Annotated in this window: 52 protein-coding genes (2 of these 52 cut by a window edge); 38 read left to right on the top strand and 14 right to left on the bottom strand. The window is 64.0% G+C overall.

The window, feature by feature from the left end; translation table 11 throughout:
* The 6 genes from FHR27_RS00490 to FHR27_RS00465 form a co-directional block, all read right to left on the bottom strand.
* Positions 1–1,543: the 5' portion of a hybrid sensor histidine kinase/response regulator gene (locus FHR27_RS00490; RefSeq protein WP_042555163.1), read on the bottom strand. It extends 866 nt beyond the left edge of the window; 1,543 of the gene's 2,409 nt are visible here — the first part of the coding sequence; the start codon lies at positions 1,541–1,543; its stop codon lies off the left edge, out of view.
* 220 nt (positions 1,544–1,763) lie between these two features.
* A complete protein-coding gene (locus FHR27_RS00485; protein WP_042555162.1) occupies positions 1,764–2,627 on the bottom strand; it encodes an ABC transporter substrate-binding protein in 864 nt (287 codons plus the stop codon).
* Positions 2,624–4,639 (bottom strand): Fe(3+)-hydroxamate ABC transporter permease FhuB, encoded by a 2,016-nt coding sequence (fhuB, locus tag FHR27_RS00480; RefSeq protein ID WP_179537509.1) that lies wholly within the window; start codon positions 4,637–4,639, stop codon positions 2,624–2,626. The genes FHR27_RS00485 and fhuB overlap by 4 nt, the downstream gene beginning before the upstream one ends.
* A gap of 2 nt (positions 4,640–4,641) precedes the next feature.
* Positions 4,642–5,409 carry an ABC transporter ATP-binding protein gene (locus tag FHR27_RS00475; RefSeq protein WP_179537508.1) on the bottom strand — a complete coding sequence of 256 codons (768 nt, stop codon included), beginning with the start codon at positions 5,407–5,409 and terminating at the stop codon, positions 4,642–4,644.
* Positions 5,397–6,161: a siderophore ferric iron reductase gene (locus FHR27_RS00470; protein ID WP_042555159.1), complete on the bottom strand. Its 765-nt coding sequence runs from the start codon at positions 6,159–6,161 to the stop codon at positions 5,397–5,399. The genes FHR27_RS00475 and FHR27_RS00470 overlap by 13 nt, the downstream gene beginning before the upstream one ends.
* A 106-nt stretch (positions 6,162–6,267) precedes the next feature.
* Entirely contained in the window at positions 6,268–7,455 is a 1,188-nt protein-coding gene (locus FHR27_RS00465) for an MFS transporter (RefSeq protein ID WP_179537507.1), read from the bottom strand.
* 395 nt (positions 7,456–7,850) lie between these two features.
* Between FHR27_RS00465 and FHR27_RS00460 the strand changes: the two genes are divergently transcribed.
* From FHR27_RS00460 to FHR27_RS00445, 4 genes are all read left to right on the top strand, one after another.
* Positions 7,851–8,687 (top strand): bifunctional hydroxymethylpyrimidine kinase/phosphomethylpyrimidine kinase, encoded by an 837-nt coding sequence (locus FHR27_RS00460; protein ID WP_042555157.1) that lies wholly within the window; start codon positions 7,851–7,853, stop codon positions 8,685–8,687.
* 11 nt (positions 8,688–8,698) lie between these two features.
* Positions 8,699–9,328, top strand: a complete 630-nt coding sequence (gene thiE / locus FHR27_RS00455) for a thiamine phosphate synthase (RefSeq protein WP_179540000.1) — start codon at positions 8,699–8,701, stop codon at positions 9,326–9,328.
* Between the two features lie 22 nt (positions 9,329–9,350).
* Positions 9,351–10,640 (top strand): glutamate-1-semialdehyde 2,1-aminomutase, encoded by a 1,290-nt coding sequence (gene hemL, locus FHR27_RS00450; RefSeq protein ID WP_042555155.1) that lies wholly within the window; start codon positions 9,351–9,353, stop codon positions 10,638–10,640.
* Between the two features lie 274 nt (positions 10,641–10,914).
* Positions 10,915–11,463, top strand: a complete 549-nt coding sequence (locus FHR27_RS00445) for a tetratricopeptide repeat protein (protein WP_042555154.1) — start codon at positions 10,915–10,917, stop codon at positions 11,461–11,463.
* Positions 11,464–11,519: 56 nt separating this feature from the next.
* Here the strand turns inward: FHR27_RS00445 and FHR27_RS00440 are convergent, their stop codons facing one another.
* Positions 11,520–11,843, bottom strand: a complete 324-nt coding sequence (locus FHR27_RS00440; protein WP_042555153.1) for a DUF1820 family protein — start codon at positions 11,841–11,843, stop codon at positions 11,520–11,522.
* 208 nt (positions 11,844–12,051) lie between these two features.
* Between FHR27_RS00440 and miaB the strand changes: the two genes are divergently transcribed.
* The 5 genes from miaB (at position 12,052) to lnt (ending at position 17,423) form a co-directional block, all read left to right on the top strand.
* Complete coding sequence (gene miaB, locus FHR27_RS00435; RefSeq protein ID WP_179537506.1) at positions 12,052–13,386, top strand: tRNA (N6-isopentenyl adenosine(37)-C2)-methylthiotransferase MiaB; 1,335 nt, start codon at positions 12,052–12,054, stop codon at positions 13,384–13,386.
* A gap of 124 nt (positions 13,387–13,510) precedes the next feature.
* Complete coding sequence (locus tag FHR27_RS00430; protein WP_042555151.1) at positions 13,511–14,530, top strand: PhoH family protein; 1,020 nt, start codon at positions 13,511–13,513, stop codon at positions 14,528–14,530.
* On the top strand, positions 14,527–14,985 hold the full coding sequence (gene ybeY / locus FHR27_RS00425) for an rRNA maturation RNase YbeY (protein WP_042555150.1): 459 nt from the start codon (positions 14,527–14,529) through the stop codon (positions 14,983–14,985). The genes FHR27_RS00430 and ybeY overlap by 4 nt, the downstream gene beginning before the upstream one ends.
* A 25-nt stretch (positions 14,986–15,010) precedes the next feature.
* Positions 15,011–15,847 carry an HlyC/CorC family transporter gene (locus FHR27_RS00420; RefSeq protein WP_042555149.1) on the top strand — a complete coding sequence of 279 codons (837 nt, stop codon included), beginning with the start codon at positions 15,011–15,013 and terminating at the stop codon, positions 15,845–15,847.
* 58 nt (positions 15,848–15,905) lie between these two features.
* Positions 15,906–17,423 carry an apolipoprotein N-acyltransferase gene (gene lnt / locus FHR27_RS00415; RefSeq protein ID WP_179537505.1) on the top strand — a complete coding sequence of 506 codons (1,518 nt, stop codon included), beginning with the start codon at positions 15,906–15,908 and terminating at the stop codon, positions 17,421–17,423.
* A gap of 958 nt (positions 17,424–18,381) precedes the next feature.
* Here lnt and FHR27_RS00410 read toward each other — a convergent pair.
* Entirely contained in the window at positions 18,382–19,146 is a 765-nt protein-coding gene (locus FHR27_RS00410; protein ID WP_179537504.1) for a YdcF family protein, read from the bottom strand.
* A 94-nt stretch (positions 19,147–19,240) separates the two neighbouring features.
* The gene (locus tag FHR27_RS00405) at positions 19,241–19,582 is read right to left on the bottom strand and encodes a hypothetical protein (RefSeq protein WP_179537503.1); all 342 of its coding nucleotides are present in this window, start codon (positions 19,580–19,582) and stop codon (positions 19,241–19,243) included.
* 179 nt (positions 19,583–19,761) lie between these two features.
* Between FHR27_RS00405 and leuS the strand changes: the two genes are divergently transcribed.
* The 6 genes from leuS (at position 19,762) to FHR27_RS00375 (ending at position 27,374) form a co-directional block, all read left to right on the top strand.
* Positions 19,762–22,368 (top strand): leucine--tRNA ligase, encoded by a 2,607-nt coding sequence (gene leuS, locus FHR27_RS00400; protein ID WP_179537502.1) that lies wholly within the window; start codon positions 19,762–19,764, stop codon positions 22,366–22,368.
* Between the two features lie 114 nt (positions 22,369–22,482).
* Positions 22,483–23,088: an LPS-assembly lipoprotein LptE gene (locus tag FHR27_RS00395; protein ID WP_042555347.1), complete on the top strand. Its 606-nt coding sequence runs from the start codon at positions 22,483–22,485 to the stop codon at positions 23,086–23,088.
* A 269-nt stretch (positions 23,089–23,357) separates the two neighbouring features.
* Positions 23,358–24,392, top strand: coding sequence for a DNA polymerase III subunit delta (gene holA, locus FHR27_RS00390; protein WP_179537501.1), 1,035 nt, complete (start codon positions 23,358–23,360; stop codon positions 24,390–24,392).
* 87 nt (positions 24,393–24,479) lie between these two features.
* Positions 24,480–24,647: an alternative ribosome rescue factor ArfA gene (gene arfA / locus FHR27_RS00385; RefSeq protein WP_179537500.1), complete on the top strand. Its 168-nt coding sequence runs from the start codon at positions 24,480–24,482 to the stop codon at positions 24,645–24,647.
* 70 nt (positions 24,648–24,717) lie between these two features.
* Positions 24,718–26,010 (top strand): lytic murein transglycosylase, encoded by a 1,293-nt coding sequence (locus FHR27_RS00380; RefSeq protein WP_179537499.1) that lies wholly within the window; start codon positions 24,718–24,720, stop codon positions 26,008–26,010.
* 212 nt (positions 26,011–26,222) lie between these two features.
* Positions 26,223–27,374: an acyl-CoA dehydrogenase family protein gene (locus tag FHR27_RS00375; protein WP_042555142.1), complete on the top strand. Its 1,152-nt coding sequence runs from the start codon at positions 26,223–26,225 to the stop codon at positions 27,372–27,374.
* Here the strand turns inward: FHR27_RS00375 and FHR27_RS00370 are convergent.
* Positions 27,371–29,011: a Na+/H+ antiporter gene (locus tag FHR27_RS00370; RefSeq protein ID WP_042555141.1), complete on the bottom strand. Its 1,641-nt coding sequence runs from the start codon at positions 29,009–29,011 to the stop codon at positions 27,371–27,373. The two genes, FHR27_RS00375 and FHR27_RS00370, sit on opposite strands and share 4 nt — an antisense overlap.
* A 194-nt stretch (positions 29,012–29,205) precedes the next feature.
* Here FHR27_RS00370 and FHR27_RS00365 point away from each other — a divergent pair, with 194 nt between their 5' ends.
* From FHR27_RS00365 to FHR27_RS00350, 4 genes are all read left to right on the top strand, one after another.
* Positions 29,206–29,553, top strand: coding sequence for an ArsC family reductase (locus tag FHR27_RS00365; protein ID WP_179537498.1), 348 nt, complete (start codon positions 29,206–29,208; stop codon positions 29,551–29,553).
* 37 nt (positions 29,554–29,590) lie between these two features.
* On the top strand, positions 29,591–30,625 hold the full coding sequence (gene dapD, locus FHR27_RS00360; protein WP_179537497.1) for a 2,3,4,5-tetrahydropyridine-2,6-dicarboxylate N-succinyltransferase: 1,035 nt from the start codon (positions 29,591–29,593) through the stop codon (positions 30,623–30,625).
* 92 nt (positions 30,626–30,717) lie between these two features.
* Complete coding sequence (locus tag FHR27_RS00355) at positions 30,718–31,923, top strand: aminotransferase class V-fold PLP-dependent enzyme (RefSeq protein ID WP_042555138.1); 1,206 nt, start codon at positions 30,718–30,720, stop codon at positions 31,921–31,923.
* A complete protein-coding gene (locus tag FHR27_RS00350; RefSeq protein WP_042555137.1) occupies positions 31,920–32,324 on the top strand; it encodes a SufE family protein in 405 nt (134 codons plus the stop codon). The genes FHR27_RS00355 and FHR27_RS00350 overlap by 4 nt, the downstream gene beginning before the upstream one ends.
* Here the strand turns inward: FHR27_RS00350 and tcdA are convergent.
* Positions 32,321–33,133, bottom strand: a complete 813-nt coding sequence (gene tcdA, locus FHR27_RS00345; RefSeq protein WP_042555136.1) for a tRNA cyclic N6-threonylcarbamoyladenosine(37) synthase TcdA — start codon at positions 33,131–33,133, stop codon at positions 32,321–32,323. The two genes, FHR27_RS00350 and tcdA, sit on opposite strands and share 4 nt — an antisense overlap.
* 228 nt (positions 33,134–33,361) lie before the next feature.
* Here tcdA and FHR27_RS00340 point away from each other — a divergent pair, with 228 nt between their 5' ends.
* The 16 genes from FHR27_RS00340 (at position 33,362) to FHR27_RS00265 (ending at position 51,996) form a co-directional block, all read left to right on the top strand.
* Entirely contained in the window at positions 33,362–35,959 is a 2,598-nt protein-coding gene (locus tag FHR27_RS00340; protein ID WP_042555135.1) for a glycosyltransferase, read from the top strand.
* A 203-nt stretch (positions 35,960–36,162) separates the two neighbouring features.
* Positions 36,163–37,305, top strand: coding sequence for a succinyl-diaminopimelate desuccinylase (dapE, locus tag FHR27_RS00335; RefSeq protein WP_179537496.1), 1,143 nt, complete (start codon positions 36,163–36,165; stop codon positions 37,303–37,305).
* Positions 37,305–38,114, top strand: coding sequence for a putative RNA methyltransferase (locus tag FHR27_RS00330; protein ID WP_179537495.1), 810 nt, complete (start codon positions 37,305–37,307; stop codon positions 38,112–38,114). Before dapE ends, FHR27_RS00330 begins: the two co-directional genes overlap by 1 nt.
* A gap of 213 nt (positions 38,115–38,327) precedes the next feature.
* Positions 38,328–38,699 carry a hypothetical protein gene (locus tag FHR27_RS00325; RefSeq protein WP_179539999.1) on the top strand — a complete coding sequence of 124 codons (372 nt, stop codon included), beginning with the start codon at positions 38,328–38,330 and terminating at the stop codon, positions 38,697–38,699.
* Between the two features lie 586 nt (positions 38,700–39,285).
* Complete coding sequence (locus FHR27_RS00320; protein WP_042555132.1) at positions 39,286–40,407, top strand: Re/Si-specific NAD(P)(+) transhydrogenase subunit alpha; 1,122 nt, start codon at positions 39,286–39,288, stop codon at positions 40,405–40,407.
* A gap of 53 nt (positions 40,408–40,460) precedes the next feature.
* Positions 40,461–40,772 (top strand): NAD(P) transhydrogenase subunit alpha, encoded by a 312-nt coding sequence (locus FHR27_RS00315; RefSeq protein WP_042555131.1) that lies wholly within the window; start codon positions 40,461–40,463, stop codon positions 40,770–40,772.
* 3 nt (positions 40,773–40,775) lie between these two features.
* Positions 40,776–42,212, top strand: a complete 1,437-nt coding sequence (locus FHR27_RS00310) for an NAD(P)(+) transhydrogenase (Re/Si-specific) subunit beta (RefSeq protein ID WP_042555130.1) — start codon at positions 40,776–40,778, stop codon at positions 42,210–42,212.
* 401 nt (positions 42,213–42,613) lie between these two features.
* A complete protein-coding gene (locus tag FHR27_RS00305) occupies positions 42,614–42,826 on the top strand; it encodes a DUF1127 domain-containing protein (RefSeq protein WP_042555129.1) in 213 nt (70 codons plus the stop codon).
* 169 nt (positions 42,827–42,995) lie between these two features.
* On the top strand, positions 42,996–43,313 hold the full coding sequence (locus FHR27_RS00300; RefSeq protein ID WP_042555128.1) for a DUF2388 domain-containing protein: 318 nt from the start codon (positions 42,996–42,998) through the stop codon (positions 43,311–43,313).
* A gap of 87 nt (positions 43,314–43,400) precedes the next feature.
* Positions 43,401–43,721: a DUF2388 domain-containing protein gene (locus tag FHR27_RS00295; protein WP_042555127.1), complete on the top strand. Its 321-nt coding sequence runs from the start codon at positions 43,401–43,403 to the stop codon at positions 43,719–43,721.
* Positions 43,722–43,744: 23 nt separating this feature from the next.
* Positions 43,745–45,667: a DUF7844 domain-containing protein gene (locus FHR27_RS00290; RefSeq protein WP_179537494.1), complete on the top strand. Its 1,923-nt coding sequence runs from the start codon at positions 43,745–43,747 to the stop codon at positions 45,665–45,667.
* Positions 45,668–45,819: 152 nt separating this feature from the next.
* The gene (locus tag FHR27_RS00285) at positions 45,820–47,196 is read left to right on the top strand and encodes a TackOD1 domain-containing metal-binding protein (RefSeq protein WP_179537493.1); all 1,377 of its coding nucleotides are present in this window, start codon (positions 45,820–45,822) and stop codon (positions 47,194–47,196) included.
* Positions 47,196–48,524 (top strand): glycosyltransferase family 2 protein, encoded by a 1,329-nt coding sequence (locus FHR27_RS00280; protein WP_179537492.1) that lies wholly within the window; start codon positions 47,196–47,198, stop codon positions 48,522–48,524. Before FHR27_RS00285 ends, FHR27_RS00280 begins: the two co-directional genes overlap by 1 nt.
* 14 nt (positions 48,525–48,538) lie before the next feature.
* Complete coding sequence (locus FHR27_RS00275) at positions 48,539–50,626, top strand: hypothetical protein (protein ID WP_179537491.1); 2,088 nt, start codon at positions 48,539–48,541, stop codon at positions 50,624–50,626.
* Positions 50,623–51,660 carry an HlyD family secretion protein gene (locus tag FHR27_RS00270; protein ID WP_042555124.1) on the top strand — a complete coding sequence of 346 codons (1,038 nt, stop codon included), beginning with the start codon at positions 50,623–50,625 and terminating at the stop codon, positions 51,658–51,660. The genes FHR27_RS00275 and FHR27_RS00270 overlap by 4 nt, the downstream gene beginning before the upstream one ends.
* A gap of 15 nt (positions 51,661–51,675) precedes the next feature.
* Complete coding sequence (locus tag FHR27_RS00265; protein WP_156152753.1) at positions 51,676–51,996, top strand: hypothetical protein; 321 nt, start codon at positions 51,676–51,678, stop codon at positions 51,994–51,996.
* 38 nt (positions 51,997–52,034) lie between these two features.
* On the opposite strand, the gene FHR27_RS00260 is transcribed toward FHR27_RS00265, so the two are convergent.
* Complete coding sequence (locus tag FHR27_RS00260; protein WP_179537490.1) at positions 52,035–53,396, bottom strand: ATP-binding protein; 1,362 nt, start codon at positions 53,394–53,396, stop codon at positions 52,035–52,037.
* The gene (locus FHR27_RS00255) at positions 53,393–54,058 is read right to left on the bottom strand and encodes a response regulator (RefSeq protein ID WP_042555343.1); all 666 of its coding nucleotides are present in this window, start codon (positions 54,056–54,058) and stop codon (positions 53,393–53,395) included. Before FHR27_RS00255 ends, FHR27_RS00260 begins: the two co-directional genes overlap by 4 nt.
* 148 nt (positions 54,059–54,206) lie before the next feature.
* Here FHR27_RS00255 and FHR27_RS00250 point away from each other — a divergent pair, with 148 nt between their 5' ends.
* The 3 genes from FHR27_RS00250 to FHR27_RS00240 are packed head-to-tail and all read left to right on the top strand — an operon-like array spanning position 54,207 to position 56,700.
* Entirely contained in the window at positions 54,207–54,473 is a 267-nt protein-coding gene (locus FHR27_RS00250) for a PepSY domain-containing protein (protein ID WP_042555121.1), read from the top strand.
* Entirely contained in the window at positions 54,473–55,012 is a 540-nt protein-coding gene (locus tag FHR27_RS00245; protein WP_042555120.1) for a cytochrome b/b6 domain-containing protein, read from the top strand. The genes FHR27_RS00250 and FHR27_RS00245 overlap by 1 nt, the downstream gene beginning before the upstream one ends.
* Before the next feature lie 17 nt (positions 55,013–55,029).
* Positions 55,030–56,700 (top strand): phosphoethanolamine transferase, encoded by a 1,671-nt coding sequence (locus FHR27_RS00240; RefSeq protein WP_179537489.1) that lies wholly within the window; start codon positions 55,030–55,032, stop codon positions 56,698–56,700.
* A 39-nt stretch (positions 56,701–56,739) separates the two neighbouring features.
* On the opposite strand, the gene FHR27_RS00235 is transcribed toward FHR27_RS00240, so the two are convergent.
* Positions 56,740–56,885: the 3' portion of a nucleoside permease gene (locus tag FHR27_RS00235; RefSeq protein ID WP_179537488.1), read on the bottom strand. The gene runs 1,075 nt beyond the window's last position; 146 of the gene's 1,221 nt are visible here — the last part of the coding sequence; its start codon lies off the right edge, out of view — the gene reads right to left on this strand; the stop codon is at positions 56,740–56,742.

The raw sequence follows: 56,885 nt of genomic DNA, 5'->3' as shown, positions 1-56,885 counted from the left end.
CACGGCCTTCGTAATTGGCGCATACGCCGTCGAGCAACCCGCGCAGGCTGAAGGTTTCACGCCGCGGGTAAAGTCTGCCGGACTGCAGTTCGGTGAGGGCCAGGATGTCGTTGACCATCTGCATCATGTCCCGCGCCGAACGCGTCGCGGTTTTCTGGTACTGCTCGACTTCCGGCTCCAGCCGCAAGGTCTGCATCAGCTCCAGAGAGCCGATCACGCCATTCATCGGCGTGCGTAACTCATGGGTCACGGTGGCCAGGAAGTCGTCCTTGAGGCGGTTGCTGTCGGCCAGTTCGTGGTTCAGCGCCTCCAGTTTGGCACTGGCACTCTGCAGAATGCGCGCGCGCTCCTCCTTCATGCCGTTGATACGATCCGCCAGGGCCAGGGACAGCAAAGCCACCTCGATCGCGCTACCGATCTGGCTCGCGTACATGGTTAGGAACACGTTGGGCAGGTAGCCGAGGACCATCAGGGTGTTGACCACACCGCCGATCAGAAAGGCCGCCCAGGCGATGATGAAGTAGCGCGCCACCCGCATGCCGCGCAACCAGGCCAGCCCCCCGGCAATCGACACCACCAGGGTGAACACCAGCGCCAGCACGGTAGCCAGACGTAACGAGACGGCGTAGCTGACGGTCAGCGCCAACACCATCACCGCCGTGCCCCAGAGCATCAGCAGCAACAGGCTGCGGTCCACCCAGGGGCTGTGCTCGCCGGTCTGCAGGAAACTGCGCGCGAACTGACAGCCGAACAGCGCCGTGGCGCCGATCAGGAACGGCGTGGCGACGTTCGCCCACCAGGGGCTGTCAGGCCAGAAGAACTCGATGCCGGCACCGTTGACCGATACCTGGTAGAGCCCGAACGAGGCGATGTAGAGGATGTAATAGAGGTAACTGGTATCACGTACGCTTATGAAGATGAACAGGTTGTAGATCAGCATCACCAGCAACACGCCGTAGATGACGCCCAGCACGTAGATGCGCGCTGGCTGCTCCTCGAGATAGGCGGTGGGCGACCAGAGGGTCAGCGGCGCCTGGATGGAGCCCTGGCTCTCGAGCCGCAGGTAGATTCGCCGTACCTGTTCCGGCTTGAAGTCGAGGGGGAACAGGTAGTTGTTCTGGCGGATCTCGCGGCTGGAAAACGGCAGCGCATCACCGGTTCGCTGGGTCAGGCGAAAGCGGCCATCTGCGCCCTCCTCGTAGAGCTCCAGCCGATCCAGCGGTGGATAGGCCAGTTCTAGCAGCCAGTGCTGATTTTGGCGGCTGTGCTCGGAGTCGTGGGGCCGGTACTGCAGGTCGATACGTACCCAGAAGGCCGAGCGCGAATAGCCTGCATTGAGTACCGGTTTGTCGTGATCGCGAAAGCTGCCCTGCAGGGCGCTGGAGGTGACGTCGTCGATGCTCTTGTCGCCGCGCACATCCTCGAACACCGACATCGCCTGGCCGAGCGGCAGGGCTCGGGTGTTCTCGTCGAACACGGCCGGCCCCGCAGCGCTCGCCAGTACCGGGCAGATCGCCAGAAGAATGATCAGAAAAAAACGCATGAAGCCCCGCTGATGACCCTGTTGCACAGTACCGAAGAGCCCCACGCCCCCATGATGATACTGGCTTGCACGGTTCGAATTGCAAATTCGCGCAACTCTAGGGTTTGTTTGCGCCTAAGCGCAAGCCGCGTCGCTGCGCAACATCTCACCAGGCCGGACAGCGATCCGCTAGACGGGAGACGCCGGGAATGGGCTGGCCGTCCGCGTCAGGCTCTGCAACTCAGCGGGCGGGCAGACGCAGCAGCGCCTCGCTGATCGCTTCGGCCAGGTATTCGATGGAAAACACCCCGCCGTAGGTCCAGGTCGAACGCATGGCGCCGAAGCGGCCTTCGCGCACGAACGGCATGGCGTTCCAGAGCGGTGTATCGAACAGCTGATCCTGCGCGGCGAAGGGTTCGATATGCAGAATCACACCGTCTTCGATGCGCCCCAGGGTGGTCACTGGCGATTGCACGATGCCCCAGGGACTGCGCGGCAGCGGGTAGGCAGGCTGCAGATGCAGCAACTGCATGGCGTGATCGGCCATGGAGTTGGCGCCATTGATGAACACCGCCGTGGGCGATGAAAAGCGGATCACCGTGACCTTCGGCAAACGCCCGCGGAAATGCTCGACCAGACGGCGATGCAGTTCATCGACCCGTGCCTGCATCGCCGCCAACTCACGCAGCGCCTGTTCCTCGCGCCCGAAACGCTGCGCCAGCGCCAGGTAGTTGTCACGGGCGGTGAGATAATTGTCGTGCTGCTGGCTGAAACTGCTGTAAGCGGCCACCGGCGCGATGCGCTCCAGCTTGCCGCGGATGTCCTCGAGCAGCGGTGGAATGACGATCAGTTCCGGCTTCAGTTGCGCCAGCAATTCCAGATTCGGCTCGGTACGCGAGCCGGCGCTTGGCACCTCGTCCGGCAGGCGTGGGCGCACCACCCAGGTGCGGTAGTCCTCGGCGTCGGCCACGGCAATGGGGGTGATATCCAGTTTCAGCAGGTGCTCAGCCGCTTCCCAGCTCAACGCCACCACCCGCGGTTGTGCACCGGCGAAGCCGGCCACCAGGCACAACAGCAGCGACACAGCGCGCAACAGATCCTTCATGCCAGGCGCCTCTTGACCAGCAGGTAAACGAAATAGCTGCCGCACACCACCGACGCGACGATGCCGACCGGCAGTTGCAAGGGAAAGATCAGCACGCGACCGAACCAGTCTGCCAGCAACATCAGCACGCCGCCCAACGCCGCAGCGAGCAACAGCTGCGACACCACCCGCCGCGCACCAAGAATCGCCGCCATGTGCGGTGCCAGCAAGCCGAGAAAGGCCACCGGTCCCATCAGGCTGGTGACCAGCGCGCAGAGTAGCGACACCAGCACCAGCAGCGCCAGACGTGCAGCAGGTACGTTCAGGCCACGGCTCAGCGCCACTCCATCGCCGATGGAGATCAGCGTCAGTGCGCGGTGGCAGAGCAGGCTGAGCACGCCCAGTAGCAGCACCCCGGCAGCCAGCCACAGCGATTGCGCCGCCGAGACCCGGTAAGTCGAACCCGCCAGCCAGCCAAGCAGTGCGAAGGAATCGGCCGTGCCCTTGGCCAGACCAAACTGCAACGCCGCATTGAGCAGTGCCGTGAGGGAAATGCCCACCAGTGCCATCAGCGCCGGCGAATACTGATGGCGACGGCCTAGCAGCAGGAGCACGGCGAGCACCGCGAGGCTGCCGATGAAGGCCGCGATCGGCGCGGTGAAGCCCAGCAGCGAACCGCCAAAGATCATCAGCGCCAGCATCACCGCCAGGGTCGCGCCCGCCGAAAGACCGAGGATATCCGGGCTTGCCAGCGGGTTGCGCAGCAGTCGCTGCAGCAGTACCCCGGCGATGGCCAGGCCACAGCCCGCTGCGGCGGCGGTGAGCACGCGCGGCCAGCGCAACGCCCAGATCAGCGAAGACGGCCACTCGAACTGCCAGCCCGCGCTGCTGCGCCCCAGGCAGATGCTCAGCAGCACGGCCACCAGCGTCAGCCCCACCACCAGCAGCGCATGGCGTCGCCGCACTCGCTCCGGCCCCTCCGGCAACGCCAGACCACGGGCGTCATCGGCGGACAACTGGCGCCGCGACAACCACAGCAGAGCGGGGGCGCCGATCAGGGCCGCTGCCGCGCCACTGGGTACCAGGTCCGCCGTCCAGCGATTGGCCAGCAGTGCCAGGGCGTCGGTGGCGAGCAGCAACACGGCGCCCAGCAGTACGCTGTAGAGCAGTTCATCACGGGAGCGGCGGGCACCGAACAGACGTGCCAGATTGGGCGTGAGCAGACCGATGAAACCGATCAGCCCCACAGCGGTGATCGCCACGGAGGTCATCCAGATCGACACCATGAACAGTGCCAGCATCACCGGCCACAGGCTCAGGCCGCGGGACTGGGCGCCGTCACTGCCCAGTTGCAGCAGAGTCAGCGGGCGTGGTGCGAGCACAATGACCAGCAGCCCGATCAACAGCTTGGGCCATAACCAGCCTACCCAGTGCCAGTCGATCTGCGCGAGATCCCCGGCGCCCCAGACGAACAGCCCGCTGGTGTACTGGTTGTTGAGCAGCACCAGACCTGCAGCCAGCGCGCCGAGCAGCAGATTCAGGGCCATACCCGCCAGCACCACCGGCAACCCGGCGATACCGTTGCGCCCGGCGATCACCAGCACCAGCCCCACCGACAGCAGCGCTCCACACAGCGCCGCCCAATGGCCATGAGTAGCCGCGACCGTCGGCACCAGCAAGGTGGCACAGACCAGCCCCAGCCAGGCACCGGACGAAGCGCCGATGGTCATTGGAGACACCAGGCGATTTTGCGTCAGTTGCTGCAGCACGCTGCCGGACAGCCCCAACGCCGCACCGACCAGCAGGGCCATGACCAGCCGCGGCAGCGCCGAGAGGTTGAATTGCAGGGCATCGAAATCATTCTGCACCGCACCGCCGAGTACCGCCCATTGCTGTGCCAGCGGCAATGCAGTGCTCAATTGCAGGTGCACCACCATCAGCACCAGCAGCAGGCCGAGGGTCAGGCCATAGCGCAGCGCTTGCCTGCCGGACGCCCTGGATAACGCGTTCTGCCGCGCTTCGCTGACGCCCATGCTCAGGCCACCACGGCGATCTTGCGGGCGCTACCAGGCTGCTCGATCAGTTCGATGTCGATGTCGTAAAGCTGGCTGAGCAGCGGGTTGTTCAGCAGTTCCTCCGGGGAACCATCGAAGAACACCCGCCCCTGCTTGAGCGCGACGATACGGTCGGCATAGCGGGCAGTCAGATTGATGTCATGGAGGATGGCGACGATACCGCGGCCAGTCGCCAGATTGAGCTCGCGCAGCAGCGTCATCAGTTCGTACTGATGGGCCAGATCCAGCGCCGAGGTGGGCTCATCGAGCAGGATCAGCGGTGACTGCTGGGCCAGCAGCATGGCGATCCAGGCCCGCTGCCGTTCGCCGCCGGACAGGGTATCGGCGAGGTGATCGGCGTACTGTTCGACATCGGTCTGCGCCATGGCCCGTTCGATCATCCGTTGATCCTCGGCTTGCCAGCGGCCAAGCAGACCACGCCATGGAAAGCGCCCGAGGCGCACCAGTTCGCGTACGGTGAGCCCGGCCACATCCGGCAGGCGTTGCGGCAGGAAGGCCACCCGACGGGCGAACTCACGTTGACTGAAACTGGCCAATGGCTTGCCGTCGAGCTGCAGCGTACCGGTGTCGGGCTGCAACTGCCGGGCGATCAGGTTCATCAGCGTCGATTTGCCCGAGCCGTTGTGCCCGAGGATCACGGTGAACTGGTCGCCGGCCAGTTGCAGCTCGTCCAGCGCCAGGGTCAGGCGACCGTCGCGGCGGACCTCGATATCATTCATTCGCAGCATTCGAGACTCAGCTCCTGACGCAGGCGCGCCAGGCGCTCCTCCTGTTTGAGTTTCGGACAGGTACTACATAGCTGGCCATCGGCGCGGCGGAAGTGCTGGCAGCACACCTTGCGGCCCAGGGCCAGACGTTCGCGGCCGTCGTCCAGGCGGACGTCGATCAGCGTGCTGTCGCCCTGCAGATCGAGGGCCTCCAGCCAGCGCCGTTCCAGTTGGTGCAACTGGGCATTGCTCAGCGCCTGCTGACGCTGGATCAGCAGCAGCGCCGCCAGCACGTAGTCGGCTTCGAGGCGGCGCGCCATCTTCTGATGCATGGCGGCCACCGCGTTGTACTCCTGCAACTGGCGCGCCACCAGTTGCTGCAGTTGCCCGGCAGCGAAATCGATCAGGGCATCCTGGCTGGCCTGCCGCGGGCAGTGCTCGGGCAGGCAGAAGCCCGACACCACACCGTCGCACACGGACTGCCCCATGTCGTTCAGACAAGGCACGCGGCCGGCCAGATGCACGCCAAGCAGGCTCAGGTAGATCGGCTGCCAGATCAGCAGCGTCCAGGTGCGGGTGTTCCAGTAATGCGGCCCGGCTTCGGGACAGGCGAGCTGCCAGTGTTGGTAGAGCGCAGCAATGCGTGCGGGGTTATCGGAGGCTCCGCAGGCAAGCTCGTCGCGGCCACTCGAACCCACCCGTCCGGAAAGCCCCGGCAGGGTACGTGCGGTCACCTCGATAAGGTGCAGAAGATCGGCGTTGGCCTGGTACATCGCAGGTCGGCCCCGGAATGATTCGTGACGGCTGGCATCGGCGCGGCAGCGTGGCGCTGGTGCAAGACACGAATTTAACCACGCCCAACGCTAATGCACCAGATTATCATTCGCGCGAAGAGCCCGCCGTTGGCCCCGCCTTGATCAGCAGCGGAAACACTGCAGCGGTGATCAGCAAGCCAAGCGCCCCCACCCAGAATGGCATGTGCTGACCGTAATGGCTGACCAGCAGGCCGGCGCCGTAGGATGCCCCCATGGTGCCCAGGCACTGGAAGATATTGATCTTGCTGAAGTCCACGCCGTAGTTCTCCGGCGTGCTCAATTCGAACAGCAAGGCATCCAGACGGACCGTGACCTGATACAACGCCCAGCCGAACAGCACGCGCCCCAGCAGAATCAGCCACTGGTTGTCGAAACCCTGAATGAAGGTCGCAGCCGCCCCCAGTAGCAGACCGGCGAAGATGCCATCACGGGTCGCCCCCTTGACCGTCGAACGCCTGCTCCACCACAGCGCGAACACCGCCACGGCGCCCGGCAGCGAATACACGAAACCGGCCATCAGCTCGCTGTTCCAGCTCGCCACTTGCTGCCAGTACACGGCGAAGAATGGCCGGGTGACGTAGGCGACGAAGTAGAACAGCAACATCACCACGCACAGCCGGTAGATCGCCAGCAGGCTACGCTGCCCACTGCCGGCTGGCGTCTCACCCGCACTGCTGTCCGCTTCTCCGGTCTCGCCGCTGCGCGGCAGGTGGCCGCGAATCAGGTGCATGCAGATGGCCATCTGAATGAAGTCGCCGGCAGCCATGATCAGAAATACATCGCCGATAGCCAGCACTTGCAGCACCAGCCCGCCAGCGGCTGCGCCGAGAATCGCGCCGAAGTGCACCACCACCGACAACGTACCGATGGTCTGGGTGTGGCTGTCGTGCTGCTGCAGACTCATCACGTAGGGGTACATCAGCAGGTAGCTGCCCTTGAACACGATCATCAGCAACGACACCACCCAGAACAGCGGCAGCGAATCGATGAAGGTCAGGGCCGCGGTCAGCGTGCCGGCCATGAACTGCGCGCCGATCAGAATGCGCACCGGATGCACGCGCCTGGCCAGACGCGCCCACAGCGGAAACACGGCCATCACCGTCAGGCTGATCGCCGCCAGATAAAGACCAACATGCTCCGGCGGGGGATTGTCGAAACGCTCGGCGAAATACTGCGGATAGAAGGGAATGATCAGGTTGTCGGTGACCACCGCCAGGGCGGTCATGGCAATCAGATAGAAGCGCAGGTTCATGGGTCGGCGACAGCGAGGGCTGGGCGTTGCATGATGCACGGGGCTACGCACAAATGCGAACCGTTACGCTTGATGGTGGGGATGCGCCAGTCCCTTCGCGAGACTATCCAGCCTCACCGCGGCGCATAAAATGTTAAGCTCGCGCCCCACGAAAATGCCGCCGGCCACCCGCTGGTGCGAGCCCGATAAACCAGGTAGGGCGCCTGCCGCCCTACCCAAACAGGCTGTTGAAAACACCACCCAGGTAGCAGTTGCTTCGTGAAAACAGGCTGAAAATGCTCGTATACAGCGGTGAACTCCGCTTTTCTCACCTGTTTTGGGGCTGCCATCAGCCCCGCATCGGCTGCCTCGCCCACGTTTTTCAATGACCTGGTAAACCGGAACCCGCGACACAGATGATCGACTTCGGCCTCCCAGATTATGAACGCAGCAGTGCTCGCCTTGCCCCCTCGCGCCCGGTAGTGCTGTGCCTGTCCGGCCACGACCCGAGCGGAGGCGCCGGCCTGCAGGCGGACATCGAAGCGCTGCTGGCACAGAGCTGCCATGCCGCCCCAGCGGTTACCGCCCTGACCGTGCAGGACACGGTCGATGTCAGCGACTTCCGCGTGCTCGACCGCGACTGGGTGCTGGCCCAGGCCAATGCGGTGATCGCCGACATGCCGGTAGCCGCAGTCAAGCTGGGTATGCTCGGCTCGGTGGAAATGGTCGAAACCGTGCTGATGATCATGGACAAACTGCCAGGCGTGCCGCTGGTCTGCGACCCGGTACTGCGTGCCGGCGGTGGCGGTGCCCTGGGCAAGGACGAAGTTGGTTTCGCCATGCGCGAGCGTCTGTTCGCGGTATCCACCATCGCCACGCCCAACCTGCCGGAAGCACGCATCCTCGCCGACCTGCCAGACGGCACGGCCGATGAATGCGCCAACCGGCTGCTGCCGCACATCCGCCACCTGCTGATCACCGGTGGCCATGGCGACGAAAGCGATGTGGTGCATAACCGGCTGTACCTGCGCGATGGCAGCCAGCACACCTTCACCTGCCCGCGCTTGCCCGGCAGCTACCACGGCTCCGGCTGCACCCTGGCCAGCACCCTCGCCGGACGCATAGCCCTTGGACAGGATTTGATCAGTGCGGTCGAAACTGCCCTGGATTACACCTGGCGCACCCTGCGCGACGCCGAGCGACCGGGCCGCGGTCAGTACGTACCACGCCGCCTGCCACTGGACTTCTGCTGATGGCCGCGCCCATCAGGTTGCGCGGCCTGTACGCCATCACCGATAGCCAGTTGCTCGCCGGTGGCAAGCTGCTGCCCTATGTCGAGGCTGCCCTGGCTGGCGGCGCGCGCGTGCTGCAGTACCGTGACAAGTCCGGCGATGAAGCACGCCGCCTGCGCGAGGCCGAGGCCCTGCGCAGCCTCTGCGAACGCTACGGCGCTGCGTTGATCATCAACGACGATGCCGAGCTGGCCGCCCGCCTGGGCGTCGGCCTGCACCTGGGCCAGGAGGATGGCTCGCTGGCCGTGGCCCGCGCCCTGCTGGGACGCCAAGCGATCATCGGCGGCACCTGCCACGCCCGCCTGGAGCTGGCCGAGCAGGCGGCCCGCGAAGGCGCCAGCTATGTGGCCTTCGGGCGATTCTTCAACTCCCACACCAAACCTGGCGCACCGGCAGCCACTGCCGAGCTGCTGGCCAGTGCCAAGGCGCGCGTGCAACTGCCGATCGTCGCCATCGGTGGCATCGACCTGCACAACGCCGCTCCCTTGATAGAAAGGGGTGCCAGCATGCTCGCGGTGATCCACGCCCTGTTCGCCGCCGATTCGGCTGCAGAGGTCGAACGCCGCGCGCGCGCCTTCAGCGCCCTGTTCCAACCGGCCTAATTCATTTTCAAGAGGCTCCATCATGTCCCGCTCCGAAATCCTCTTCGCCAACGCCCAGAAACACATCCCCGGCGGCGTCAACTCGCCGGTTCGCGCCTTCAGGAGCGTTGGCGGCACGCCACTGTTCTTCAAGCACGCGGAAGGCGCCTACGTGACGGACGAGGATGACAAGCGCTATGTCGATTACGTCGGCTCCTGGGGGCCGATGATCCTTGGCCACAGCCACCCTGAAGTGATCGACGCAGTACGCCGCCAGCTCGACCATGGCCTGTCCTATGGCGCGCCGACCGCCATGGAAACCGAAATGGCCGACCTGGTCTGCGCACTGGTGCCGTCCATGGAAATGGTGCGCATGGTCAGCTCCGGCACCGAGGCGACCATGAGCGCCATCCGTCTGGCGCGTGGCTACACCGGCCGCGACAGCATCATCAAGTTCGAAGGCTGCTACCACGGCCACTCCGACAGCTTGCTGGTCAAAGCCGGCTCCGGTGCACTGACCCAGGGCGTGCCGAACTCCGCGGGCGTGCCAGCGGCCTTCGCCAAGCACACCCTGACCCTGCCGTTCAACGACATCGATGCGGTCGCCGACATGCTCGGCAAGGTCGGTAGCGAGGTCGCCTGCATCATCGTCGAGCCGGTCGCCGGCAACATGAACTGCGTACCGCCAGCACCCGGCTTCCTCGAGGGCCTGCGCAGCCTGTGCGACAAGCACGGCGTGGTACTGATCTTCGACGAAGTGATGACCGGCTTCCGGGTGTCCCTCGGCGGTGCCCAGGCGCATTACGGCGTGACGCCGGACCTGTCGACCTTCGGCAAGATCATCGGCGGCGGCATGCCGGTGGGCTGCTTCGGCGGCAAGCGCGCGATCATGGAACGCATCGCTCCCCTCGGCCCGGTCTACCAGGCCGGCACGCTGTCCGGCAACCCGCTGGCCATGGCCGCCGGCCTGACCACCCTGAAGCTGATAAGCCGGCCTGGCTTCCACGCCGAACTGAGCGACTACACCAGTACACTGCTGCAGGGCCTGCAGGATCGTGCCGATGCGGCCGCCATCCCGTTCGTCACCACCCAGGCGGGCGGCATGTTCGGGCTGTATTTCAGCGGCGCTGACGACATCGTCACCTTCGACGACGTGATGGCCAGCGATGCAGAGCGCTTCAAGCGTTTCTTCCACCTGATGCTGGAAGGCGGCGTCTACCTGGCACCGAGTGCTTTCGAGGCAGGTTTCACCTCCATCGCCCACGGCGAGGCCGAGCTGAAACTGACTCTGGACGCCGCCGAACGCGCGTTCGCCAACCTCAAACAGGCATGATGAGCGGTCAGCAGCGTGCGGCGGACCTTCATTGCCGCGCATAATGGTGGAACCTGTCGTTGTGCGGCTGATCGTCTATAAGAGGCGTCAGCCGCCGATTCGAGCCAAATCGGGGTACGATTCGCACGCGACAGCGATGCGCGCGCGCCACGATGGGGCAGAAAAGCAGGCAAACACTTTGTAAGAACGCTGCGGCTTATTTCATAATGTGATGGCGGACTCATTCTTTCCGCCGTCATTCACCCTGTCAGCACCTCGAGGTATCTGGATCTTCATGAAGCGCACCGGCCGCACCCTGTCTCTGGGCTGCCTGTTGCTCCTGCTGCCATTGCTTGCACTGGCGGACGGAAACTCATTGCTGATCCCGGCGACCGGCAGCTGTTCGCTGAACGTCGCCCCCGAAGACCTGCCAGACGCCCTGCAGGCCTGCCAGCAGAGTGCCGACGGCGGCGACGCCCAGGCGCAATACGAGCTTGGCGAATTCTATTACGACGGCAGGGCCACCGAGCGCGACCTCGCCCAAGCACTCAACTGGTTCGAGCGCGCATCGCTACAGGGGCATGCGCAGGCGCAATACCATCTGGGCATGATGTTCTTTCGTGGCGAAGGCGTGGCCGCCAACAACGTGCAGGCCTATATCGTGCTGAAGATGGCTGCGGTCAATGGCTCGGACGAAGCCATGGACAGCGCTGACGAAGTGTCCCTGCAGATGCCCAGAGCGGAACTGGAAGTGGCCACCCAGGTACTGGGGCAGATCTTCCGCAACTACCTGCAGGAACTGCAGGCCGCCGATGGCCTCTCCCCTTTCGCACCGCTGAAATAGCAACGGCGGTGCAACGAAAAGCCGTAGCGCGAGCTGCGGATCGCTTGCGCTGAAACCTATTTTTCCGGCATGGGCATGGGAAACGGCATGATGTTGCCTCCACCCTTGGCCTCGCTGATCTTCGGCGTACCCAGACGCTCGACTTCGTCGATGCGCACGATCGAATGCATGGGCACGAAACTGCGCACCACGCCATCGAACTGAGCCTTGAGCTTTTCTTCGCTTGGGTCGACGACGACCTGGGTACGTTCGCCGAAGACGAATTCCTCGATTTCCAGGAAGCCCCACAGATCGCTCTGGAAGATCTGCTTGGCATACATCTCGTACACCTGGCCCTGATTGAGGAAAATCACCTTGTAGATCGGTTCACGCTTGGTCATGGGTAACGATTGGCTGGCAGTCGAAAAGAGCGCGAATCTTAGCACGGCTCTCGACTGCTTCGTCGCCCCTCTTGTCCATCGATTGTGGCCTCTGTCGACCAAGCCCCCTATAATGCGCGGTCATTTTCCGGGCTGGCCTGCATGGCCGTCGCCGAGGCGACGTCGGAGATGTTTCCTGAACACCTTTTCAATCATTCCAGGCAGTGCCATGACCAAGAAGCTCTATATCGAAACCCACGGTTGCCAGATGAACGAGTACGACAGCTCGCGCATGGTCGACCTGCTGGGCGAGCATCAGGCTCTGGAAGTGACCGATCGCCCGGAAGACGCCGACGTCATCCTGCTCAATACCTGCTCGATCCGCGAAAAAGCCCAGGACAAGGTGTTCTCCCAGCTCGGCCGCTGGCGTGAGCTGAAGCTGGAAAACCCGGATCTGGTGATCGGCGTCGGTGGCTGCGTGGCCAGCCAGGAAGGCGCGGCGATTCGCGACCGCGCGCCCTACGTCGATGTGGTGTTCGGCCCGCAGACCCTGCATCGCCTGCCGGAGATGATCGACGCCGCGCGCAGCACCAAGATCGCTCAGGTGGATATTTCCTTCCCGGAGATCGAGAAATTCGACCGCCTGCCCGAGCCACGAGTCGACGGCCCCAGCGCCTTCGTATCGGTGATGGAAGGCTGCAGCAAGTACTGCACATTCTGCGTGGTGCCCTATACCCGCGGCGAAGAAGTCAGCCGACCGCTGGACGATGTGCTGGCCGAAATCATCCATCTGGCCGAGAACGGCGTGCGTGAGCTCACCCTGCTCGGCCAGAACGTCAACGGTTACCGCGGCACCACGCGCGACGGCGGTATCGCCGACTTCGCCGAGCTGCTTTACCTGGTAGCCGCCGTCGATGGCATCGATCGCATTCGCTACATCACCAGCCACCCGCTGGAATTTTCCGACGCGCTGATCAAGGCTCACGCCGAGATCCCGGAGCTGGTGAAATTCCTTCATTTGCCCGTGCAGTCGGGCTCGGACCGCATTCTGGCGGCGATGAAGCGCAACCATACGGCGCTGGAATACAAGTCGCGCATCCGCAAACTGCGGGCGGCAGTGCCGGACATCGTCATCAGCTCGGACTTCATCATCGGTTTCCCGGGCGAGACCGAGAAGGATTTCCAGCAGACCATGAAGCTGGTGGAGGACGTCGGTTTCGACTTCTCCTACTCGTTCATGTACAGCTCGCGTCCCGGTACGCCGGCCGCCGACCTTGTCGACGAAACCCCGGAAGAAGTGAAGAAAGAGCGCCTGCAGATGCTGCAGCACCGCCTCAACCAGCAAGGCTTCGAAAACAGCCGTCGCATGGTCGGCAGCGTGCAGCGCATTCTGGTCAGCGACTTCTCGAAAAAGGACCCGGGCAAGCTGCAGGGCAAGACCGAGAACAACCGTTTCGTCAACTTCCAGTGCGACAATCCGCGGCTGATCGGCCAGTTCGTCGATGTGCATATCGACGAAGCGATGCCGCATTCGCTGCGTGGCACACTGATCGAGCGCCACTGAGCCCTTCGCCCAGCGAAGGCAGCCAGCCACAAGCGCAGCGCGGTCGTCGGCCGCGCTTTCCCCCGGCGACAGCTAGCGCTATTCTCTGCCTTCAACCCAGCCGACTGGCGGCCAAAATACGACTTTGAATACTTCCATAGAACCTCATCGCTTCACCCTCGAACCTTTCGAAGCCAAGCGCTTCGCCAATCTCAGCGGGCAATTCGACGAGCACCTGCGCCTGATCGAATCTCGTCTGGGTATCGAAATCCGCAATCGCGGCAATCAGTTCGAACTGCTTGGCGAGGCGCAACAGACCCAATCTGCTGAAAATCTGTTGCGCCGTCTCTATCGCGAAACTGACAGCACAGAGCTGTCGCCGGATATGGTGCACCTGTTCCTGCAGGAGTCGGGCATCGAGGAGCTGAACAACCCCAGCGCCCATCTCAACATCGCCCTGCGCACCCGCAAGGGCATGATCCGGCCACGCGGGGCCAACCAGCAGCTCTACGTCAAGGCGATCCTCGACCACGACATCAATTTCGGCATCGGCCCGGCTGGCACCGGCAAGACCTACCTTGCCGTCGCTGCTGCAGTGGACGCGCTGGAACGTGAGCAGATCCGCCGTATCCTGCTGGTGCGTCCGGCGGTCGAGGCCGGCGAGAAGCTCGGCTTCCTGCCAGGTGACCTGTCGCAGAAGATCGACCCCTACCTGCGCCCGCTGTATGACGCGCTCTACGAGATGCTCGGTTTCGAGCAGGTCGCCAAACTGATCGAGAAACAGGTGATCGAGGTTGCGCCGCTGGCCTACATGCGCGGCCGCACGCTGAACAACAGTTTCATCATTCTCGATGAGAGCCAGAACACCACGATGGAACAGATGAAAATGTTCCTGACCCGGATCGGCTTCGGCTCCACCGCAGTGATCACCGGCGACATCACCCAGGTCGACCTGCCGCGCGGAACCAAGAGCGGCCTGACTCACGTGATCGACGTGCTCAAAGGCGTGCCTGGCATCAGCTTCACCCACTTCAAGCCCAAGGACGTGGTGCGCCACCCCCTCGTGCAACGCATCGTCGAGGCCTACGAGCGCTTCGATGCCGAACATCAGCCGTTTGACCGCCGGCCGGCGGACAACGACCCGGGTGCCAGGTCCGACAGATGATCGAGCTGGATCTGCAGGTCGCCAGTGACGGCGACCACCTACCCACCATTGGTGCCTTTCAAGCCTGGTGTGAGCTGGCCCTACGCCAGCGCACGGCAGACTCGGAGCTGACTATCCGCCTGGTCGACGAGACCGAAGGCCGCGAACTCAATCACACCTGGCGACACAAGGATTACGCCACCAACGTATTGTCCTTTCCCGCCGACGTGCCTGATGATTTGCTGGATATCCCGTTGCTTGGCGACCTGGTGATCTGCGTGCCGGTGGTCGAGCGCGAGGCTATCGAGCAAGGCAAGACGCTGGAGGCGCACTGGGCGCATCTGGTGATACACGGCTGCCTGCACCTGCTCGGCTATGACCACATCGATGATGAGGAAGCCGAGGAGATGGAAGCGCTGGAACGATTATTGCTCGCCGAGCTGGGTCATCCCGACCCGTACGCCGGCGACGAATGAAAGCAAGGATCCCGAGTAAACCCCCATGAGCGAAGACCGATCGAGCAACGAGCAAAAGTCCTGGCTGAACAAGCTGACCCAGGCTTTTGCTCATGAGCCGAAGAACCGCCAGGAACTGCTGGAAGTCCTGCGCGATGCGCATCAGAACAAACTGCTCGACAGCGAGGCCCTGGCCATCGTCGAGGGCGCCATTCAGGTCGCGGACCTGCAGGTCCGCGACATCATGGTGCCGCGCTCCCAGGTGGTCACCATCAAGGCCACCCAGTCCCCGAAAGAATTCCTCCCGGTGATCATCGAGGCGGCGCACTCGCGCTACCCGGTGATCGGCGAGAGCCTCGATGACGTACTCGGCATCCTCCTCGCCAAGGATCTGCTGCCGCTGCTGCTCGGCGACCAGCCCGACTTCAACATCCGCGACATGCTGCGCCCGGCCACCTTCGTGCCTGAGTCCAAGCGCCTCAACGTGCTGCTGCGCGAGTTCCGCGCCAATCACAACCACATGGCGGTGGTGATCGACGAATACGGTGGCGTCGCCGGCCTGGTGACCATCGAAGACGTGCTCGAGCAGATCGTCGGTGATATCGAGGACGAACATGATGTCGAGGAAGACAGCTACGTCAAGCCGCTGCCCAGCGGCGACTTCCTGGTCAAGGCGCTGACGCCCATCGATCACTTCAACGAAGCCTTCACCACCGACTTCTCGGATGACGAATTCGACACCGTCGGCGGCCTGGTGATGAGCGCCTTCGGTCATTTGCCCAAGCGCAACGAAGTGACGGTGATCGGCGAGTTCCGCTTTCGCGTGCTGAACGCCGACAGCCGCCGCGTGCACCTGCTGCGTCTGACGCCGCTGGCGCGCTGACACGCTGTAGCGCCCTGCCAGGCGGGGCGCCTGCCACTCTCCTCTTTCGAGCATTCCGATGAATCGACTGTTCCGCCCCGGCTGGCCCGGCAATCTGATCGCTCTGCTGGCAGGTGCGCTGACCACCCTGGCGCTGGCACCCTACGACATCTGGCCGCTGGTGCTGCTGTCGATCGCCCTGCTCTACCGCGGCCTGCGTGAACTGACACCACGCCAGGCAGCATGGCGCGGCTGGTGGTACGGTTTCGGCCTGTTCGCCTCCGGCACCAGCTGGGTATACGTGAGCATTCACGACTACGGCGCCGCTTCGCCGCCCCTGGCTGCCTTTCTGACTCTGGGCTTCGTCGCCGGGCTCGGTCTGTTCTTCGCACTGGCCACCTGGTTGTGGGCACGCTGGCTACGCCGCGATGCAGCGCTGGCAACCGATGCCTTGGCGTTCGCCGCCCTGTGGGTTGCCCAGGAAGCATTTCGAGGCTGGTTTCTCACCGGGTTCCCCTGGCTCTACGCAGGTTACAGCCAACTGGACGGGCCACTGGCTGGTCTGGCTCCGGTAGGCGGTGTGTGGCTGCTGTCTTTTGCCCTGGCGCTGAGCGCTGCACTGCTCGTCAACCTGCCACGCCTGTACCGGCACAAGCCGCAATTGGCCGTGGCTCTGGCGCTGCTGATCGCGCCCTGGCTGGTCGGCGCTCTGCTCAAGGGTCATGCCTGGACTTCACCTGCCGGCGAGCCGCTGAGCGTCGCGGCGATTCAAGGCAATGTCGAGCAGAATCTCAAATGGGACCCGGCGCAGCTCAACGCACAATTGGCGCTGTACCGAGACATGAGTTTCAGCAGCAAACCGACCGACTTGCTGATCTGGCCGGAAACCGCCGTGCCGGTCCTCAAGGAACAGGCCATCGGCTACCTCAGCGTGATGGACCGCTTCGCCAGTGACCGTCAGAGCGCGCTGATCACCGGTGTGCCGATCCGCCAGCCCAACGAGCGTGGTGAGCTGCGTTACTACAATGGCGTCAGCGTGGTGGGCCAGGGCAGCGGCGATTACCTAAAGCAGCGCCTGGTACCGTTCGGTGAGTACGTGCCGCTGCAGGAAGTCTTGCGCGGCCTGATCGCTTTCTTCGACCTGCCGATGTCCGACTTCGCCCGCGGCGAGCACGACCAGCCCCTGCTGGAAGCCAAAGGACAGCGCATCGCGACCTTCATCTGCTACGAAGTGGTCTACCCGGAGTTCGCTGCCGAAATGGCCGCGCAGAGCGACCTGCTGCTGACGGTGAGCAACGACACCTGGTTCGGTAAATCCATCGGCCCACTGCAACATCTGCAAATGGCGCAGATGCGTGCTCTGGAAGCGGGTCGCTGGATGATCCGCGCCACCAACAATGGGGTGACCGCATTGATCGACCCGTTCGGCCAGATCACCGAGCGCCTGCCGCAGTTCGAACAGGGCACGCTGTACGGTGAAGTGCAGCCCATGCAGCACCTGACGCCCTACCTGCAGTGGCGCTCCTGGCCGCTGATCGTCCTCTGCAGCCTGCTGGCGGCCTGGGCCCTGATTCAGCGCCGCCGGGATGCGGTATAACGCCAAGGGCAGACCGGGCTGAGCCGGACGGCGGGCTCGGCGGTGGGCTGAAGCCCACCCTACCCCAGGGCATGAACGTAGGGTGGCGCTTTAGCCCACCAAAACCATTCAACGCCGATAGTGGCCGGAGGTTCAAAGCATGCGCTTCGGCACCTCGGGCTGTAGGCGCTGTGGTGGTGGGCTGAAGCCCACCCTACTCCCAGGGGCATGAACCGTAGGGTGGCGCTTTAGCCCACCAAAGCCATTCAACGCCGATAGTGGCCGGACATTCAGAGCATGCGCTTCGGCACCTCGGGCTGTAGGCGCTGTGGTGGTGGGCTGAAGCCCACCCTACCCCAGGGCATGAACCGTAGGGTGGCGCTTTAGCCCACCAAAGCCATTCATGCCTATGGTGGCCGGACGTTCAGAGGATGCGCTTCGGCACCTCGGGCTCTGGGTGTTACGGCGGTGGGCTGAAGCCCACCCTACCCCAGGGCATGAACGTAGGGTGGCGCTTTAGCCCACCAAAGCCATTCAACGCCGATAGTGGCCGGAGGTTCAAAGCATGCGCTTCGGCACCTCGGGCTGTGGGCGCTGTGGTGGTGGGCTGAAGCCCACCCTACCCCCAGGGCATGAAACGTAGGGTGGCGCTTTAGCCCACCAAAACCATTCATGCCTATGGTGGCCGGACGTTCAGAGGATGCGCTTCGGCACCTCGGGCTCTGGGTGTTACGGCGGTGGGCTGAAGCCCACCCTACCCCAGGGCATAAAACGTAGGGTGGCGCTTCAGCCCACCAAAACCATTCAACGCCGATAGTGGCCGGAGGTTCAAAGCATGCGCTTCGGCACCTCGGGCTGTGGGCGGTTTGGGTGGTGGGCCGAAGCCCACCGGGGCGCGTGTGTCGCGGGCTTGACGCACCCCGGGAGCTTACGCCCGCAAGGCAACGGATAGGCTTGCGCCCCATCGAATCGTTCACCACTAACGCCGGTAAGCCAGCGGATAGGCCAGCGAGCCGATCGCTTCGTTGAGCAACAAGGTGCTTTGCCAGAAAGCCTTGCCCTCTGGCAGCCAGCCACCCAGGGGGCGGTCATTGGGTACGCCGATGAACCCCACGGGTGCGGCTACCACCTCGAAGCCCGCCTGCTCGAAACTCCAGCGCGAACGTGGCATGTGCCAGGCCTGGGTAACCAGCACCACGCGGCGCACGCCTTCGGGCTGCAGCATGGCAGCGCTTTCCTGCGCATTTTCCCAGGTGGTGCGGCTGCGCTCTTCGCGCCAACGCACTTCGCCCCCCAGATCCTCGCGCATCACCTCGGCCATCAGCGCCGCCTCGCTCGGCGGTCGACCGAAATGCAGCCCGCCAGTGGTCAGAACCGGCAACCCGGAGGCCTTGGCCAGGCGTGCTGCATAGCGGGTGCGCTCCAGCGCCATCGCACTGGGCTGATCGCCGCCCCAGGCCGGGTCGGCAGAATCGCGCCCGCCACCCAGAACGATGATGGCGTCCGCATGCTGCGCCAGGCCAGCCCACTGTTCATGGGCCACCGCCGGCTCACGCTCTATCGCTCGCGCCATCCACTCCACGGTGATCGGCAGGCTCATCAGCCACAGGCCACCCAGGCCGACCGTGAAACAGCAGGCCGCCAGACGCGGAAAGCGCCGACGCAGAAACCAGGCGAGTAACAGCAGAAGCAGAAGAATGCCGGGCGGCATGAAGAATTGCTTGAGCATGTAGCGAAGCGGCATCGAGCACCTCCGGGAAAGGGTCGAAGCCTAGAGGCTGGCGCCGTTTCAGCGCAAGCCGGCAATCGTCGAGACGCAGAAGCGATGTCGACAGCAGCTACGCCTCGGGCAGAACCACCGCGGATGGCCGCCATGGCTGGCCCGGATGAGAAACCTGGTGGCGCTTGAACGGAGGCGCCAGTGGCTCCAGGCTCACCATGCCTGAGCGATACTGCTGCGCTGCAGTGGCGTGCCAGCCCTTCAACCAGTCCTGATCACTGGCCAGATAGGCCCTGATCAGTTCCAGCTCGGCAACGGACAGACCGCGCACCTCCATATCCCCGGACGGCTTGTCGGACAGACGCGCCAGACTGTCGGCATCATCGAGCGCCAGCGTCAGCCGCTGCAGCAATCGTCCGTAAGGATCGTCCTGGTTTTCAATACCTGTCGAATGCCCCATCGCACACCTCGTGGCTGGACGCCATCAGGCAAGCTTAGCGTTCGCTCCGCAGAGAGCCGGGTACCGCGACAAACGGTGATGCCCCCGCCCGACAGAGCAATCAGCGTTTCCCTCCGTCAAGGGGGGTCATGTATGCTACGGCGTTTCCCGAAAGCCCCTTTCCCTAGCGCAAAGTAGCCATGCACGAACAGTATCAGCCACGCGAAATCGAAGCCGCCGCGCAATCCCACTGGGATTCGCAGAACTCCTTTGTAGTCAGCGAACAGCCCGGCAAGGAGACGTTCTACTGTCTGTCGATGTTCCCCTACCCGAGCGGCAAGCTACACATGGGGCACGTGCGCAACTACACCATCGGCGACGTGATAGCGCGTTACCAGCGCATGCAGGGCAAGAACGTCCTGCAGCCCATGGGCTGGGACGCTTTCGGCATGCCGGCGGAAAACGCCGCGATGAAGAACAACGTGGCGCCGGCCAAGTGGACCTACGAAAACATCGATTACATGAAGACCCAGCTCAAGAGCCTGGGCCTGGCCATCGACTGGACCCGTGAAGTCACCACCTGCAAGCCGGACTACTACCGCTGGGAACAATGGCTGTTCACCCGCCTGTTCGAAAAAGGCGTGATCTATCGCAAGAACGGCACCGTCAACTGGGACCCGGTCGACCAGACCGTGCTCGCCAACGAGCAGGTCATCGACGGCCGCGGCTGGCGTTCCGGCGCGGTGATCGAGAAGCGCGAAATCCCCATGTACTACTTCAAGATCACCGCCTACGCGGATGAACTTCTGAGTAGTCTGGATGAGCTGGATGGCTGGCCTGAACAGGTCAAGACCATGCAGCGCAACTGGATCGGCAAATCGCGCGGCATGGAAGTCCAGTTCCCCTACGATCAGGCGTCCATCGGCGAAACCGGCACCCTGAAGGTGTTCACTACCCGCCCCGATACCCTGATGGGTGCGACTTACGTCGCCGTGGCCGCCGAACATCCGCTGGCCACTCTGGCGGCGCAGAACGACCCCGAATTGCAAGCGTTCATCGCCGAATGCAAAGGCGGCAGCGTGGCTGAAGCCGACGTTGCCACCCAGGAGAAGAAGGGCCGGCCGACCTCGCTGTTCGTCGCACACCCGCTGACTGGCGAAAAGCTGCCGGTCTGGGTCGCCAACTACGTGCTGATGCACTACGGCGACGGCGCAGTCATGGCCGTACCCGCTCACGACGAGCGCGATTTCGAATTCGCCATCAAGTACCAGTTGCCGATCAAGGCCGTGGTACGGACCAGTGCCGGTGACGAAACACCTGCACCCTGGCAGGCCGCGTACAACGAACATGGTCAACTGATCAACTCCGGCGAATTCGACGGCCTGGATTTCGAAGGCGCATTCGACGCCATCGAGGCGGCGCTGATCCGCAAGGAACTGGGCAAATCGCGCACCCAGTTCCGTTTGCGCGACTGGGGCATCAGCCGCCAGCGCTACTGGGGCTGCCCGATCCCGATCATCCACTGCGATACCTGCGGTGACGTGCCGGTGCCGGAAGATCAGCTGCCGGTCGTGCTGCCCGAAGACGTGGTGCCGGACGGCGCCGGCTCGCCCCTGGCACGCATGCCCGAGTTCTACGCATGCAACTGCCCGAAATGCGGCGCACCGGCCAAGCGTGAAACCGACACCATGGACACCTTCGTGGAATCGTCCTGGTACTTCGCACGCTACGCCTCGCCACACTACACCGGCGGCATGGTCGACCCGGCCGCAGCCAACCACTGGCTGCCGGTGGACCAGTACATCGGTGGCATCGAACACGCGATTCTGCACCTGCTCTATGCGCGCTTCTTCCACAAGCTGATGCGTGACGAAGGCCTGCTGTCGTCCAACGAGCCGTTCAAGAACCTGCTGACCCAGGGCATGGTGGTTGCCGAAACCTACTACCGCACCCTGGATAACGGCGGCAAGGACTGGTTCAACCCGGCCGATGTCACCGTCGAGCGTGATGCCAAGGGCAAGGTGATCGCTGCCAAGCTGGCAAGCGACGGCCTGCCGGTAGAGATCGGCGGCACCGAGAAGATGTCCAAGTCGAAGAACAACGGCGTCGACCCCCAGGCGATGATCGATGCCTACGGTGCCGATACCTGCCGTCTGTTCATGATGTTCGCATCGCCACCGGACATGAGCTGCGAATGGTCCGACGCCGGCATCGAAGGCGCCAACCGCTTCCTGCGCCGTGTCTGGCGCCTGGCCCAGAGCCACGTCAGCCAGGGCCTGCCGGGGGTGCTGGATACCACCAGGCTGGATGACGCGGGCAAGGAAGTGCGCCGCGCCATCCACCTGGCGATCAAGCAGGCTTCCCAGGATGTTGGCCAGCACCACAAGTTCAACACGGCCATCGCTCAGGTGATGACCCTGATGAACGTGCTGGAAAAGGCGCCTCAGGACACCGACCAGCAGCGCGCCCTGCTTCAGGAAGGCCTGGAAACCGTCGCCCTGCTGCTTGCCCCGATCACCCCGCACATCAGCCACGAACTGTGGCAGGAGCTGGGTCACGAGGAAGCGATCATCGACGCCTCCTGGCCAGCCGTGGACGAATCGGCTCTGGTGCAGGACAGCCTGCAACTGGTGATTCAGGTCAACGGCAAGCTGCGCGGCCAGATCGACGTGCCGGCCGACGCCAGCCGCGAAGCGGTCGAAGCCGCTGCGCGCAGCAACGAAAACGTACAACGCTTCACCGAAGGGCTGACGATCCGCAAGGTCATCGTGGTGCCCGGCAAGCTGGTCAACATCGTCGCCAACTGAGGCGACAACTGAGGTGTCGGCATGCTGCCGGCACCGGGTCAACGTATCGGCAACGCAGGCACCCGTGCCTGCCCATGCTGGCCAGCGGAGCCGGCGGGACAAGGGGATAACGAGATGATCAAGCGCAATCTGTTGGTAATCGGTCTGGCTGGCCTGCTCGGCGCATGCGGCTTCCAGCTGCGCGGCACCGGTGACGTGCAGTTCGCCCTGAAGGAGCTGGAGGTCAGCGCCCGGGACAGCTACGGCGATACCGTACGTGACGTACGCGAAGTGCTGGAGAACAACGGCGTGCGCGTGTTCCCGGGGGCCGCCTACAAGCTGTACCTGGCCAACGAACAGGAAAGACAGCGCTCCGCCAGCTACACCAGCTCCGCGCGCAGCGCCGAGTACGAGCGCACCATGACCCTGAACTACGAGATTCGCGGTGCCAAGGATCTGTTGCTGCTGAGCAACCAGCTCGAAGTGCAAACCTATTACGTGCAGGACTCCAACAACCTGATCAGCAACGATCAGGAATCGGCGCAACTGCGCACCGAGATGCGTCGTGACCTGGTACAGCAACTGGCCCAGCGCCTGCAGCAGATCACTCCGGAGCAGCTCGACGCACTGCAGCAAACCGCTGAAGCCAAGGCCAAGGCTGAAGCCGAAGCCCTGGAAGCTGCACGCCAACGCGAAGCCGCACAGCCGCAGCAGTCGCCCATCGAACTGCCGGTGCAGTAAGAACCTTGTTCGCGATCTTGGTGTACTTGGCAAAGAGAACCCGTATCCCTATGGATCGACGGCAATAAGGCGCAAGCGCTTATCGGCGCAGTATCTGTGGGAGCGGGCCATGCCCGCGATTTTTCGCGCGCATGGCGCGCTCCCACAGTGGATCGGCGAACGGCTGCTTTAGCCATTGCGCTGCCAGTGCGCGTGAAGGCTCGTCGAAAATCGGGCCCCGGCTCCAAGACGGATGGGGTCGCTCCTTCGGCCCTTAGGTTTAGAAACTCATGAAACTCCCCCCCGCCCAACTCGGCAAACACCTTCAGGGTTCCCTGGCTCCGGTCTACGTGGTCTGCGGCGACGAAGCGCTGCTCTGCCAGGAAGCCACCGATGCCATCCGCAGTGCCAGTCGTGCTCAAGGCTTCACCGAGCGCGAGGTGTTTCACGCCGAGGCCAACTTCGACTGGGGCATGCTCTATGAAGCCGGCGCCAGCATGTCGCTGTTCGCCGACAAGCGCGTCATCGAACTGCGCATTCCCAATGGCAAGCCAGGCGACAAGGGTGCTGCAGCGATCATCGAGTATCTTGGTCGGCCGCCGGAAGACACCCTGCTGCTGATCAGCCTGCCCAAACTCGATGGCAGCGCGCAGAAGACCAAGTGGGCCAAGGCCCTGATCGATGGCCCGCACTGTCAGTTCGTGCAGATCTGGCCGGTGGACGCCAACCAGTTGCCGCAATGGATTCGTCAGCGCCTGGCCCAGTCGGGCATGAATGCCACTGCCGACGCGGTGGACCTGATCGCCGCCCGGGTAGAAGGCAACCTGCTGGCCGCCGCCCAGGAAATCGAGAAACTCAAGCTGCTCGCCGATGGCCAGCAGATCGATGCTGGCACCGTTCAGGCGGCCGTAGCCGACAGTGCCCGCTATGACGTTTTCGGCCTGATCGATGCCATCCTCAATGGTGAAGCTGCCCATGCCCTGCGCATGCTCGATGGCTTGCGTGGCGAAGGCCAGGAATCGCTGTTCATCGTGGTGATGCTGGCCCGCGAGCTGCGCCAGTTGGCCAACCTGTCCTACCAGTTCAGCCAGGGCATCCCGCTGGACAAGGCCTTCGCCTCGGCCCGCCCGCCGGTCTGGGACAAGCGTCGACCGCTGGTGAGCAAAGCCCTGCAACGTCACTCGCCGGCACGCTGGAATGCGCTGCTGATGGATGCCCAGCAGATCGATGCCCAGGTCAAGGGCCAGGCGGCGGGCGATCCGTGGGCGAGCCTGTCGCGCCTGGTGCTGATGATGGCCGGCCAGCGTCTCAAGCTCGGCACCTGAAGCCTCCAGCGCGTATGGACATGGCTCCCGCAGCGGCGCATCATTGCTGCCGCTCGCACCGGCGCGAGCACTGATTGAGGACCTGCCATGAGCAAGAAAGCACGCCCGAACAAGGCCAAATCCATCATCGCCCAGCCGCTGTTCCGCTCACGCCAGGAACGCCCCGGCAAAGGAAAAGGCAGCTACCGCCGCCAAGCCTCCCAGCAGAACTGGGAGGCCTTTTCGTTTCTGGAGCTGTCGAAAAAGGCAGCCTGACCACTCGCACAGCCCGCATTACCGCTCATCCGTGCTAAGGTGGTCGCCTGCAAAACGTGTTGAGATGACCATGCCCAACCTGTTCATTCGCGGCCTGCCTGCCACCGCTGCGGCCAGCTTCCTGCTTTTGCTCACGGCCTGTGCCGATGCCCCTGCCCAGCCCCTGGCCACCCAGAGCGCTACGCAGGGCAATACCCCGACCAACGCCGCATTCACCCAGCCCGTTCAGGAGCAGTTGAGCTTCGAACAATGGCGTGACCTGTTGCGCAGCGACGCGATCGCCGCCGGCATCAGCCCGACCCTGTTCGACCGCGCCTTCGCTGGCGTCGTGCCGAACCCGGACGTGGTCAAGGCCGACAGCAGCCAACCCGAATTCAGCCGCCCGGTGTGGGAGTACCTCAACGGTGCCGTCTCCCCCAGCCGTGTCGCTCGCGGTCGTATCCTGCTGACGCAAAACCGTGCCCTGCTCAATCAGATCGAGCAGCGCTATGGCGTCGACGCAGAGACCCTGGTCGCCATCTGGGGCATGGAAAGCAACTTCGGCAGCAACATCGGCAGCCACAACGTGGTGCGCTCCCTGGCCACGCTGGCCTATGAGGGGCGACGTCAGGCGTTCTGGCGCAGCCAGTTGCTGGCCGTGCTGCAGATTCTCCAACACGGCGACATCGCCCCGGAAAGCCTGGTCGGCTCCTGGGCCGGAGCCATGGGGCAGACCCAGTTCATGCCCACCACCTACAACGAACACGCGGTGGATTTCGACGGTGACGGCAAGCGCGACGTGTGGACGTCCTCGGCCGATGCGCTGGCCTCGGCGGCTCACTACCTGCAAGGCTCCAACTGGCAACTGCGTCAGCCTTGGGGCTTCGAGGTCGAGCTGCCGCAGGGCTTCGACTACGCCCTGGCCGACCCGGAAGTACGCCGCAGCCTCAGCGAATGGCGTGCCCTGGGCATTCACCCGGTGAGCCAACCGTTGAACACGCCTCGTGACGACGCCAGCGCCACCTTGCTGCTGCCCGCAGGCCACCGTGGCCCGGCATTCCTGCTGATGGGTAACTTCCGCAGCATCCTGCGCTACAACAACTCCACCTCCTACGCGCTGGCGATCGGGCTGCTGTCCGACAGCCTGCGTGGCGGCGGTGGCGTGCAAGGCACCTGGCCGGAAGGCGATCGGCAGCTGGGTCGCAGCGAGCGTGTCGAGCTACAGGAGCGCCTGAGCGCCCGTGGTTTCGATTCCGGTCATGCCGATGGCATCATCGGCGCCAACACCCGCAAGGCGATCCGTGCCTTCCAGCTGCACCTGGGCTGGCCAGCCGATGGCTACCCGGACAGCAACCTGCTCGACCAACTGCGCCAGCAGAACTGAGCGCCAGGGCCTGTTGACGTTTCACGCGAGGCCGCGTCGAAACGTCAGCAGCCCCTACAGCGCCGTGACGACCGTCACCGCGCGCACTCCGGCGTTTGCGATTAGCCCGTTCCTGGGCGACCCTGTAGTCAGGCCAGCCACGTGATCCGTGAGGGCCGCACCTGCCCGCTCGCAGTGATCCGGCGCGGGTCAATGACAATAGAGAGGTCGCTATGCACGACATCGAACTGGACGACGAACAACGCATGATCCGCGACTGCACCCGGCAGTTCGCCCGGCGCGCCATCGCCCCCCACGCCGAAGCATGGGAAAAGGCCGGCTGGATCGATGACGCGGTAGTGGCCCAGATGGGCGAAATGGGTCTGCTGGGAATGGTCGTCCCGGATACCTGGGGCGGCAGCTACCTCGACTATGTGGCCTACGCCCTGGCCATCGAGGAAGTCTCAGCCGCCGATGCCGCCACCGGCACCCTGATGAGCGTGCACAACTCGGTGGGCTGCGGCCCGCTGCTCAACCATGGCAACGACGCCCAGAAGAACGAATGGCTGCCGCGCCTGGCCAACGGCGCAGTGATCGGCTGCTTCTGCCTGACCGAACCCCAGGCGGGTTCCGAAGCCCACAACCTGCGTACCCGTGCCGAACTGCGCGACGGCCACTGGGTCCTCGATGGCGCCAAGCAGTTCGTCACCAATGGCCGCCGCGCCGGTCTGGCCATCGTCTTCGCGGTTACCGATGCCGCGCTTGGCAAGCAGGGCATTTCCGCCTTTCTGGTGCCGACCAACACCCCCGGCTTTCGCATCGAACGCAGTGAACACAAGATGGGCATTCGCGCTTCGGATACCTGCGCCATCGCCCTGGAGAACTGCCGCATCCCCGCCAGCAATCTGCTCGGCGAGCGCGGCAAGGGGCTGGGTATCGCCTTGTCCAATCTCGAGGGCGGGCGCATCGGCATTGCCGCCCAGGCGGTGGGTATCGCCCGCGCAGCCTTCGAGGCGGCGCTGCTCTACTCCCGTGAAAGGGTGCAGTTCGACAAGCCCATTGGCGAGCATCAGAGCATCGCCAACCTGCTCGCCGACATGCACACCCAGATCAACGCCGCACGCCTGCTGACCCTGCATGCCGCCCGCCTGCGCAGTGCCGGTCAGGCGTGCCTGTCGGAAGCCTCCCAGGCCAAGCTGTTCGCCTCGGAAATGGCCGAGCGCGTGTGTTCGAAGGCGCTGCAGGTGCATGGCGGCTACGGCTACCTGGAGGACTTCCCGGTGCAGCGTTACTACCGGGATGCGCGCATCACGCAGATCTACGAGGGCGCCAGCGAGATCCAGCGTCTGCTGATAGCCCGGGAGCTGAAGCATTACCAACCCTAACCCTTGAGCAGACGCGCCTCGGCGTTATCCAGGTCGCGAAGAATTTCCGCCAGCATGTCATCGTCCAACTGGTTCTCCTTGCGCATCCGGTACAGCTCCAGACGCTGGGTGCGCAGTGCATGCAGACGCATGCGGTACTCCAGCTGGTCGGCCTGACGCTGATAGTCACGCGACTCCTCGGCACGGCGCGTACGGGTGCGCTCGAGCAGGTCGCGGTACTCGCTCATCAGCTTGGCGCGGATTTCGGCCGCGGCGATCGCACCGTCGGTATCCGAGGCCTTTTCATCGTCGGCCTCCAGGCAGCGAATGGCCGCCTGCAGCACCTGAGCGCGGTGCCGATTGAGCTCGCCCTCCTGGCGCGCCACGTTGTCCTGGGGCAGCAGCGGCAGCAGACTCGGCAATGCCACGCTGGCGACCAGCAGCGACACCAGGATCACACCCGCGGCGATCAGGATCAGCAGGTCGCGCTCGGGAAACGCCTGGCCATTGTTGAGCAACAGTGGCAACGACATCACGCCGGCCAGCGTCACCGCGCCCCGTACGCCCCCCAGGGTCAGTACGGCCGTCAGGGCCAGGCGCGACTGCCCGGCGAAACGGGTCGACTTGCCGCGCCAGCGCCGCAGCATGCCCGAGGTACGCCAGTAGCTGTAGACCCAGACGAAACGCAGCGCCATCAGCACCCCGTACACCGCCAGCACATAGCCCAACGCCGGCAACAGCAGTTGCCAAGCGTCGGCGTGATCACCGATGACCGCCTTGATGATGTCCGGCAACTGCAGACCAAGCAGCAGGAAGATCAGGCCGTTGAAGGTGAATTCGAGCATCGCCCACACACCGCGATTGAGCAGGCGTGTGGTGGTCTGCCGTGGCAGCAGATCGAGACGGCTCTGCATCATGCCGGCGGCAACCGCCGAAAGGATGCCCGACAGTCCCAGATGCTCGGCGGCTACGTAGGCGGCGAAAGGCAGCAACAGCATCAGCAGCACGTGGGGCGCCGGCTCCTCCCAGCCACGGGCGATCATCCAGGCCCGCAAGCGGCCCAGCAGGTAGCTCAGCGCCATACCGATCAGCAGCCCGCCGACGGCCACCAGGACGAACTGCAGGCTGGCGTCGCCCAGGGAAAACACCCCGGTCAGGGTCGCCGCCACGGCGAACTTGAAGGCCACCAGGCCCGAGGCGTCGTTCATCAGCGCCTCGCCTTGCAGCAGGTTGTTCAGGGTGCCTGGCAGGCGACCGTGAGCGATCGCCGACACCGCCACTGCATCGGTTGGCGACAGCACTGCCGCCAGCGCGAAGCAAGCCGCCAGTGGCACCTGAGGCAGCAACCAATGAATGAAATAACCCGCACCCACAATGGTGAAGAACACCAGAGCGAAAGCCAGAAACAGGATCGGTGTACGCAGCTTGCGAAACTGCCCCTTGGGCATGCGCCAGCCGTCGACGAACAACAGCGGCGGGATGAACAGCAGGAGGAACAGCTCGGGGTCCAGCCGTACATGCAGCCCCAGTACCGGTATCGCCAGCAGTGCACCGATGAGAATCTGCAGGATCGGCAGTGGCAGCGGAATGAACTGGGCGCTGATACGGGTGCCGCTGACCACCAGCAACATGATCAGGATGGTGTAGAGAAGCTGCATGGCGGGGGAAATCCTTTACGAACAAGACCGCATGGCTCGCATGGGCCCTGCATTCTAACGCGTCGTACGACGCGTGCGGACCGACTTGTGCCCTGACAGCGCCGCAAGGCGAGTCGACGTGGCATAATCCACCGCTCGGTATTAACAAGGTATTGAGGAGGATTCGACGAGTGGAATCCTTCCGAGGGAAATCAATGAGTAACGTCCTTTATGGGATCAAGGCCTGCGACACCATGAAGAAGGCCCGCACCTGGCTCGACGAGCAAGGTATCGCTTACCAGTTTCACGATTACAAGACCGCCGGCATCGACCGCGGCAACCTGCAGAAGTGGTGTGACGAGCACGGCTGGGAAACCATCCTCAACCGCGCCGGTACCACGTTCCGCAAACTCGACGACGCCCAGAAGAGCGATCTCGATCAGGCCAAGGCCATCGAACTGATGCTGGCCCAACCGTCGATGATCAAGCGCCCCGTGCTGGATCTGGGCACGCGTACGCTGGTCGGCTTCAAACCCGAGCGCTATGCCGCCGAACTGGCCTGATAGTCACCTCAATCGAATTCGTTGCAAGGAAAAGCCCATGTCCAACACCCTGTTCAGCCTGGCCTTCGGGGTCGGCACCCAAAACCGTCAAAGCACCTGGCTGGAAGTGTTCTACGCACAGCCCCTGCTCAACCCGAGCGCCGAACTGTTCGCCAAGGTCACCGAGAAGCTCGGCTACAGCGGCGGCAACCAGGCCATCGCGCTGACCAACCAGCAGGCCGGTGAACTGGCCAGTGCCCTGAAACACATCGACGCGGTACAGAGCGCCCTGCTCACCCGCCTGGCGGAAAGCGCCAAGCCGCTGGTCGCCACCCTGCTGGCCGAAGATGCCGCCCTGACCAGCACCCCCGAGGCTTACCTCAAGCTGCACCTGCTGTCCCATCGCCTGGTCAAGCCCCACGGCCTGAACCTGACCGGCATCTTCCCGCTGCTGCCCAACGTTGCCTGGACCAGCCAGGGTGCCGTGGATCTGCTCGAGCTGACCGAGCGCCAGCTGGAAGCTCGCCTGAAAGGCGACCTGCTGGAAGTCTTCTCGGTGGACAAGTTCCCGAAAATGACCGACTACGTGGTACCCACCGGCGTACGTATCGCCGACAGCGCACGTATCCGCCTGGGCGCCTACATCGGTGAAGGCACCACCGTGATGCACGAAGGTTTCGTCAACTTCAACGCCGGCACCGCTGGCCCCGGCATGATCGAAGGCCGCGTTTCCGCTGGCGTATTCGTCGGCAAGGGGTCGGATCTGGGCGGCGGCTGCTCGACCATGGGCACCCTGTCCGGTGGCGGCAACATCGTCATCTCCGTGGGTGAAGGCTGCCTGATCGGCGCCAACGCTGGCATCGGCATCCCATTGGGCGACCGCAACATCGTCGAAGCCGGCCTGTACGTGACCGCTGGCACCAAGATCGCCCTGCTCGACGACCAGAACAACCTGGTCAAGGTGGTCAAGGGTCGTGACCTGGCGGGTCAGGCCGACCTGCTGTTCCGTCGCAACTCGCAAACTGGCGCGGTGGAGTGCAAGACCAACAAGTCGGCCATCGAGCTGAACGAAGCCCTGCACGCTCACAACTGAGCCCAGGCTTCGCCCGAGCGGGCTGTGTGCGCGTTAGACTATCGGTCTTCGCGGGCACAGCCCGTTTTCACATTTAGCGTTACGAGATCCGGATGACCCTGATTTCCCCCTGGCGCGCCGATTTTCCCGGCCTGCTGGCCCTCGACCGCGAAGGCCAGACCTACCTCGACAGCGCTGCCACGGCGCAGAAACCGCAGACGGTACTGGATGCCTTGCTGGCCTACTACGCCGGCGGAGCCGCCAATGTGCACCGCGCCCAGCACCTGCCCGGCGAGCGCGCCACCCGGGCCTTCGAGGCAACCCGCGACAAGGCTGCGCGCTGGCTGAATGCCGCCGACCGCGAGGACATCGTCTTCACCCGCGGCGCCACGGAATCCCTCAACCTGCTCGCCTATGGGCTGGAACACCTGTTCGCGGCTGGCGACGAGATCGTCGTCAGCGCCGCCGAGCACCATGCCAACCTGCTTCCCTGGCAGCAGTTGGCAGCGCGCAGGTCCCTGAAGCTGGTGGTGTTGCCACTGACGCCCCAGGGCGATATCGACCTGCAGCAGGCGACCACCCTCATCGGGCCGCGCACCCGGCTACTCGCCGTCAGCCAACTGTCCAACGTGCTGGGCCGCAGGCAGGCGCTGCACACGCTGATCCAGCAGGCTCGCGACGGCGGCGCCCTGACGGTCGTGGACGGTGCCCAGGCTATCGTACATGGCCGCCAGGACATGCAGGCACTGGGCTGCGACTTTTACGTCTGCTCCAGCCACAAGCTGTATGGCCCGGATGGCGTCGGCCTGCTCTATGGCCGGCGCGGCGCACTGCAGCGCCTGCAGCATTGGCAGTTCGGCGGTGAGATGGTGCAGCAGGCGGGTTATCTCGCCTCGACCTTTCGCGACGCGCCGCTCGGCCTGGAAGCCGGTACGCCACCGGTAGCCGGAGTCATCGCCTTTGGCGCGGCCCTGGATTACCTCGGCAGCCTCGATGCCCAAGCCATCGGCAACCACGAAGCCGCGTTGCACCGCATGCTGCTGGCCGGCCTGCACGGCTACGCGGGCCTGCGCCTGCTCGGCGAGCCGGAAACGGCGCTGGCCTGCTTTACCGTAGACGGCGTGCACAGCGGCGACCTTGCCCACCTGCTCACCGAGCAAGGCATCGCCGTACGGGTCGGCCATCATTGCGCGATGCCGCTGCTGCAACGGCTGGGGGTGAACGGCGCGATCCGCGTGTCCCTCGCCCTGTACAACGACGAAAGCGATCTGCAGCGCTTCTTCGCCGCGCTGGACAAGGCGCTGGAGCTGCTGCGGTGAGCCTGCCCGACCATGCCCGTGAAGCCTTCGACGCGTTCAGCGCATGTTCCGGCTGGGAGCAGCGTGCACGCCTGCTGATGCAGTGGGGCGAGCGTCTGGAACCCTTGACCGAGCGGCGCGATGCCGATCGTGTGCACGGCTGTGAAAGTCAGGTGTGGCTGAGTGGCGAAATCCGCGACGGCCATTGGCACTTCCGCGCCAGCAGCGATGCCCGCCTCATCCGCGGCCTGCTGGCCGTGTTGCTGGCTCGCGTCGATGGCTTGAGCGCCGACGAACTGGCAAGCCTGAATATCGCCGAGTGGTTCGACAGCCTTGGTCTGTCCCGACAGCTCTCACCTTCGCGCGCCAATGGCATGAACGCGGTGGTGCGCCAGATGCGCCAGTTGATCGAGCCGACTTAGGCGTTCGCCACGGGCCGTTCGGAAGGCCGCCGTGCTCCGGCGACAAGGCGATCGACGATACGGGCGGCGGCGACCATGCCGAAGGTGGCGGTCACCATCATCACCGCGCCGAAGCCACCGGCGCAGTCGAGCTTCACGCCGTCGCCGACGAAGGCCTTGCTCAGGCAAATACCACCATCGGCGCCGGGGTAACGCAACTGCTCGGTTGAGAACACGCAGGGTACGCTGTAGTTGCGCCCCGGCGTACGGGAGAAGCCGTAATCGCGGCGCAACGTAGAACGCACCTTGGCTGCCAGCGGATCATTGAAGGTCTTGTTCAGATCCCCGACCTGAACCTGACTCGGATCGATCTGCCCCCCCGCACCACCGGTGGTGACAATGGCGATCTTGCGGCGCTTGCACCAGGCGATCAGCGCCGCCTTGGCTGCCACGCTATCGATGCAGTCGACCACCGCGTCGAGCTCGACGGTGATGTAATCGGCCATGGTGTCACGGGTCACGAAGTCGGCCACCTCATGCACCACGCAGGCCGGGTTGATGGCCCGCAGACGCTCGGCCATCACCTCGACCTTGGCGCGGCCGACCTGGCCCTGCAGGGCATGGGCCTGCCGGTTGGTGTTGCTGACGCAGACATCATCCAGGTCGAACAGGGAAATCTCGCCCACCCCGGAGCGCGCCAGCGCCTCGGCCACCCAGGAGCCGACGCCGCCGATACCGACCACCGCCACGTGGGCAGCAGCCAGCCGCTCTGCGCCTTCACGGCCATACAACCGGGCAATTCCGGCGAAACGTTGCTCATCGAACGACATGCGGGCTCCTCTTGGTGGGCGCGCATTATAGGTAGCCTGGGCGCTCATCCCAAGCACCATCGGGCAGGCATCGCGCAGCAGCGCCAAGAGCCGCTGGAAACGCTGACACGCCAGCTCAGGCAAGCACTCAGGGCTGTGCTATACAGTCATTCATCGACGGAGTAGCATGCGCGCCAATCGGCGTTCGCCGGTCTTCTCCCCGTTCCACCTTACGGAACCTGACACAGCATGCTTTCGCGCAAGTTCGTCCTCAATCTGGTTGTATTTCTGGCAATTGCCGCCCTGTTCACCGGTATCTGGGCGCTCTACAACCGCCCGGTCACCGCGCCGGACTGGCCCGAGCAGATTTCCGGTTATTCCTACTCACCATTCCGTCAGGGGCAGAACCCGCAAACGGGCGTCTACCCGAGCGACCAGGAAATGCGCACGGATCTCGAACTGCTTTCCAAGCAGACCGACAGCATCCGAACCTATTCGGTGGATGATGCCCTGGACAAAATTCCACTGCTCGCCGAGGAGTTCGGCCTGCGCGTGACGCTGGGGGTGTGGATCAGCCCTGACGAGGAGCGCAACGAGCGCGAAATCACCAAGGCCATCGAGATCGCCAATACCTCGCGCAGCGTCGTGCGCGTAGTGGTCGGCAACGAGGCGTTGTTCCGCCGCGAGGTTACCGTCAAGCAGCTGACCGCCTACATGGATCGGGTGCGCTCGGCGGTCAAGGTGCCGGTCACCACCTCCGAGCAGTGGCACATCTGGGAGGAGTACCCGGAGCTGGCCGACCACGCGGACCTGATCGCGGCCCACGTGCTGCCGTATTGGGAATTCATGCGCATGCAGGATTCCACGCAGTTCACCCTCGATCGCGCCCGTGACCTGAAGAAGCTGTTCCCGAAAAAACCACTGCTGCTCTCCGAGGTCGGCTGGCCGAGCAATGGCCGCGTGCGCGGTGGCGCCGAAGCGACCCAGGCGGATCAGGCCATCTACCTGCGGACCCTGGTCACCACGCTGAACGCCCAGGGCTACAACTACTTCGTGATCGAGGCGTTCGACCAGCCGTGGAAAGCCGGTGACGAAGGTTCCGTGGGCGCCTACTGGGGCGTCTACAACCTCGACCGCAATCCCAAATTCAACTTCGAAGGGCCGGTCGTGGCCATTCCGCAATGGCGCTTGCTGGCGGTTGCCTCGGTGGTCATGGCGCTGCTTTCCCTGGCCTTGATGCTCATCGACGGCAGTGCCCTGCACCAGCGTGGGCGCACCTTCCTGACCTTCGTCGCGTTCGCTGGCGGCTCGGCACTGGTGTGGATCGGCTACGACTACAGCCAGCAGTACAGCACCTGGTTCAGCATGCTGGTCGGGCTGCTGCTCGGCATTGGCGCCATCGGCGTGTTCATCGTCCTGCTCACCGAGGCCCACGAACTGGCCGAGACGGTGTGGACGCAACGACGGCGGCCCTTCACGCCGGTGCTCGGCGACAGCGATTACCGCCCCAAGGTGTCGATCCACGTGCCGTGCTACAACGAGCCGCCGGAGATGGTCAAACAGACCCTGGATGCCCTGGCCAACCTCGACTATCCGGACTTCGAAGTCCTGATCATCGACAACAACACCAAGGATCCCGCGGTGTGGGAGCCGGTGCGCGACTATTGCGAAGAGCTCGGCCCACGCTTCCGCTTCTTCCACGTGGCGCCGCTGCATGGTTTCAAGGGCGGCGCGCTGAACTACATCCTGCCGCACACCGCGCCGGATGCCGAAGTGGTGGCGGTGATCGACTCCGACTACTGCGTCGACCGCAACTGGCTCAAGCACATGGTGCCGCACTTCGCCGATCCGTCGATCGCCGTGGTGCAATCGCCGCAGGACTATCGCGACGGTGAGGAAAGCACCTTCAAGAAGCTCTGCTACGCCGAGTACAAGGGCTTCTTCCACATCGGCATGGTGACCCGCAACGACCGCAACGCGATCATCCAGCACGGCACCATGACCATGATCCGCCGCACCGTGATGGACGAGCTGAAGTGGGCCGACTGGACCATCTGCGAAGACGCCGAGCTCGGCCTGCGCGTGTTCGAGAAAGGCTATTCGGCCGCCTATGCCCATGACAGCTTCGGCAAGGGGCTGATGCCGGATACCTTCATCGACTACAAGAAGCAGCGCTTCCGCTGGGCCTACGGCGCCATTCAGATCATGAAGGGGCACGCCCGCGAACTGCTTGCTGGCAAAGGCAGCGAACTCAAACGCGGCCAGCGTTATCACTTCGTCGCGGGCTGGCTGCCGTGGGTAGCCGATGGCCTGAACATCTTCTTCACCGCTGGCGCCCTGCTCTGGTCGGCAGCGATGATCATCGTGCCGCAACGGGTCGACCCACCGCTGCTGATCTTCGCGATTCCGCCCCTGGCCCTGTTCCTGTTCAAGGTCGGCAAGATCATCTTCCTGTATCAGCGGGCAGTGGGGGTCAACCTCAAGGATGCGGCCTGCGCGGCGGTGGCCGGGCTGGCGCTGTCGCACACCATCGCCAAGGCGGTGCTGTACGGGGCCTTCACCAAGAGCATCCCGTTCTTCCGTACGCCGAAGATGCGCTCCAGCCATGGCCTGATGGTGGCCCTTGCGGAAGCTCGCGAAGAAGTCTTCATCATGCTCCTGCTGTGGGGCGGCGCGCTGGGTATCGCCATCGTTCAGGGCCTGCCCAGCTACGACGTGAAGTTCTGGGTGGTCATGCTGCTGGTGCAGTCGTTGCCTTACCTGGCCGCGCTGATCATGGCACTGCTTTCCTCGCAGCCCAAACCGCTGGAGATTCCCGTGGTGCAGAGCGAGGCCGAAAACGCCTGATACCGGTGAGCGACACGACGACGGCGGCCAATTGGCCGCCGTTTTCTTTTTCGGGCTGGTGAGCGGCAACCGCACGAACACCCTGGAGCCTTTACATCCTGCGCGAAAAGGCCGAACGCCTACGAGGCAGGCGCGTTTTGCTTTAAGCTATGCGCCCTTCCCGCCCTGCACTGCTTTACGAGCATTACTTTACCGGAGTTCCCATGACGGCCCTGTCCCCCACCCTCGAGCTCGCCTGCGATCTGATTCGCCGGCCATCCGTCACGCCACTGGATGAAGGCTGCCAGGAGCTGATGATGCGTCGTCTCGCGGCCCTGGGTTTTGCCATCGAAGCGATGCGCATCGAGGACGTGGACAACTTCTGGGCGAGCCATGGCAGCCAGGACGGTCCGGTGCTGTGCTTCGCCGGCCACACCGACGTGGTGCCCACCGGCCCGGTGCAGGCCTGGCAGCACGGCCCGTTCGAAGCGCTGATCGACGAGCAGGGCATGCTCTGCGGCCGTGGCGCCGCCGACATGAAGGGCAGCCTGGCGTCGATGATCATCGCCGTCGAGCGCTTCGTCGCCGAGCACCCGAACCACAAGGGCCGTATCACCTTTCTGATCACCAGCGACGAAGAAGGCCCCGCCCACCATGGCACCAAGGCCGTGGTCGAGCGACTGGCCGCGCGCAACGAGCGCCTCGACTGGTGCATCGTTGGCGAACCGTCGAGCACGTCGCTGGTCGGCGACGTGGTGAAGAACGGCCGCCGTGGCTCCCTGGGGGCGACCCTCACCGTACGCGGGATCCAGGGCCACGTGGCCTACCCGCACCTGGCGAAGAACCCGATTCACCTGGCCGCCCCGGCCCTGGCCGAACTGGCCGCCGAGCACTGGGACGACGGCAATGCGTTCTTCCCGCCGACCAGTTTCCAGGTTTCCAATCTGAATGCCGGCACCGGTGCGACCAACGTCATTCCTGGCGAGCTGAGCGCGGTGTTCAACTTCCGTTTCTCCACCGAATCGCCCGTCGAAGGCCTGCAGCAACGGGTCAACGCCATCTTCGACAAGCACGGCCTGGACTATCACATCGAATGGGCGCTGTCGGGCCTGCCATTCCTCACCGAGCCCGGCGCCCTGCTCGATGCGGTCAGCGCCAGCATCCGTAGCGTGACCGGTCGCGAAACCACGCCAAGCACCAGCGGCGGCACGTCCGATGGGCGCTTCATCGCCACCCTGGGCACCCAGGTGGTCGAGCTCGGCCCGGTCAACGCGACCATTCACCAGGTCAATGAACGGGTACTGGCCAGCGATCTCGATGTACTCACCGAGATCTACTACCAGACTCTGGTCAAGCTGCTCGCCTGATGCTCAGTTGCCCGATCTGCCAGGCGCCGCTGCAGGCCGTCGACAACGGCGTGGCCTGCCCGGCCAACCACCGCTTCGACCGTGCGCGCCAGGGTTACCTCAACCTGCTGCCGGTACAGCACAAGAACAGCCGTGACCCGGGCGACAATGCCGCCATGGTCGAGGCACGCCGACGCTTTCTCGATGGCGGTCACTACGCGCCGCTGGCCGCCAGACTGGCACAGCTGGCAGCCGGTTACGGCCCGCAGCAGTGGCTGGATATCGGTTGCGGCGAAGGTTATTACACCGCGCAGATCGCCGAGGCGCTGCCAGAGGCGGATGGTTATGCCCTGGATATCTCCCGTGAAGCGGTGAAGCGTGCCTGCAAGCGTGCCCCCCAGTTGAGCTGGTTGATCGCCAGCATGGCCCGCGTGCCGCTGGCCGACGCCAGCTGTCAGTTGCTGGCCAGCGTATTCAGCCCACTGGACTGGCAGGAGGCCAAACGCCTGCTCGCCCCCGGTGGCGGCCTGCTGCGCATGGGGCCGACTCGCGACCACCTGATAGAGCTTCGTCAGCAGCTCTACGATGAGGTGCGCGACTACGATGACCAGAAACACCTCGAGCTGATCCCGCCGGGCATGCACCTGGCGCACAGCGAAACCCTGAGCTTCCCGCTGCTGCTCGCCACGCCAGAGGCGCGGGCCGACCTCCTGGCGATGACACCCCATGGCTGGCGCGCCAGCGCGGAACGCCGCGCTGCGGTGATTGCCGAAAGCTTCGAAGTGACCGTCGCCATCCGCTACGATTGGATCGAGCGTGACGCCCCCTAAAAACCTGTGCACGATCTTGCGAGCTGGAGCCCTACAATGCCTAGGCGGCCCCGCAAAAACAGACGAGGAAGCGGAGTGTACTTTTGTACATGAGCATGACTCACTTCGTTCGCCCCTTCGGGGCCGCACTGAAGTGCGTTAGTCGCAAACGACTTCCGAGTCTGCTTTCAACGCGGCAGGGTCGACGCGCAGCAGATCGAGATGAGGATGAAAATGCGCCAACCGGATATCGAGATATACCTCAAGGACGCCGATCACCAGGCCATCGCCGCCTGGCTGACACAGGCCCTGGGCCCCTGCTCCGAGTGGCAACAGAAAGGTCAGACCTTCCAGTGCCGCGCCGGCGAAGTCCCGGTGACCTGGCTGCCCAAGGCCGTGGGCAAATGGCACAGTCTGTACCTGGAGAGCGACGCCACGCCATGGCAGGATGACCTGGCCTGCGCCCAGGCGGCCTACGCCGCACTGGCCGTGGAAATCCGCTGCGCACCTGGCAGTTGGGAAGAGGAAGAAAGCGATGAGCAGGCCGATCAGTGGCTGCGCATCAGCGCCGACGGCGTGCAGGAAATCACCTGGCGTACGGGCTGATCGGGCCAGGACTGCGCCCGGGCATCGCTTCGTTCAACCCGGGCGACGTTAGCGATCACCCCGCAGGCGTGCCATTCGGCTGCACGCCTCATGCACAGCTTTAAGCCTGCTCCCGTTCATATCCCCCATCGACTTTGGCAAGCCCCCCCTCAATACCCCCGTGGCCTGACGGCGAGCGAAGCGACACTCAGGCTCCAATGCCCAGCAATAGGGCCTCCGCACCTTGTAGCTAAAACACAATAACGCTACATAACGACCTAAAAACCTGTTCAATGCCCCGTAAATGATATTGAACGGTGTGACACCGCGTCGCAGGCTCGCCGTTAGCTCACTATCATATTTTCAGACATTTATTCCTGATAACGCCTTATTCTCAGACATTGCCTACATAATTCGATTATTTATCCGAATAATTCCGCATGAAAAATAACAATATCTCCGATAACTTGTAGTCATGACAAATAAACGCTCCATGAATATTGCTTACTGATCCTCTTCCTTTGCAGAATGCGGGCTATCGACTTTAGTCGATACCGTACCTCCGTCGCCCCCGGGTGAATCTGCAACGATCGCAGGAGATGCAAGCGTGCACATTGGTGTTCCTCTCGAAACCCATGCAGGCGAAACGCGGGTTGCCGCGACGCCGGAAACCATCAAGAAGCTGATAGGCCAGGGCCATCAGGTCACCGTTCAAAGCGGTGCCGGCATCGCAGCCAGCATTACCGACAGCGCCTATGAAGCGGCGGGTGCGAGCATTGGCGATGCCACGGCAGCATTCAACGCAGCCCTGATCCTCAAGGTGGTAGCGCCGGACGACACCGAGCTGGCGCGCATGCAGCCCGGCACCGTGCTGGTCGGCATGCTCAACCCGTTCAGCGTCGAGACCATCGAGCGCATGAACGCGCGCGGCATCACCGCCTTCGCTCTGGAGGCGGCGCCGCGTACCTCCCGTGCCCAGAGCCTGGACGTGCTGTCGTCCCAGGCCAACATCGCCGGCTACAAGGCGGTGATGCTGGCAGCCAACCACTACCCGCGCTTCATGCCGATGCTGATGACTGCCGCCGGTACGGTGAAAGCCGCTCGAGTGCTGATCCTAGGTGCCGGGGTCGCCGGCCTGCAGGCGATCGCCACGGCCAAACGACTGGGCGCGGTGATCGAGGCTTCCGATGTGCGTCCTGCGGTGAAGGAGCAGATCGAATCCCTGGGTGCCAAGTTCGTCGACGTGCCGTTCGAGACCGATGAGGAGCGCGAATGCGCCGAAGGCGTCGGCGGTTACGCCCGCCCGATGCCTGCCTCGTGGATGGAGCGCCAGGCCAGGGCCGTGCACGAACGGGCCAAACAGGCCGACATCGTCATCACCACGGCGCTGATTCCAGGCCGCAAGGCGCCCACGCTTTTGCACGAAGCCACCGTCGCCGAAATGAAACCGGGCTCGGTCGTCATCGATCTGGCTGCCATTCAGGGCGGCAACTGCCCCCTGACGGAACTGGACAAGGTGGTGATCAAGCACGGCGTAACCCTGGTCGGCCACGGCAATCTGCCGGCCCTGGTCGCCGCCGATGCCTCGGCGCTGTATGCCCGCAACCTGCTCGACTTTCTCAAGCTGGTGATCGACGAGAAAGGCGCCTTCCACCTCAACCTGGAAGACGACATCGTCGCTGCCTGCCTGATGTGCAAAGACGGCGAGATCGTGCGCATCAATAAATGATGGCCTCCCTCTCCTCATGGAGAGGGTCAATCACTACAAAAAGGATCACTCCGATGGATCTGATTTCCGACGGCATCTACAACCTGATCATCTTCGTGCTGGCCATCTATGTCGGCTACCACGTGGTATGGAACGTCACCCCGGCCCTGCACACCCCGCTGATGGCCGTGACCAACGCGATTTCCGCCATCGTCATCGTCGGCGCCATGCTCGCCGCCGCACTGACCGTCACCCCCCTGGGCAAGACCATGGGCACCCTGGCCGTGGCCCTCGCGGCGGTCAACGTCTTCGGTGGCTTTCTGGTCACTCGGCGAATGCTGGAAATGTTCAAGAAGAAGGCCCCGAAAGCCCCGGTGGAGAAGTAATCGATGAGCATGAACCTGATCACCCTCCTCTACCTCGTGGCCTCGGTGTGCTTCATCCAGGCGCTCAAGGGCCTGTCGCACCCGACCACCTCGCGGCGCGGTAACGCCTTCGGCATGATCGGCATGAGCATCGCCGTGCTCACCACCCTCGGCCTTATCTACAAACTCGGCAGTGAACTGGCCGTGCAGGGCATCGGCTACGTGATCGTCGGCCTGCTGGTCGGCGGCACCGCAGGTTCGATCATGGCCAAGCGCGTGGAGATGACCAAGATGCCGGAACTGGTCGCCTTCATGCACAGCATGATCGGCCTGGCCGCCGTGTTCATCGCCATCGCCGCAGTGGTCGAGCCACAGTCCCTGGGTATCGTCGCAGCGATCAGCGACCCGATTCCCCATGGCAATCGCCTGGAGCTGTTCCTTGGCGCAGCGATTGGCGCCATCACCTTCTCCGGCTCGGTGATCGCCTTCGGCAAACTGTCTGGCAAGTACAAGTTCCGTCTGTTTCAGGGTGCGCCGGTACAGTTCGCCGGTCAGCACCTGATCAACCTGGCTGTTGGCCTGGCGATCCTCGCGCTCGGCCTGTACTTCACCTTCACCGGTAATCTGACCGCGTTCGCCGTGCTGGTGGCCCTGGCCTTCATCATCGGCGTGCTGATCATCATCCCGATTGGCGGCGCCGACATGCCGGTGGTGGTGTCGATGCTCAACAGCTACTCGGGCTGGGCGGCGGCCGGCATCGGTTTCTCGCTGAACAACTCGATGCTGATCATCGCAGGCAGCCTGGTCGGCTCGAGCGGCGCGATCCTCTCGTACATCATGTGCAAGGCGATGAATCGCTCGTTCTTCAACGTCATTCTCGGCGGCTTCGGTGGCGCCACGGATGCCGGCCCGGCAGCGGGTAGCGGCGAGCAGCGGCCCGTGAAATCGGGCTCGGCCGACGATGCCGCCTTCCTGCTCGGCAATGCCGACAGCGTGATCATCGTTCCCGGCTACGGCCTGGCCGTGGCCCGCGCACAGCATGCCCTGAAGGAGTTGACCGAAAAACTCGCGCACAAGGGCGTTACGGTCAAATACGCCATCCATCCGGTAGCCGGACGCATGCCAGGGCACATGAACGTATTGCTGGCAGAAGCCGAAGTGCCGTACGACCAGGTGTTCGAGATGGAAGACATCAATGCCGAGTTCGGTCAGGCGGATGTGGTGCTGGTGCTCGGTGCCAACGACGTGGTCAATCCGGCAGCGAAGAACGACCCCAAATCGCCCATCGCCGGCATGCCGATCCTCGAAGCCTTCAAGGCCAAGACCATCATCGTCAACAAGCGCTCGATGGCCAGCGGCTACGCCGGCCTGGACAACGAACTGTTCTATCTGGACAAGACCATGATGGTATTCGGCGACGCCAAGAAGGTCATCGAAGACATGCTCAAGGCCGTCGATTGATCGACCGACGAGAGAGGCGGGGAATGCCCCGCCTTTTCTTTCGCATAACCACAATTCCTTGCACATGCTCTGCCAACAAACACAGCCCAGAGCATCAGCGGCTCGGCGAAGCAAAAATAAAAATAATGAGCTAAGCAACGACAGCGCACAATTCAAACTGTACCCGTCCCTTATCACTGAAAATCTAACGATTTACAGGTCAAAAAACTGCCAAACTTGCCGAGTCACGGCAAATCCACAAACACCGGTACAGTTGCGCTCTAAATCGACGCAACAGTTACAAAGCAACCTATCTAGTACGCTGCTTATTTACTTCAGCTGTGACTACTGCTAACCCCACGCGAGGACGAAAATAGGCACCAGAACTTACCAACCCCGCCAAAAGCGGAAGGATGCACACCATGGAACGTACCCTCAGTTCCGATCTGCTCGTCGACAACTCGTCCAAATCTGCCACCAGCCTGCCGCTGAATTTCCTCGCTACTCTGCTCCTGTGGCAGCGTCGCATCGTCAGCCGTCGCCAACTGGCGCGCCTCGACACTCGCCTGCTGGCCGATGCCGGCATCAGCGAAAGCCAGCGTTACGCCGAACTGAGCAAACCGTTCTGGCGTTGATCGCGACCGTTGAGCTTCTCCCGCAAAACCCCGCCGGCATGCAGCGCCTGCGGGGTTTTGTCGTTCAAGGGGCTGCAGGCGCTCGTACACAAACTGTGCAGGTCTTTTTCAACGGTTCGATGCAGAGCGGTTAGAATGCGCCCTTTCAGTGAACCGTAGAGCCCAGACCATGCCAATCGCCCGCACCCTCGCGTTCTTCAGCCTGTTCAGCCTGGCCGCTGGCGCCTCTGCCAGCAGCTTTCTGGTGACGACCGATACGCTGGTCAATGCCCTGGCTGCCAGTATCGAAGGCACCTCGGACGCGACCTCCTCGGTCGTCGACAACAAGGTCGTTCTGGCCGCCAAAGACGACGCTGCCAGCTTCGTCGCCAGCCAGGGCACCCTGCGTGGTGCGCATCTGGAAGCCGCCCTGCAGCACATCCGCGGCCGCCTGCCGACCCTGCAAGCCGACGACGGCCAACTGGCGCAGGCCATCCTCGCGCTTTGAACAGCTGTCATCGCTGGAACTGCGGCAGGTGTTCCTCGTCCAACCTGCCATTCCAATTTCATTCTCACCCACTCTCGGAGACCGTTCATGAAGCGTCCGTTGTTCGCCGCCGCTGCATCCCTTGCCCTGTTCGCCGGCGCCGTTCAGGCCCAGACCCTGGTGGCCACCAGCAATATCATCGTCCGCGCCCTCGACCGCACCATCGACTTCACCTCGGACACCACCACGTCGGTCCGCGACATGAAAGTGGTGGTCGAAGCGCGTGACGACGCCGCCAGCTTCGTAGCCAGCCAGGGCGACATCCGCGGTGCCCAGCTGGAAGCCGCCTTCGGCGCCCTGCGCAGCCAGGTCCCCGAAGCGCAGAACGCCTCCGATCAGGTACTGGCCGAAGCCATTCTCGCCCTGTGATAGCCCCCCGTGGCTGGTTTCTGATGCTGGCCTTGCTGGTCAGCACGGCCAGTCACGCCCAGCTCAAACTGACGCTGGATGACAACCAGCTGAACAGCGCCGAACGCCGGGCCAGTCAGACGCTGCTCGACGAAGCCGTGGAGGCCATGCCTGCACGGCTGCGCGAGGCACTCGATCGTGACGTCAAAGTGCGCTGGGTCGCACTGCCCGAGCGAATCTATGGTCGCGCCGGGCGCCTCAGCGGTGTCGAACTCAATGCCAGCCTCCTGCCCGCTCTCACCGACGGCAGCGCAGCGAATGCCGCCACCGGACGCCCCCATGGCACCGTGCGCCGCGAATTGCTGGCAACCGTGCTCCATGAAGTGACACACCTCTATGATCGCGGTGCTTTTTGGGGCGCCGAGCAGCGCAGGCTGCTGCAACGCTGCCAGCGCCAGAACCACAGCCTGGGTGCGGTCGGTCTGCCGGCTGAATGCCGTGGCCAGACCGAGCGCCGCTTCACCCTCAGCGACGATCCACGCCTGCTCGAACTGGCCGGCTGGCCACAGCGCGTCGGCACCCGGGGTGAACGCGACCAGCGCAATGGCCAGGTGGCACGCAGCCCGGACATCTACGAACTGAGCAATGCCCGCGAGTTCGTCGCGGTGAACATGGAGTACTTTCTCCTCGACCCCGAATATGCCTGTCGCCGCCCTTCCCTGGCGCGCCTGTTCAGCGAGCATTTCGGCTGGTCACCGGCTAACGCCGCGCCTTGCGGTACTGGCTACGCCTACCTCAATGCAGGCCGCGATTTCGACAAGCAGGCGCTGGCCAACCTCGATCCCGAGCGGGTCTACGAGGTGGATTATCTGCTCGCCGAAGCCAACCAGAACATGGCCAGCCGCTGGGGCCACAGCATGTTGCGCCTGGTGATCTGCGCACCGGGCCGCCCGCGCGGGCCGGACTGCCGACTCGATCTCGACCAGCACCTGGTGCTGTCCTACCGCGCCTTCGTCGGTGACGTCCAGTTGTCGAGCTGGGACGGCCTCACCGGCGCCTACCCATCGCGCCTGTTCGTGCTGCCCCTGGCCCAGGTGATCGAGGAGTACACCAAGGTCGAACTGCGCAGCCTGGCCTCAGTGCCGCTGACCTTGCCCCGCGAACGCCTCGAGCAACTGGTCGCCCGCGCCGTCGAGCAACACTGGAGTTACGACGGCGACTACTTCTTCGTCTCCAACAACTGCGCAGTGGAGACCCTCAAGCTGCTGCGTAGCGGTACCGATCTGCCGCGCCTGCAGGATCTCGACAGCATCACCCCCATCGGCCTGCTGGAAGTGCTCGAGGCACGCGGCCTGGCCGACAGCAGCATGCTCGAGGACTCCCGTGAAGCGCTGCGCCTGGGCTACCGCTTCGACTCGTTCCGCGACCGCTACCAGGCCATGTTCAAGGTATTGCAGCAACGCCTGCCGATCCGTGAACAGCGCGTCGAGGACTGGCTGGAGCAGCCGTCCAGCGAACGTCGTCAGTGGTTCGAACAGGCAGACCTGCGCGCCAGTGCTGCCATGCTGCTGCTCGAGCAGGCCGCGATGCGCCGTCAGTTGCTGCTCTCCCAGGACGAACTCAAGCAGCGCTACCTGACCGGCCGAGCCGCCAAGGACCCGAACCTGGACAAGGCCGGCGACGCGCTGGAGCAGATCCTCGCCGGCACCGGCTTTCTCAGTCGCCCGGCGGAACTGCTCGAGGGCGGCTATGGCCTGCCGCAACAAGGCGAATGGCAGCGCCTGGAAAGCGAAACCCGCAATCGCCAGCAGCAACTGAGCCTGCTCAGCGCCGACCTCGACGAGGAAGTGCGCCGCCTGCTGGAACCTCAGCGCCTGGCCGAGCTGGAAGCCAACGAGGCCAACCTGAAGCTGCTGGGCGAGCACCTGCGCAAGCTGCACAAGGCCAGCGGTGGCCTGCAGTTGTAGCGATCGTCGGCGATACTGAAGTTTGTACGCCGATTTTCAGGATTGTGCGCTGGCGCAAATATCCTGCATCGATACTTGTACATCAAATCGTTTATGTAGAACTTTTCGAAGTAAGGCCCAGTCGGACCTCTGCCCCCTGACTGGAATAGCCGATGACCGAATTGACCATTCGCATCGCTGAAGTTGCCCCAGGCCACGATGCGCGCCTTTCTGTCGCCACTCGTTTCAGCGATCTGCCCTCCCTGCTGCAAGCCACGGCTTTCGACGTCGTCGTGCTGAGCGCCACCGATGCCGAGAACCTGACCATGCTGCAGGCGCTGCGTCGGCAACCTGCCTATCGGCTGACACTGATCTACTGCACCAGCCAAGGGCCACTGGCCAAAGCGTTGAGCGATGGGCCACCGCCACTGCAGACCAGCGTGATCCAGCAGGCCTGGCAACAATGGCTCGAACGCCTCAACGTCTTCAATAACGGTCGCGCTCCCGAAGGCCTGGAAGCACAGTTGCTCGCCTACCTGTGGTTACGCGCCCCCGGTACGCTCAACGCCGTGCGCGCGCCGCAGTCGGCCCGCCATTACGTCTACCCGCTGGCCGAGGCCATGGGCGACGACCAGGTCAACGGCCTGGCGCTGGTGCAGAATCTGGCACAACGCAACCTGCTCGACAGCAGCGCGCTGGTCGACCGCATTCGCCTGTGCCGCAGTTGTGGCAGTGGCCACCTGAACTACGTCGACGTGTGCGTGGAATGCAATTCCCTGGATATCGTCCGGCAGCCGTCGCTGCATTGCTTCACCTGCGGGCACATCGGCGCCCAGACCGAATACCTCAAGGATGGCGCGCTGGTCTGCCCCAACTGCCTGACCCGCCTGCGCCATATCGGTACCGACTACGACCGGCCGCTGGAAAACTACAACTGCAACAGCTGCGATGCCTTCTTCGTCGACGCCGACGTGCAGGCCCGCTGCCTGGATTGCGGCGAACACCACGCACCGGACGAGCTGCAGGTCCGCGAGATCCGCGACTACCAGCTTTCCGAAGGTGGCCTGCTCACCGCCCGCCAGGGCCTGGAGCGTAACACCGACAACTACTTCAATGGCCTGTCGGTGGTCGGTGCCAATACCTTCAAGACCTTGCTGGACTGGCAGCTGGAATTGATCGAGCGACACAAGGCACCGACCTTCGCGCTGCTCGGCATGCGTTTTCGCAACCTCGGCCGGGTACTCGAACGTCTCGGCCCGCAGCGTGGCCACGCCTTGCTCGACACGCTGATCGAACGCATTCAGGTGGCCATTCGCGACACCGACCGCTGCACGCGGACCAGCGAGGAACAACTCTGGCTGCTGCTGATGTACACCGACTCCGCAGGCCTGCGCCGGGTGACCGAGCGCATCAATGAAATCAGCGAGCTGTTCGTTGGCGAGGATCTGCAGGACATCCGCCTGACCACCAGTGGCTGCGTCGCTCCCGCAGGCCTGATCGACAAGGAAGACGCCGAGCTGCTGATGGCGCGCCTCGCCGGAGAACTGTGATGAACGCGCTGGTCGAGCACCTGCACGCCTGGCTGGGCGAGATCTACGGCGCCAACGGCCACTGGCGGCTGTTTCTCATGGTGTTCCCATACTTCCTGCTGCTGGAGGTGCCGCTCAACCTGATGGTGTTGCTCGGTACCCTGCGCTGGTTCGTGCGCAAACGCAGCGCGTTGCCGGTGCACAACACCTGGCACCCACGGGTGTCGTGCATCATCACCTGCTACAGCGAAGGCCGCGATGTCGAATTGACCCTGCGCAGTCTGGCCGAGCAAACCTACCCCGGCATGATCGAGATCATTCCGATCATCGATGGCGCCGCAGTCAACGGCGCGACCACCGAGGTGGTGCGCCGCTTCAAGGCCGAGCAGCGCCTGCCGCGCAATCGGGTGATCCGCCCCGTCGCCAAATGGCAGCGCGGCGGCCGGGTGTCATCACTCAATACCGGGCTGGCCTACAGCAGCGGCGAGATCCTCATCAACGTCGATGGCGACACCTCGTTCGATAACGACATGGTGGTGCGCATGGTCAGCCACTTCCGCGATCCCAAGGTGCCCGCCGTCGCCGGCAGCCTGCGCGTACGCAACGCCAGGCAGTCATGGGTGGCACGCATTCAGGCGCTGGAATACCTGCTGTCGATCCATATGTGCAAGATCGGCCTGGCCGAGTGGAATCTGGTCAACAACGTGTCCGGGGCCTTCGGCGCCTTCCGCCGCAGCTTCCTCCAGCAGATCGGCGGCTGGGACACCCACACCGCCGAAGACCTGGACCTGACCCTGCGCATCAAGGCGTACTTTCGCCGCTACGGCCTGCGCATCCCGTTCGAACCCCAGGCCATCGGCCACACCGATGCACCGGCGACCCTGCGCAGCTTTCTCGACCAGCGCCTGCGCTGGGACGGTGACCTGTTCTTCGTCTACGTACGCAAGCATCGGCATGTGTTCACGCCGCGCCTGCTCGGCTGGCCGAACTTCCTGATGCTGATGGTCAGCGGGCTGTTCTTCCAACTGGTGCTGCCCTTCATCATCCTTGGCTACAGCCTCGTGGCGGTGATCATCCTGCCGTTCACCGCACTGATTTTCTATTCGCTGCTGATCTACGCGCTGTACCTGATGATGAGTGCATTGCTGTACCTGGGCCTGATGCTGATGGTCAGCGAGCGGCCACGTCAGGACCTGGCGCTGATCTGGGTGCTGCCTTTCTACCCCTTGGCGATGTACGCCCTGCGCTGCTGGAGCGTGGTCGCCATTCTCAATGAAACCCTGCGGCGCGGGCACGAGGAATCGAGCATGGCGCCCTGGTGGGTTCTCAAACGGGCCAACCGCTTCTAGGGCTTTGATATTCGATGACTGCACCACGACCTTCACGTCTGCTGCCGCTGCTGTGCTGCGCGCCGCTGCTGGCCAGCGCCGCACCACTGACCCTGGAGCAGGCCTTGCAACAGGCCGGTGACGGCAACCAGGCGGTCAATGCCGAACTGCAAGCGCGCTATGCCGCTCGCGACCAGCGCGAAAGCGAATCCGGCTGGGAGATGTTCGGCAATGCCAACGTCGGCCGTTACCGCGAACTGGTGACCGACGACGTGCGCGATGATTACTACGGCCGAAGCTTCGCGGTTGGCGTGCGCTATCCCCTGCTCGGCAGCCTGCGCCGCCGTGTGGATGCGGTGCGCGACAGCGAACGCGACATTCGTCTCGGCGAGATCGAACAGGGCTACCAGCGTGCCCAGCAGCGTCTGGCGATCCGCAGCACCTACGCGGACTGGTGGCGCGCGACGGAGGAACAGAAGCTCTGCGAAGGCGTTCAGCAAGCGGCCCGTGATGCCGACCAACAGGTGCAGACGCGTCTGAGCGGCAACTGGATTCTGCCCTCCGACGCGCAACTGATGCGCAGCGAATGGACGGCAGTGAGCCGCCGCTGCGCCATGCAGAATGGCCTGCTGGAAGATATCCGCGCCAGCCTGCAAAGCCTCGGCGTACAGGTCGATGCCCATGACACACCGGTCGCAACCGCCCTGGCTAGTGAGCCGCAACCGCTGCAGGCCTGGCAAACGCAGCTGGAGGACAACCCGCGCGTGGCCGGGCGCAGCGCCGAATTGGCCAACGCCGAACTGGGCCGCAAGCAGCCCTGGTACAGCTCCATAGAATCCTATGTGAACGTCGCCCAGACCCTGGAACAGCGCAGTGGAGCGAGCGATGACGGCAGTGGCCTGAGCGCCGGTATCACCTTCTCCGCTCCATTCGACCTGCTCGACTACGGCTCTGCCCGTGGCCGTGAGGGTGAGGCACGCTACCAGGCCGCCGTGCAGGCGCTGGAACGCGAGCGCGGCAACGTGCTGCGCGAGCTGGGCAAGGTGCTGGAACAGCAGCGCCGCGAACTCAATGAATACCAGTGGCGCAGCGAGCGCCGTGAGGCGCTGGACACGATCATCGCCGAACGACGCCAGCGCGGCAGCCTGGATGCGGGTGAAGCCAGCCTGCGGCTGCTGCAGGCCCAGGTCGATCATTACAACGCCGGGTTCGCACAGATCTCCGCCTGGCACGGTGCCTGGCTGCAGGACTCGGCGCTGCGCCTGTTCGGCGATGACAGCGCCGGTTTCGAACGCCTGCTCGGTAACCGTGTGGTGCACTGGCAGGGTGAAAACACCGTGATGCCCGCCCAGGTGGCCACGCAAACCCAATGGAATCAGGGCGTCTACATCTGGGACAGCACGGCGCTGCTCGACCCCGACAAGCGCCCCGGCCAGTTGAGCGCCTTGCAGCAGGCCGGTATCAGCCAGTTGCACGTCGGGCTGACCAGCTTGCAGGTCGCCGATATGCGCAACACCCGCCAGGCACTGGCCGAACTGCTGCAGGCCGCTCACGCACAGAATATGCAAGTCACCCTGCTGCTCGGTGATCCGGACTGGATGAAAGCGCGCCAGCGCCAGGGGCTGATCAGCCTGATCGGGCAACTCCGGGACCTGCCTTTCGATGCACTGCACCTGGATCTGGAAGTCGAGCAGCTCGGCTGGCCGGTCCCGGATCAACGCCTGCGCGACTGGCTCGACACCCTGCGCGAAGCCAAGGCTGCCGCACCCTGGCCGATCAACCTGTCCAGCCACCCGCGCTGGTTCGCCGAAGAAGCCGCGCGCAATCCCTGTGTGCCTTGCGAACTGCAGCGCATCGGGGTGGGCGAGATCAGCCTGATGATCTACACCCGCAGCCCGCAGAGCAGCGCCAACCGCGCCCTGGCCATCGCCAGGCAATGGCCGGCGCTGAAGCTGCGTCTGGCGCAGAGCGTGGAGGTCGATCAACCCGCCGATCTGAGCTGGGCCGACGCGTCCCATGAGCAATTGCAACAACAGGTACTGAACTGGCAGAACGTTCTGCACCCGGCTGGATTGGGCGGAATCGACTGGCAATCCTGGACTGATTACCCGAGAAGCCGATGAAGATACGTTTCAATAGCCCCAAGGAAAGACACCCGACCCAGGACAATGGCGTGGAGGTGCTCTACGCCCCCGGCAAGCGCCTGGCGTTTCGCCTGCGCTGGTACCTGATCCTGTTCCTGATTCTGTTGCCCGCCCTGTGGCTGGCCGGTCGCTACGGCCTCGAGCTGGTGCGCATCGAGGCGCCGGCGCTGGTCCGCTTGCCGACCCTGGAAGTACGCGCCATGCAGCCCGGCCAGGTCAGGAACATCGCCGTGCAGGCAGGTGATCACGTGGACGTCGGCGCGCCGCTGGTGGAACTCGACAACCCCGAGTGGCGTTTGCGCCTCAACCTGCTGCAAGGCAGTGCAGCACCTGCCGCCGCGCCGCTCGGTGATCTCGGCACACGCAATCGTGCGGTCCTGCAGAGCCTGGTCAACCGGGCCTCACAGCGGGTCAACGACACCCGTCGCCTGGTGCAGCAAGGTGCCGCCACCCGCGGCGAGCTGGTCGAGGCGCAGAACGCGCTGGATAGCCGTCAGGCCGAATTGCTGGCCTTCGAACGAAGCCTCAGTGGTGGCGGCAGCAGCGAAAGCGACCGCTATGAGCGCCAGCAACAACTCGAACGCCAGTGGCTGACCGGACAATTGCAGCAACTGAAGGTCGCCGCCAGCGAGCCGGGACGGATTGCCGAAGTGGTCACCGCACCGGGCGAGAACGTGGGTCCCGGCACCTTGCTGATGCGCCTGGAGCGCAGCGGCCCGGCGCAACTGTGGGTGTACCTGGACCCCAAGGACGTCGAACATGCCACCCCGGGTTCGCAGCTCGACGTGCGCCTGCCCGACGGCGGCTGGACCAGGGCCGAAGTGATCAACCCCGCGGAAAGTGCCAACCCGCTGCCCAGCGACCTGCGTCAGCCGTTTCGCAGCCCGACCCGCGGCCTGATGGTACCGGCTCGCTTCACCGAACCACTGGCCAACGAATGGCGCGTGGACTCGCTGCCGGTGCGGGTCCGCTTCCCGAACGAGCGCTTCACCCTGTTCGGCATGCGTTTCTAGATGGCTGGCGAAACCATGACCCCAGGTACCAGTCAGGACATGGCGGCACTCTTCCAGCCCGAACCGATACAGTGGGGATTGCGCGGCGATCCCTACCTGTGGGCGGACATGGCCGCGACATTGGCAGGCACCGCTCTTCCGGCAACGGCAGCGCAGCTGGATGAGCTGCTGCAGGCGACCTTCGAACGGCTGGTCGGCACGAGAGCGGACTCGCCGACCTCGTGCGTGTTCGTCGACCGCTACAGCCACGGCGGCATGTCATCCGGGCGGGTCAGTCTGGTGTTCTGGCAGGAAACCGGCCTGCCGCTCCTGCGAACCCGCTACGGCGAATCCTGAACGGCCCGCTCTGCGCCGCGAGCGAATAGCGCCAGTGCTCAACTCGCCGGGTCGGGAAACCTGACCACCGCACTGAAGCCCTGCGGGCTGGCGTTGGCGAAGCCGATGGAGCCGCCCAGATGGCGAGCGATCATACCGACGATGGCCAGCCCCAGCCCTGCGCCCTGAGGGTTGCCCGCACTGTGGAAACGCTCCCCCAGACGCGGCAACCGCGCAGCTTCGACACCGGGCCCCTGGTCGACCACCTGCAGGTGCACGCCCTTGCCTTCGCGGCGAACCCGCACGCTCACTTCGCTGCCGGGTGAGGAGAAGGTCAGCGCGTTGCTGACCAGGTTCTGCAGCAGGATGACGATCAGACCGCGCTCGCCCTGAATCACCACGGCTTCCTCTGCCTCCAGTTCCAGCTCGATCTGCCGGTTCAGCGCCAGCGGCGCGAGATCGGCCAGTTCCTCGCGCACCACCGCAGTCAGGTCGAGGGGCTGCAGGCTCTGCGAAGGGGACTCCAGACGGGCCATGGTCAGCAACTGACTGGCGATGCGGGTGGCACGATGCACGCCCTGCTGCAGGAAAGACAGGGCTTCGTCGCGCTCCTGCACGCTGCCGGCCTGCAGCGCGTTGCGCACATGGATATCGAGGATCGCCAGGGGGGTGCGCAGCTCATGGGCCGCATCGGCGATGAAACGTCGCTCCCGCTCGAGCAGCGCACGCAGTTGGCTCAACACGTCATCCAGGGCCAGGCGCATCGGTTCCAGCTCCGGCGGCAGCGGGCCAGCCGGCAAAGGCTCGAGGCTGTGTTCGGGGCGCTCGCGCAGTTGCTGCGCCAGGCGCTGCAAGGGACGCAGCCCCCAGCCCAGCAGCAGCCAGATGAAAGCGGCCAGCAAGGGCAAAGAGACCAGAGTCGGCATCAGGGTGTGCTGAAGAATCTGATGGATCAGGTCCTGGCGCAGATCCTCACGCTCGCCCACCCAGATGCGCAGGCCCTGACCGGCATCCTCCAGCAGCACGCCACACCATTCCTGATCGTTGAGGAAGAAGTCGTGGATCCCGGGTGCGGGCGGTGACGCCAGTGGCGGTGCCTGTTCGGAACGCACCAGCAGCGTGCCGTCTGCGGCCCACACCTGGAACGCCAGGTTGATTTCATAAGGGTGAGAAAAGATGCCTTCGGCGGAGAGGTCCAGGGCGTTGTCCAGCGCGCGCCGAACGAACGGCCAGTCGATCGGCTGGCCATCCGGCTGCTGCAGCATGCCTTGCAGCACCCGGGCGGCCTGCACCAGCTGGGCATCATAGACCGCCTCGGTCTGCCGATGGCTGTCACGCAGGGCGAGCAGCACCAGGGCAAGGCTGCCGGCGAGCACCAGGGCGATGGTCGGCGCGAGGATGCGCGTACGGATGGAAATCATGGCGTTCGCTCCACCAGGTAACCGACCCCGCGTACGGTGCGGATGAGATCGCTGCACAACTTGCGGCGCAGATTGTGAATCAGCACTTCCAGCGTGTTGCCCGGGCCGCTTTCCTGCCAGCCATAGAGGGCGTTGCCGAGGCGCTCACGGGTGACCACCACCCCAGGGCGGATCAGCAACTGGTGCAACAGCTGATACTCCATGGGCGTCATCGGCACACTGCGGCCCTGATAACGCACTTCCTGAGTCGCCGGGTCGAGGCTCACACCGGCGAACTCCAGTACCGGCTGGGCCCTGCCCTGGCTGCGACGCAGCAAGGCACGGATACGCGCTTTCAGCTCCTCGGGATCGAAGGGTTTGACCAGATAGTCGTCGGCGCCGGCATCCAGACCGAGGATGCGATCCTCCATGGCGTCACGGGCGGTGAGCACCAACACCGGTACGGCATTCTCGCTGCGCGCGCGCAACTGACGCAGCAGCGTCATGCCATCCAGGCGCGGCAGGCCGAGGTCGAGCAGCACCAGATCGAACTGCTCGCTGCGCAGGGCGTGGGCGGCTTCGACGCCGTCCTCCAGCCAATCCAGCGTATACCCTTCGCCACGCAGGGCGACCCGGATTCCGCGCGCCAGGGCGCGATCGTCTTCAACCAGCAGGACACGCACTGGACGCACCTCGTCAGAAATGGCGGCCGCCATGATGCGCCGCCTGCAGCCCGTTTTGCACGGACAGATGTTACCGAGATTTGCCCATTAAGACTTTCCTAAGCTTCGCGCCGCAAGGTGCTACTCACCATCACAGGAGAGTCACACCATGCGCTACTTCGCCCTTCTCGCACTGCTGCTAGGCAGCCCGCTGGCCCTGGCCAGCACCGAATGCACCACCGCCGACCGCTCGACCTGGCAGGACCCGGAGAAATTCCAGGCGCAACTCAAGGAACAGGGTTACCAGATCAGCAAGTTCAAGATCACCAAAGGCAACTGCTACGAGATCTACGGCTTCGACAAGGACAAGCGCAAGGTCGAGATCTATCACGATCCGGTATCCGGCAAGGCGATCAAGACCGAGATCGAAGACTGATGCACGCGGCGACGATAAGACTCTGGGATCCGCTGATCCGGCTGTTCCATGTGTCGGTGGCCGGGGTCTTCGTCGCCAACTATTTCTTCACCGAGGAAGGTGACGACTGGCATACCTGGCTCGGCTACTACGCCTGCGCCTGGCTGGCGGTTCGTCTGGTGTGGGGCTTCGTCGGTTCACGCAGCGCCCGCTGGGCAGACTTCTGGCCGACGCGCGCGCGCCTCGCCGAACACCTGGCTCACCTGCTCGGGGGCAAAGCCTATCGTCGCCTCGGCCATTCGCCGCTGGGCGCCCTGGTCATGCTGCTGATGATGGCGGCCATCGCCACCCTGGGCATCAGCGGCTTCCTGATGCAGGAAGTGGACGCCCTGTGGGGCGCCGACTGGCCACTCACGTTGCATGGCTGGGTGGCTGACGGCCTGGCCGCTCTGGTGGTCATCCACATGGCCGCCGCACTGATCGAAAGTATCCACCTGCGCGAAAACCTGCCGCTGTCGATGATCACCGGCAAGCGCCGCGCCCATTCCGAAGACCGCTGATCCCTCAGGAAAAACCCATGCTGCCCATACGTGCGCGTTTTAGCTCTGGAGCGCTGTGCTCCTGGTTGTCGCTCGTGGCCCTGGCCACCCTCAGCTGTCTGTTGCTGCTCGCCGATGATTTTCTGCAGCAGTTGTTCACCCCCAACAACCGTGCCGAACTGGAATTCGGCTATGTCACGGTGCTCTGGCTGTTCAGTGCCGGGCTATGGCTATGCAACCTGCGTTGGCTCAGCGCAGCCATCCTGATGCTGTTCGCGGCGATGCAACTGATGCAACTGGCCAACATCAGCTTCTTCGGCGAGCCGCTGACCGCCATCGATATCCAGTCGCTGCTCAACGACCCCGGCGAGGTTCGCGAAACCGCGGCGCACAGCTTCGCTCAGCACTGGCCGGTGCTGCTCTGCGTGGCCATTCCCTACGCCCTGCTGCTCGCCCTGCACCTGCGTCTGCCGGGCAAGATCAGCCTGCCGGAGAGCCGCTGGGCACTGGTGCTGATCGCCGTGGTGCTGCTCTCGAAACCCTATCGAGCCACCTACCGCAACCTCGACTCCTTCGCCGCCAGCCCCAGCCGCAGCGCGCTGCACAACAACCTCAACGTGTTCTCCGCCTGGGCAGTGCGTCTGGCGCTCAAACCGGAGGTCGAGCTGCCACCCGCGCCTTTCGCGCCATACGCGCTCAGCCCCAGCCTGAGCGAGGCGAAACATGTCTGGCTGGTGGTCGCCGATTCGCTGCGCAGTGATCGCCTCGGGGTGTTCGGCTACGGCCGCGATACCACGCCACAACTGGCCAACTACCTGCGTAACCATCCCAGCGCCTTCGTGCGCCCCGGCATCGCCGCCGGGGTGGCCACCGATGTCAGCCTGCCCTACCTGATCAATCCGATTCGTGAACCGGGGCAGGACTCGCAGCTGCGCACCGGCGATATCAACCTGTTCCGCTTCGCCAAGCAGGCGGGCTTTCGCACCCACTGGATCTCTTCGCAGGAATCCAAGTTGCTGGCCAATCTGGGCAGCCGCTATCTGGACGTGTCGATTACCCGCGAGGACCACCCGGTACGTTTCCTCAAACAGCAGGATCGCGCCCTGCTCGACCTGCTCGACAAGCAGCGCTGGGGCGAGCGCAACTTCGTGGTGCTCAACCTGCGCACCGCCCACCTGCCCTATGCGCAGAACTACCGCCATGAAGCCAAGCCGGCGCCCTGGGCCGACCAGGGCGCGAACGGGCAGAGCAATGCCTATGACAACTCCGTGCACTACCTCGACAGCCTGCTGGCCGAGGTCATCGCCGATTTCGACCGGCTGGAGGGTGAGCGTTACCTGATCATCACCGGCGACCATGGCCAGCGCCTGGGCGAGGGAGGCCACTGGGGCCACAACGATCTGGTACCGGAAGTCAGCGACGTGCCGGTGATCGTCATCGGCCGCGAGGCGCAGCCGCAGGTCATGTCGAGCCTGTCAGCGGAACGCTGGATCAGCCACTACGAGGCTGGCAAATGGCTGGCCGCGCGCCTCGGCACGCGCATCCACAACCCCAACCTGCGCCCCAACGAGCACTTCGTGCACGGCAAGCTGCTGTTCACCGACAATTTCATCCAGCGCGTCTGCGAAACCCCAGGCGGCCTGATCCATCACCCGCCGCAGCAACTGAGCATGCTGCTCAAACAGCCCGAGGCGCGCTGCGAAGGCTGACCCGTGCGTCGCAGGTGGCTTACACCACCTGCGCGCCCCTCAGCCAACCGGCTTGCCCGCGGCACGCTCGCGGAAGGTCAGCAGGAAGGCGAGCAGCACGCCAGCCGAGAACACCGCCGGGAACAGCCAGATGCTGAACCAGTCGTGGGCACCCTGGCTGGAATAGTGATCGGACACCATGCCGG

This window comes from Pseudomonas flavescens, assembly GCF_013408425.1.
Lineage (GTDB): Bacteria > Pseudomonadota > Gammaproteobacteria > Pseudomonadales > Pseudomonadaceae > Aquipseudomonas > Aquipseudomonas fulva_A.
Note: the sequence above shows the minus strand (reverse complement) of the source record. Positions and strands in the feature narration are given on the sequence as shown.

What these genes read in the sequence shown, in the direction of transcription:
- FHR27_RS00325 (WP_179539999.1), top strand. Translation starts at nt 38,328, where the DNA reads ATGCGCCAACCGGATATCGAGATATACCTCAAGGACGCCGATCACCAG.
- FHR27_RS00310 (WP_042555130.1), top strand. Translation starts at nt 40,776, where the DNA reads ATGAGCATGAACCTGATCACCCTCCTCTACCTCGTGGCCTCGGTGTGC.
- FHR27_RS00295 (WP_042555127.1), top strand. Translation starts at nt 43,401, where the DNA reads ATGAAGCGTCCGTTGTTCGCCGCCGCTGCATCCCTTGCCCTGTTCGCC.
- FHR27_RS00270 (WP_042555124.1), top strand. Translation starts at nt 50,623, where the DNA reads ATGAAGATACGTTTCAATAGCCCCAAGGAAAGACACCCGACCCAGGAC.
- FHR27_RS00470 (WP_042555159.1), bottom strand. Translation starts at nt 6,161, where the DNA reads ATGTACCAGGCCAACGCCGATCTTCTGCACCTTATCGAGGTGACCGCA.
- FHR27_RS00240 (WP_179537489.1), top strand. Translation starts at nt 55,030, where the DNA reads ATGCTGCCCATACGTGCGCGTTTTAGCTCTGGAGCGCTGTGCTCCTGG.
- leuS (WP_179537502.1), top strand. Translation starts at nt 19,762, where the DNA reads ATGCACGAACAGTATCAGCCACGCGAAATCGAAGCCGCCGCGCAATCC.
- FHR27_RS00475 (WP_179537508.1), bottom strand. Translation starts at nt 5,409, where the DNA reads ATGCTGCGAATGAATGATATCGAGGTCCGCCGCGACGGTCGCCTGACC.
- FHR27_RS00265 (WP_156152753.1), top strand. Translation starts at nt 51,676, where the DNA reads ATGACCCCAGGTACCAGTCAGGACATGGCGGCACTCTTCCAGCCCGAA.
- holA (WP_179537501.1), top strand. Translation starts at nt 23,358, where the DNA reads ATGAAACTCCCCCCCGCCCAACTCGGCAAACACCTTCAGGGTTCCCTG.
- miaB (WP_179537506.1), top strand. Translation starts at nt 12,052, where the DNA reads ATGACCAAGAAGCTCTATATCGAAACCCACGGTTGCCAGATGAACGAG.
- arfA (WP_179537500.1), top strand. Translation starts at nt 24,480, where the DNA reads ATGAGCAAGAAAGCACGCCCGAACAAGGCCAAATCCATCATCGCCCAG.
- FHR27_RS00395 (WP_042555347.1), top strand. Translation starts at nt 22,483, where the DNA reads ATGATCAAGCGCAATCTGTTGGTAATCGGTCTGGCTGGCCTGCTCGGC.
- FHR27_RS00465 (WP_179537507.1), bottom strand. Translation starts at nt 7,455, where the DNA reads ATGAACCTGCGCTTCTATCTGATTGCCATGACCGCCCTGGCGGTGGTC.
- FHR27_RS00370 (WP_042555141.1), bottom strand. Translation starts at nt 29,011, where the DNA reads ATGCAGCTTCTCTACACCATCCTGATCATGTTGCTGGTGGTCAGCGGC.
- FHR27_RS00290 (WP_179537494.1), top strand. Translation starts at nt 43,745, where the DNA reads ATGCTGGCCTTGCTGGTCAGCACGGCCAGTCACGCCCAGCTCAAACTG.
- dapE (WP_179537496.1), top strand. Translation starts at nt 36,163, where the DNA reads ATGACGGCCCTGTCCCCCACCCTCGAGCTCGCCTGCGATCTGATTCGC.
- FHR27_RS00380 (WP_179537499.1), top strand. Translation starts at nt 24,718, where the DNA reads ATGCCCAACCTGTTCATTCGCGGCCTGCCTGCCACCGCTGCGGCCAGC.
- FHR27_RS00260 (WP_179537490.1), bottom strand. Translation starts at nt 53,396, where the DNA reads ATGATTTCCATCCGTACGCGCATCCTCGCGCCGACCATCGCCCTGGTG.
- dapD (WP_179537497.1), top strand. Translation starts at nt 29,591, where the DNA reads ATGTCCAACACCCTGTTCAGCCTGGCCTTCGGGGTCGGCACCCAAAAC.
- FHR27_RS00410 (WP_179537504.1), bottom strand. Translation starts at nt 19,146, where the DNA reads ATGCCGCTTCGCTACATGCTCAAGCAATTCTTCATGCCGCCCGGCATT.
- FHR27_RS00280 (WP_179537492.1), top strand. Translation starts at nt 47,196, where the DNA reads ATGAACGCGCTGGTCGAGCACCTGCACGCCTGGCTGGGCGAGATCTAC.
- FHR27_RS00445 (WP_042555154.1), top strand. Translation starts at nt 10,915, where the DNA reads ATGAAGCGCACCGGCCGCACCCTGTCTCTGGGCTGCCTGTTGCTCCTG.
- FHR27_RS00405 (WP_179537503.1), bottom strand. Translation starts at nt 19,582, where the DNA reads ATGGGGCATTCGACAGGTATTGAAAACCAGGACGATCCTTACGGACGA.
- ybeY (WP_042555150.1), top strand. Translation starts at nt 14,527, where the DNA reads ATGATCGAGCTGGATCTGCAGGTCGCCAGTGACGGCGACCACCTACCC.
- FHR27_RS00285 (WP_179537493.1), top strand. Translation starts at nt 45,820, where the DNA reads ATGACCGAATTGACCATTCGCATCGCTGAAGTTGCCCCAGGCCACGAT.
- FHR27_RS00420 (WP_042555149.1), top strand. Translation starts at nt 15,011, where the DNA reads ATGAGCGAAGACCGATCGAGCAACGAGCAAAAGTCCTGGCTGAACAAG.
- fhuB (WP_179537509.1), bottom strand. Translation starts at nt 4,639, where the DNA reads ATGGGCGTCAGCGAAGCGCGGCAGAACGCGTTATCCAGGGCGTCCGGC.
- FHR27_RS00250 (WP_042555121.1), top strand. Translation starts at nt 54,207, where the DNA reads ATGCGCTACTTCGCCCTTCTCGCACTGCTGCTAGGCAGCCCGCTGGCC.
- FHR27_RS00440 (WP_042555153.1), bottom strand. Translation starts at nt 11,843, where the DNA reads ATGACCAAGCGTGAACCGATCTACAAGGTGATTTTCCTCAATCAGGGC.
- FHR27_RS00330 (WP_179537495.1), top strand. Translation starts at nt 37,305, where the DNA reads ATGCTCAGTTGCCCGATCTGCCAGGCGCCGCTGCAGGCCGTCGACAAC.
- FHR27_RS00340 (WP_042555135.1), top strand. Translation starts at nt 33,362, where the DNA reads ATGCTTTCGCGCAAGTTCGTCCTCAATCTGGTTGTATTTCTGGCAATT.
- FHR27_RS00315 (WP_042555131.1), top strand. Translation starts at nt 40,461, where the DNA reads ATGGATCTGATTTCCGACGGCATCTACAACCTGATCATCTTCGTGCTG.
- lnt (WP_179537505.1), top strand. Translation starts at nt 15,906, where the DNA reads ATGAATCGACTGTTCCGCCCCGGCTGGCCCGGCAATCTGATCGCTCTG.
- FHR27_RS00245 (WP_042555120.1), top strand. Translation starts at nt 54,473, where the DNA reads ATGCACGCGGCGACGATAAGACTCTGGGATCCGCTGATCCGGCTGTTC.
- FHR27_RS00275 (WP_179537491.1), top strand. Translation starts at nt 48,539, where the DNA reads ATGACTGCACCACGACCTTCACGTCTGCTGCCGCTGCTGTGCTGCGCG.
- tcdA (WP_042555136.1), bottom strand. Translation starts at nt 33,133, where the DNA reads ATGTCGTTCGATGAGCAACGTTTCGCCGGAATTGCCCGGTTGTATGGC.
- FHR27_RS00365 (WP_179537498.1), top strand. Translation starts at nt 29,206, where the DNA reads ATGAGTAACGTCCTTTATGGGATCAAGGCCTGCGACACCATGAAGAAG.
- FHR27_RS00305 (WP_042555129.1), top strand. Translation starts at nt 42,614, where the DNA reads ATGGAACGTACCCTCAGTTCCGATCTGCTCGTCGACAACTCGTCCAAA.
- FHR27_RS00485 (WP_042555162.1), bottom strand. Translation starts at nt 2,627, where the DNA reads ATGAAGGATCTGTTGCGCGCTGTGTCGCTGCTGTTGTGCCTGGTGGCC.
- FHR27_RS00460 (WP_042555157.1), top strand. Translation starts at nt 7,851, where the DNA reads ATGATCGACTTCGGCCTCCCAGATTATGAACGCAGCAGTGCTCGCCTT.
- FHR27_RS00355 (WP_042555138.1), top strand. Translation starts at nt 30,718, where the DNA reads ATGACCCTGATTTCCCCCTGGCGCGCCGATTTTCCCGGCCTGCTGGCC.
- FHR27_RS00375 (WP_042555142.1), top strand. Translation starts at nt 26,223, where the DNA reads ATGCACGACATCGAACTGGACGACGAACAACGCATGATCCGCGACTGC.
- FHR27_RS00300 (WP_042555128.1), top strand. Translation starts at nt 42,996, where the DNA reads ATGCCAATCGCCCGCACCCTCGCGTTCTTCAGCCTGTTCAGCCTGGCC.
- hemL (WP_042555155.1), top strand. Translation starts at nt 9,351, where the DNA reads ATGTCCCGCTCCGAAATCCTCTTCGCCAACGCCCAGAAACACATCCCC.